This is a genomic window from Flavobacterium sp. WG21 (assembly GCF_000335775.1).
Classification (GTDB): Bacteria; Bacteroidota; Bacteroidia; order Flavobacteriales; family Flavobacteriaceae; genus Flavobacterium; species Flavobacterium tructae.
In genome coordinates, this window is record NZ_AMYW01000017.1 from 1 (window position 1) to 57,671 (window position 57,671).

The window sequence follows — 57,671 nt, forward strand, 5'->3', positions numbered from 1 at the left end:
GAATGGCACTGGTTTGCTTTTTATACGAAACATCACCAGTCATATAGGTATTCGGGATTTTTCCCTCTTCAATAACAGAAGTGTAAGGTGTTGACATAAAATTGATTTTTTGAGATTGATTTCTTTTTTAAAATAACCCGACCATAAAAGCTGCTTTCAATTATCAGACAGCACAACACTTAGACTTTAAGTCATTTAAAGCTGTTGTATTGTTCATCGGTAACTGGCTTAAACCAGTCTACAATGCCTTTTTCGGTACGGGTACTAATGACAATATGAGTAAATTCACCGTCAGGAGAAGCTCCGTGCCAATGTTTTACTTCCGGCTGAATATTCACAACATCCCCTTCCTGAAGCAATTGAATAGGCTTCCCTTCTTCCTGATAAAAGCCTTTTCCCTGAGTAACGATCAAAATCTGTCCGCCGGGATGTGTATGCCAATTGTTGCGTGCTCCGGCTTCAAAAACGACATTACCCACTGCAGTATTTAGAACAGGATCATTGGGAACCAGCATCTTTATCCATGCTTTTCCTGTAAAATAATCCGCAGAAGCTAAGTCTCCTTTGGGAAAAATGGTTTTAGCAATTTGATTTTCTGTAGTACTCATAATGATTTGTTTTTACCATCAGTTCAAACTAAATCATAAAAGCGGGAATATGCTTTGTGAAGTTGTATTTAGCTTATCGAAAACTGACTGCTGATTAATACTAATTATTTCAATGCAAATTTACACAGGTAAAGATGCAGCGAGATAACAATAATCAAACAAAAAATTAAGAATATGAAACAATTTACACTCTGAGTGATTTTGGAATTGTCCCTGTAATTCTTTTAAAGTAATTATTAAAATAGCTTGGATATTCAAATCCTAAAGAATAACCGATATCCGAAATACTCCAATCCGTATGCTGCAGCAAAGCTTTGGCTTCACCAACAATTCTTTCTGAAATATGCGCCGTTGTTGGTTTTCCGGTAACTTCTTTAACGGAACGATTTAAATGATTCACATGAACAGCAAGACTTTGAGCATAATCCTGCGGCGTTTTTAACGCTAATGGCTCATTTTTGGTTTCTATGGGAAACTGTCTTTCCAACAATTCCAAAAACAAGGAGGTAATTCGGGAGGAGGCATTTCTGGGTTTAAAGAAATTCTCTGAAGGCTGCATTTTCATAGATTCGTGCAAAATCAAATTGATATAATTACGAATCAAGTCATCTTTAAAAACATAATCTGTTTCCTGCTCTTGTATCATTTTTTGAAACAAGGAATCGATAAACACCTTTTGATCAGCTGATAAAGAAAATATCGGTGTACCGCCAATTTTAAACAAAGGCGATTCATGAAGGCTTTCGGAACGATCTTTTACTTTTAGAAAATCTTCCGTAAAAACACAGGCATAACCTTCATACGAAGGTGAAATAATTTCCCAGGAATACGGAATATGCGGATTCCCGAAAAATAATATTGTTCCGTCCGTTTCGATCCCTCTGTCTGCATAATGAATAAAACTCTTACTGGTATTGATGCAAATCTTGTAAAAATCCCTACGGTTATACGTTGGAATCTTACTCACATCACCGTTTACTTCATACACTTTAAAGCCTTTCAGCTTCAAATCACTAATTCCAAGTTCTGAACCCTGTTCTTCTAATTGCTCTTTCATTTTGCAAAGTTATGAAAATCAAATAAAAGTTTTTGAAGTTGTTTTTTTTTAGTTTGTTTCAGGTTTCAAGTTTCAAGTTCTAAGTTTCAAGTTTCAAGTTCTAAGTTTCAAGTTCTAAGTTTCAAGTTTTAAGTTTTAAGTTCTAAGTTTTAAGTTTTACATTTCAGAGAGGAACTGTTCTAAGATGCATCCCACAGTTTTTGTTTTTTTTTCAAAAAGCTTGTTGTTTTATACCAATCGGTATATATTTGTATTTTAAATTTTCAATTACTATGAGTAAAGCCGAAAGAACCAAGCAATTTATTATAGAGAAAACCGCCCCTATTTTCAATATGAAAGGGTACAGCGGAACTTCTATGAGTGATATCACTGAAGCGACAGGCCTTACAAAAGGTAGTATTTATGGCAACTTTGAAAACAAAGACGAAGTAGCCTTGGCGGCTTTTAAATTCAATGTAAAAAAAACTTCAGGATACTTTTACGCGAGAAATCGACAAACAAACTACGTTTAAAGACAAATTATTGGTTTATCCAAGGCTCTACTCTAATTATTACGAGCTAAGAATCACTCAGGGCGGATGTCCTATTATCAATACTGCCACCGAAGCAGACGATACTCATCCGGTACTCAGAAAAAAGGTCGAAAGCATCATTCTGGCCTGGAAAGAAAAACTGGTTTATTTTATTGAGCAAGGCATCGCTGCGGGAGAATTTAAAGGGGAATCCATAAATCCCGAAAAAACCGCTCTAACCATCATCGCTATTATCGAGGGTGCTGTCATGATTTCTAAAATAACGGGCGACCTGTCTAATTTATCCACTATTATGCTTTCACTGAAAAAGATAATTGATGACTTAGAGTAAAATCAATAAAACAACAGTCCTTTTTTTTAACCAAAAATATACCGATCGGTATAAAATATTTATCTATGACATCTTTAAACCGAAAACTACTTATTCTGACTGTCATATTAGCCGCCATTATGGAACTGATAGACATATCAATTGTAAATGTTGCACTTTCCCACATGAGCGGAAATCTGGGCGCTACGCTTGAAGATACCTCGTGGGTGATTACCGCTTATGCCATTGCCAATGTGATTATAATACCTATTACAAGCTTTCTAAGCGCCAATCTCGGGCGGCGCAATTATTATATTGGTTCTGTTGTTTTGTTTACGTTCTGCTCTTTTATGTGCGGGCATTCGTCTAACATTTGGATGCTCGTTTTTTTCAGGTTCTTTCAGGGAATTGGAGGCGGTGCCTTGTTATCCATCTCACAAGTTGTGGTTTTCGAACTTTTCCCAAAAGACAAACAATCTACAGCCGGAGCTATATTTGGAGCCGGAATCTTCATTGGCCCCACTATTGGCCCTACTCTGGGTGGTTATATTACCGAAAATTACGATTGGCCCTGGATATTTCTCATCAATGTTCCGATTGGAATTCTCGTCATGATTTCCTGTTACTTTCTACTGCAAGAACCTCCTGTAAAACCTGAAATCACTAAGGTCGACTGGACTGGTATTGTTTTACTGGCCATAGGAGTTGGTACTTTGCAAACGGTTCTCGAAAGAGGCGAAGTCGAAGACTGGTTTGAAACCCGCTATATTGTTGTGCTTACCTTTATTGCTGTGACAACCCTGCTCCTGTTTGTCTATTGGGAACTTACGATCGAAAAGCCTGTCGTAAATCTTCGGGTACTTAAAAGTAAATCTTTAAGTATTGCTGCAGTCCTAACTTTTGTAACCGGATTTGGTATGTTTATTTCCATCTACATTAGTCCAGTTGTTGCACAGCGTTTATTAAGCTTTTCGCCTTATCAAACCGGATTGCTCTTGTTACCCGGGGCGCTGTTTGCATTACTGGCTTTAAAAATGTGCGGAACCTTACTGCAAAAAGGCGTTTCACCGGTACTTATTATCGCAGCCGGATTTCTTTTGTTTATTTATTTTAATTGGAGAATGTCCGGAATGACTTTAAACACCAGTGCTGCGGAAGTGGCAACTTCTTTGATTTTTCGTGCATTAGGAATGGCTCTGCTTACTGTTCCACTTACCATGCTGGCCGTCTCTTCTTTAGAAGATAAAGATGTTGGTCAGGGCGCCGCTTTGAATAATATGATGCGGCAATTGGGCGGTTCTTTTGGCGTTTCGATTATCAATACTTATGTAGCTCATCGATTTGCAGCACACCGAAACGAACTCATTTCGACTGTTACCCCAGACAACACTATCGCAATGGACCGGATAAATGCCTACATCAGGTATTTTCAAAGCAAAGGTTTTGCTTATAATGAAGCTAAGTTTAAAGCACTCCGACTTATGGAAAATGTTGTTTTAAGACAATCTTCTTTATTAAGCTATAGAGATGCTTTTTTCCTTGTTGGATTGTTCTTTTTGGTAACCTTACCCTTGCTTTTGTTTGTGCTGAATAAACCCAAAAAAAGAAAAACCGATCTTATGCTGTCCGATCACTAAGGGGCGCTTTCTTTCTGATAAACAAGCCTGTAAACTCTTTCTATAAAATTTAGAATCATTCTATTGCCTCTCTTTTAACAATTCACTTTGTTTTGGTGTAATTTTATATTGAAATTAACCTAAAAACAAAAAACAGCTATTAGTTATGAGTGTTATTAAAGATGAAAATAAACTTATTAGCACCATTAAACGAGTTGATCAGAAAATCGACAAGCTTAATGATCAAAAGATCATTGCCTTTTTTGAAGCCCTTGGATTAAATGAAAGAGCAGATGTTCCTAAAAATTATCTGGAATGGGAGACCATTCTTATCGTTGTGCCGGACCGACATATTTCCCATGAACTAAAGTATTACAAATATTCTATTGCAAGACTCGCTTTTGTTACCAATCCGAATGCAACTGAAATTCATGCTTTTGATTTTAATGAATGGAAAAAAGTCACTCAGAATAAAACACAATTTCAAATTAGAGAGTTTCTAAAAAACAACTTTGGCGGTGTTCGAAATCATGCGGACAGATTGAATTAAGTTCATTTCAGCTTCAGGTCATCATCTAAATAATAAAACCTTTGTCAATTCTATGTTTTGACAAAGGTTTTGTTTTTTTTAGAGCTGTATCACCAATCTCTCTTAATTTCAAAAATCCTGAGGAACTTTTTCTCTAATTTCTTACGCCTTCTTTCTTCTTTCCATCTGGAATAGAAAATGGTAATAAGTAAAAACAAATTCACGATAGTAGAAGCTCTCCTGAGTCCTCTCGCAAATAGAACAAAAAACAGGTTAATTGCAATTATAGCCACTACAGGTGAATATTTTACCCAAAACAATTGAATTTTACTATTGGGCTCAATCGTATAATTTACCTTAAGTCTGTTATCAACATTTTTGTAGCTTCCTTTTACAATAAAACAGGTGGGAGATGTTGCCGAATTTATGGTCAAACGAAAACTTTTATCATCAAAAAGACCGTAAAAAGGCTTTAATGCACCAAATCTCGGGAATATTCTCAAGTGGCTGAGTTTTATTTTCAAAGAACCAATTTCAGTATTGTTTTTTAATCTTGCCCTAAATTCAGTTATACTTAATTTTGACTCCATTCCATCCGTTTTATATTCTTCTTACCTACATTCTTTCTCAAAACAATACTATTCTCAAAGTTTCTATTTTTACTGAACAGTAAGTAAGCTTTTCAACATTTCATTCAATGCGTTTCCATGTATGTTTTTTGCCAGTATGATTCCATTTTTATCAATCAGAAAATTTAAAGGCACCGATTGAAGCATGTAATCGCCAATAACCGGAGAATTCCAATATTTTAAGTCACTTACCTGGGTCCATGGCAGTTTTTGTTTTGCAATGGCTCCGGTCCAAAGAGCTTTCTTCGTATCCATTGAAACACTGTAAATAGAAAACTTACCGGAATAAGTGTTGTACAGTTTTATCAATTCGGGCTGTTCTTTTATGCAGGGACCGCACCACGATGCCCAAAAGTCAACTAAAACAAGCTCTCCTCTTAAGGAAGAAAGCACAATATTATTCCCTTTGGTATCCGGTAAATCAATTTCGGGAGCAATGTCGCCAATGTCGGTTCCTACCACCTGTGCTTTCGAACTCGTGACGGCACAGCATAGGAAACCTAAAATAAGTAGTGTTTTTTTCATAATCTTCATGAATAAATTTGGGGTTATTTTCTTGACAGCTCTTTCAAAAAACTAGTAATCGCAAGGTATTGTCCTATACAAATTCTGCAATTCTATCGTCAGAAAAGCACTGTTTTCAAGTGGAAACAAATATAAATACTTCTCACGCAAATTGCATCCCTACTCTTAAAATTATACTAAATAACTTTCTTTAAATTGATATATCGGGAAAAGTCGATATATTTGCACTATGGAATCTATAGAAATCTTTAAAGCATTAGCCAACAAATCCAGATTACAAATGCTGGAATGGTTAAAAGAACCCGAAATCAACTTCCCGGATCAGCTCCAGCACTCGGGATTTGAGCATGGGGTTTGTGTGGGTCAGATACAAGCCAAAGCGGGTCTTACCCAATCGACAGTCTCAGAATACCTGTCTATTTTACAACGCGCCGGATTTATCGAATCCAAACGTGTTGGACAATGGACCTATTATAAACGTAACGAAGGTGCCTTTGAAGCACTCAGTAAATTAATTCAATCTAATTTGTAAATTACTATGAGTACAAACAACCTGTTTTCGCCATTTAACTTAAAAACGTTAAATCTTAAAAACCGAATCGTAATGGCGCCTATGACGCGCTCCTTTTCTCCAAACGGAGTTCCAACTGACGAAGTAGCTTCTTACTATCAAAAAAGAGCTGAAGGTGAAGTTGGTTTAATATTATCAGAAGGAACTGTTATTGACAGACCTTCCTCTTCAAACGATGCTAATGTTCCTCATTTTTATGGCGAAGAAGCCTTAAATGGATGGAAAAAAGTAATTGAAGAGGTTCATACCGCGGGAGGTCAAATGGGCCCGCAAATCTGGCATATGGGAATTATGGACAATCATCATTCAGGATGGGTTCCACCTGTGCCTTTTGAAGGACCATCGGGCTTAAACCGACCTGATTTTAGTAACGGAAACACCATGTCAGAGAAAGACGTTGAAAATACCATTATCGCTTTTGGAAAAGCAGCCGTCGATGCTAAAAGACTGGGATTTGATACGATCGAAATTCACGGTGCGCACGGTTATCTAATTGACCAGTTCTTTAGAGCGGAAACCAATTTGCGTACGGATCTTTACGGTGGAAAAACATTGCCGGAACGCAGTCGCTTTGCTATTGAAGTCGTAAAAGAAATCAGAAGACAAGTCGGTAACGATTTTGCTGTGATTATGAGATTCTCTCAGTTTAAACCTTCTGATTACAATTATAAACTCGCTAAAAACCCTCAGGAATTAGAAGCCTGGTTAAGTCCTATCGTTGATGCCGGAGTCGATATTTTACACTGTTCTCAGCGTCGTTTCTGGGAGCCTGAATTTGAAGAATCTGACCTGAATTTCGCAGGCTGGGCCAAAAAAGTTACCGGAGCACCAACTATTACAGTAGGTTCTGTTGGACTTTCAAGCGATTTCTTTGGTGCTTTTGCAGGAGAAAGTTCTGAACCAACTTCTTTAGAGGAACTAAACAGACGTTTCGACAGAGGCGATTTTGATTTAGTTGCCGTGGGAAGACCTCTTTTATCTGATCCTAACTGGGTGGCTAAAATCAAAGCAGGACATACGGATCAATTAAAAGGCTTTAGCAAAGAAGCATTAGGACAATTGGTTTTAGAGTAAACTTAGGCTCAAAGGCTCAGAGGTTCAAAGGGACAGAGGTTCTCTCTCTTTGAACCTTTTTCTAAAACTCCTAATAAATCAAAAAGGGATGAAAACAGTGCTGTTTTCATCCCTTTTTGATTTAGGTTTAAAGCGATAAAAGTTTTGCCTTTGTCCCTTTGAACCTCTGCCTCTTTGAACCTCCTCTTAAGAAACTTTTCTTTTTTGAAATTTATTCTGAAGCCAGTTACGAACAGGCTCGTCATAAAACTTCAGGCACAGGTAAGCGATTACAATACTCGAAATTACAATACCTATTCCGATTCCGTAACCATCCTTTAACGGTACTTTGTTTTCGAATACCCACGCCATATAACAATAAATTAGCGGATAATGTATAATATAAATTGGGTATGAAATATCTCCTAAGGCTTTGCAAATTTTAAGCGATAACGGATTTTTGATCTCTCCTCCCGCTCCAATAGCAACAATTAAAGGAAACAGCAGTATAATGGCGATGGATTCATACAAACCGTTTATCCACAGACTGTTTTCATCACCCAACCTCGGGATGCTGAAAATAACGATTATAAGAATGCTGCAAACCCAAAAAGCGCCTTTGATGTGAATGAGTTTTCCTAAACGGGAAAGTAAAACTCCGGCAAAGAATGGATACAATAAGCGGGTAAACCCAACATACAATTCCTGCATCGTTAGTGACCAACCACCGATAACATCTCCTTTTGGGCCAAAAACGGTATATTGAACAAGCATTCCCGCGAAAATCAATACCAGAAGTCCTAAGACTTTATTCGAGAATTTACGAAAGAACAACGCATACAGAATATTGGCAATATACTCAAAGAAAAGCGACCATGCCGGTCCGTTAAGCGGAAACGTTTCGCCCCAGCCTCTAATTTCCATTGATGGCGGAAGCGGTATTAGTACAAAACCGGCCAGCATCACTAAAATTAGTTTCCAGATTGGCATAGTGGCAATTTGCGGAAAAGCAACATTCGAAGCCTGAAGATAATAAAGCGACGCTCCAATGACCATTCCCATAATAACCATGGGCTGTAAACGGATTAAACGTCGTTTGTAAAATTCCCATTGTGACATTTTCTCCCAGCGATCGTCGTAGGCATACGCTACCACGAATCCCGATAAAAGAAAAAAGAAATCGACAGCCAGATAACCATGATTCATAAGCTGTTTAAATCGGCTTCCTTCATTAAAGGCTTCCAGAGCATGAAAGATAACGACTAAAATTGCGGCTACCCCACGTAAGCCGTCTAAAATTTCATAATGTTTTTTGGGTTTAATTTCCATTGAACTTGAATTCATAAAATAGTTTTTGGTTGTTAAAAGGTTAGATTAATTTTTTGGTGGAAGCTAAAATAGCGATATTTCCCTAACAGGCTGGCGGATTGAAGCTTGTAATCCTAAAGAAAGAATGGTTATTTGTTACAATAATTACAGTACATCCTAATAGGGTAAGAAAAATCCTTTCTTCATTCATTTCCTGCTGAAATTTGGAATTTGAATTCGCAGAAAATTGGCTTTTAGCGTTACTATTCCTGGTGTTTTTTAAGCCATTCCAGTCTGCGTTGATCCGGTAAATGTGTTACTTTAAAATTTTCGAATTTAGCTTCAAAGCCTTTACCGTCCGGTGATGCAGCCATCAGGCCTACCATGACCGGTGCATTGTCCTGCAAAGGTGCATTTCGGGTCAAAATATAGTTTTTATCATCATACGAAAAGAAGACTTCAACGGCGTCCAGTCTTCTCACCACTTTTATCCATACAAAGGGTGGTGCTTTCTCTAAAGTGGTTACACTCCAGTCACTTTTATCGTGTGTGACAACAGTGCTTATATTAAATTTTCCATCCACAAATTCAACTCCGGTTTTAATGTAATTTTTCTCATCAATACGAAGCATAAGTCCCATTTGGTCAAAGCGGGCGATATAATTACCAGTTAACTTTACTTTGGCTTCAAACTCTCCGCCGTAAGTAGCATAATAAAACGGTGCATCGTCTACAGTAAAACCATAATGCGAAATGCGCCAATAATCACTATTCGCTGTCACATTCATAATCAAAGCATTGTTTTTAATTTCCCATTGTTCAGGTTCGTTAAACCATTGCATTTTGTTCAGGCTTTGCGCCGAAAGACTTTGTGTTAAAAATAAGGTGATGACACCTAGTATGGCTTTTTTCATAGTAGTATTTTAAATAATAGACTTTTTATTTAACGTATTGGTATAATTCATTTTTAGTACATAGTGACATCGCTTCTTTATCTAAAAAAAAGGCGTTTCCCTTCCTTATAAATGCATGTAGTTTTTCTATGTGAAAGAAATACATTCCTATTCTTTTCTCTTCTTACCGCCAAAATCTATGTTTCTATGTGTTATTTTTTTTGATAATTCCCCCCAACAGAGTTCATAAAAGTAAAGCCACAAGTTTTTACACTTGCAGCTTTACAACCAACCAATTTTGGAAACATGAAATTATTGAAGTGAGAAACTCACTTTAGATTTTATAGCCGTAGAAGATGCTCCAATGATGGCTTCAAAAGCTCCCGGTTCAGCAACCCAGTCGTGTTTTTTATCATCAAAAAAGCTAAGTGCTGTTTTATCGATGGTAAAAGTCACTGTTTTTTCTTCTCCCGGCTGAAGCGAAACCTTCTCGAAGCCTTTTAATTCCTTAACCGGACGCGGTAATGAAGATTTTAGATCACTAATATAAAGCTGAACTACTTCTGAACCTTCTCGTGTTCCCGTATTCTTTACTTTTACCGAAAAAGTGATCTGATCGCCCGCTCCCATTTGTTTTTTATCGGCTGTTACTTTTCCATATTGAAAAGTCGTATAACTCAACCCATGCCCAAAAGAGAACAATGGCTTTGCTTTTTGCTTGTCGGCCCAACGGTAACCAACGAATATACTTTCCTTGTATGTAACGTCATCTCCGCCCGGAAATTCACCTAATGCATGAGCTCCGTTATCTGATAATTTCACAGGAAAAGTAAACGATAGCTTCCCTGAAGGGTTCACATCTCCTACTAAAACAGCTGCTAAAGCATTTCCTGCTTCTGTGCCTAAAAACCAGCCTTGTACAATTCCGGGAACGTCTTTTACCCATGGCATTGCCACTGCATTTCCTGAAATATTCACAAAAACGATGTTTTTATTTACTTTCACCAATTCTGCTATCAACTGATCCTGACCATACGAAAGACCTAAATCCAGACGGTCAAAACCTTCAGCGTCTTGTTTATCACTTTTATTTGTACCTCCTATGAACAAAACAACATCTGCGGCTGCAGCTACTTTTACAGCCTCAGCAGTTAATTCGACAGGAGAACGTTTGTCTTCCAGACTTACTTTGGCTACCACTCCGTTATAGTTACTTGTCGGATCTCCTACGTATCCGCGAGCGTAAGTAATTTCGGCCTGATTTCCGATTCTTTTCTTTAATCCTTCAAGTGGCGTAATTTCGTATCTGGCTTTCAATGAAGAACTTCCTCCTCCAACAGTCATCATTTTAATAGCATTTTCTCCAATCACCGCAATTTTCTTTGTTTTAGAAAGGTTAATTGGCAAAATGTTATTGTTGTTTTGAAGAAGCACAATTCCTTCCTCGGCGATTTTCAAACCTGCTTTGGCGTGTTCTTCTGTTCCAAAAGAACCGAAAGGTCTGTTTTTATTCATTGTCGTTAAGAATGACAGGCGTAAAATACGACGTACTTTCTCGTCCAGTTCTTTTGTTCCAACCTCACCTTTTGCAATCATAATAGAATATGGTTTAGCCAAAAAGTAATTGTCATAAGCATTACTGGTTCCCCATGAAAGTCCGTTTGTCCAGGAACCGAACTCCATATCCAATCCATTGTAGATGGCCTGTTTGGTGTCATGAACGCCTCCCCAGTCTGACACTACAACTCCTTTAAAGCCCCATTCTCCGCGCAGAATATCATTCAGTAAAAACTCATTATGACAGCAGTGCTGCCCTTTGTATTTATTATATGCCCCCATAATTGCCCAGGCATCTCCTTCCTGAACGGCAGCTTTAAAAGCCGGTAAATAAATTTCATATAAAGCACGGTCATCAACGATTACATTAACTGTATTACGTCCTATTTCCTGATTGTTTAAAGCGAAATGTTTAACACAGGCAGCCACTCCATTTGCCTGTACCCCTTTTATATAAGGAACCACCATTTTTGAAGTAAGGAAAGGATCTTCTCCCATGTATTCAAAATTACGACCGTTTAGAGGTGATCTGTAAATGTTAACTCCGGGTCCTAATAATACATTTTTATTACGGTAACGTGCTTCTTCACCTATAGATTTACCGTATAGAGACGATAATTCTTTGTTCCAGGTAGCAGAAAGTGCGGTTAAAGCCGGAAAAGCAATACAGGAATCATTAGTCCATCCTGCCTGATCCCATTCGTCCCATAAAACTTCGGTACGAATTCCGTGTGGTCCGTCGGTCATCCAGTTTTCCGGAATACCCAAACGCGGTACACCCGGTGAGCTGAATTTTGACTGCGCATGTATCATGGCAATTTTCTCGTCGGTTGTCATTCTTGCAAGGGCATCTTCTACGCGTTCATTAATCGATTTTTTATCGTCTAAATAAACCGGAATTTTATGCTGTGCACTCGCACCGACAGCACTCAACAGTAGTAAAACAACAATTGTTTTAACATTTTTAAACATAACTATTAATTTATTAAAGCATTTAATTTACAATGGGAAGAAAGTATAAGCAGTATCTCTTTTTAAGAATACTGTAAAGCTAAAACGTTATAGTTTGTTCTGGATTTCTAAATGAAAAAAAGTAGTGAATTAAAAACACAACTTCATGAAAAACAATTATTTACAAAAAACAAAAAGCCGAAAAAAGTAGTGATTTTAGAATGATTTCCTAAAGTTTTACGGATATTAAACCAATTTTTGTGACCATTTCTTCAAAATCATTTCGGGAAACTGCAGCTTTATTTCGTGCTCTGGTTCGGTAATTGTAAATGGTGCTCAAAGAGTAACGCAAAAACGCTGCAATTTTTACACTGTCTGTAATTCCTAAACGAATTAAAGCAAAGATTCTAAGTTCTGTATTCATCAGTTCTCCTTGTTTTAAAACAATTTTCTCTTCCGGAATTAAAAGCGCGTTGAAATCTTTTACGAAAGTGGGATATAAATTCAAAAAGATGATGTCAAAATTCTTGTACAATTCTTCCAGTTCGTTATCAACAAGAGTGGTTGATTTCAATACTTTGTAGATTTCATCAAATTGTTTGGCGGTCGCTTTTTTATTTAAAGTGATACGGTAATTTTCTAGTTTGTTGATATAGGCTGAACAAAGGCTGAAAAAATGTGCAATGTATTCTTCTTTAACATGGTTGGATTCCGATAATTGTGCATTTCTTTCCTGCAGCTGATTGTTGGTTTCTGTAATGTCTTTATTTAATTCGGCTAATTTTTGACTTGTATTGTACAGTTCTGTCCTGATTCGCGACACTTTTTTCATTTGTTTGTAAACATAAATCACCGCAACAACTAAAAATGCCGATAACAAACTGATACATAAAAGGTACAGTTGAAGTTCCGTTTTTCTCTTAGCTTCTTTCTCTAAATAAACGGTGTTGATAATCGAATATACCTCTGACATTAAAAGGGTACGAAACTGAACATTGCAATACAAGGCATCTTCAATAGCCGATTGGGTAAGTTTATAGGCCATATCAACATCATTGGCTTCATAAAAAAATAAAGCGAGTTCCTGAAGAGAAGCATTGTCCTTGTTTGCGGTTTTTAGATCGGCAGTGGCTGAAAGTGCATAGTATTTCTTTTGAAGTTCCAGCTGCTTTGTTTCTTTATAGATACTTGCCAAAAGATAAGTAATCATGGCATATTGCGGATGATCATCTTTTGCTTTTTTCAATAAATCCAACAGCTTTTTTTCAGCCGCAGCAAACTTTTTCTCCGACATCTCCTTCTCAATTCTGGTGATTCGATAGTTTAATGTAGAAGGATCTAAAACGGTGAGTAGCGAATCACGGTATTTGTTAATTTGCTCAATGTACTTTACATCGTCGCTATTGGCAGCATAATGTTCCAAAAACTCGCGATACGCACTATAATAGTTAGGTAGTAGTTTTTTAGGCAATTCCTTTTTAGGAATGCTTTTTAAAATAGCCTCAGATTCGCGATATTTTCCCGATGAAGAGTACAATGTTACCAATTGCAGATTGGCCAGGTTCAGTAAATCGGCATTTTGAAGTTCGCTGGCGATTTTCAGGTTTTTCCTGACATATAAAATAGCCGAATCAGAATTGAATTTCAGATATTGACTGTACAAACTTTGGTTGTAATCGTACTCCTGCTCTTTCGTTAAATCATCGGATTTGATTTTTTTGAAATTTAAAATACGTTCTTCTCTCAAACGAACATAATGCGCTTTGTTCTTTAAAGCTTCATTTAACTTATCGATAATACTATCTGTGCTGTCCGCTGAATAAACAGGACTTCCTAAAATGATGAAGAGAAAAAACAGCAGATAATTTTTCAAACCAATTGGAGCTATAATGAGACTTGCAAATATAAGAAAGTGCTACCAGAAAAAGGAATTATTTAGCAGATTGAAAATTGTGACTTTTGTAATGAATAAAAGCTCCCGAAAAAAAATAACCGCACTGATTCTCTATCGGATTTTTGTAAATTTGTTTATACTTCATTTTTTCTAATTTAAACATTATACCCATGCCACACTTTGTTATTGATTGCTCTGAAAATGTAATCCGTTTAAAATCTGCCGACGATATCATGCAGGAAATTTACCATACAGCTTTAGCCACTAATCTTTTCGTTCCAACTGATATTAAGGTTCGTATCCATCCTTTCAGCTATTATAATAATGGAAATTCTTCCGACGATTTTATTCACGTCTTTGCCTACATTTTAGAAGGCCGAAATACCGATCAAAAAGCAGGATTATCAAAAGCAATTGTCACTAAACTAAACGACATACTTCCCGAAGTCCCTATTATTTCGATCAATATTATGGATTTTGAAAAAGCCAGTTACGTCAATAAAGCTATGGTTTAAAAATCACTTTTAGCCACATTGTGATATAATAAAAATAATGACAAAAATTCCTTGTTGTTTCAAAACAAAATACCAAACAACTAAAAACCAAATACTTAATACTAAAAAAAAGCTACAACTTTAAAAAAGTTAGCCACAAATTCACGAATTTCTTTAAACAATGTAGATTAGAAAAAATTCGTGAATTCGTGGCTATTTATTACATACTCTTTACTCTTTACTCTTTACTCTTTACTCTTTACTCTTTACTCTTTACTCTACTAAAACGCAATTGGTGCAGACAGACAGCTCTCCGGAATATCAAAAGCATTCACCAGGGCCACCGCATCCGGTCGGATATCCCAGCAAAGCTGATTGACTATTTTACGAATTGCCTTGGTTTTGACGGCTTCCATATAACCGTCTTCGAGATACCAGGCTTTATTTTTTTCTAATTGTGAAAGCGCATACAACTGATTGAGTTTCGTCAGAATTTCTTTTGTCTTACTATCTTCTACTGATTTTATCGCCAGTTGAAATTGCTCCAGCACCACTCTGTCCAGATAAGCCTGAGCCACGTCGATCATTTGGTGCTGCACAACATTAAAAGCGTCGTAAGGTTCTAAACCACCGTCGACTAGTTTTTTGATACGACGTGCTGCCGAAGCTAAAATTGTTTTCTCTCTGTGAACAAATGCCTGTAAATGAAAATCCCCATCCAGCAAATGTTCGTCATCCGTTTTTCTGGTTGCAATTGGGTTTTTCTCGGTAAGTGCCGTTTTTGCATTTTCATACACATAATTGATAATCCCTAACGAGCCCATTTCTCCGAAAGATTTTCTGAATTCTGAGAGTCTGTTTTTAGCAACTAATTGCATCAAAACAGTATTGTCACCTTCAAAAGTGGTATAAATTTCGGTGTCATTTTTCAAAGCATCGATTCGGTTCTCTGATAAATATCCCTTTCCGCCACAGGCTTCACGGCATTCCTGCAGTATGTCTCTTGTACTCCAGGTCGAATAGGATTTCATTCCTGCAGCCAATGCTTCAATTTCCTGCATTTCATCTTCAGTTCTGTTTAAAAACCGATTAGTAAGGTACTGCAGCGCAAAATGCACAGCATATGTTTTTGCTAATGGCGGAATCAATCGACGCTGGTGCATTCTGTAGTTCAGAATCGGAACTTCTGATCCGCCTTCAGGTCCAAACTGTCGACGCTGATCGCTGTATCGAATAGCAATTGTCAGTCCGGATTTGGCTGCCGCCAACGCTGAACGGGGAATCCCAATGCGACCGCCTACCAAAGTCCCTAACATCGTAAAAAAACGTCTGTTGTCACTCGGAATCGGGCTTTCAAATTCCCCTTTGTCATTTACAGAGGCGAAACGATCCAGCATATTTTCTTTCGGAATCACTACCTGATCGAAACTAATGGTTCCGTTATCTACTCCATTCAAACCCATCTTATGTCCGCAATCTCCAATCGCAATTCCTTTTAGTACAGTTCCGTTGGCATCTCTTAATGGAACAACAAATGCATTTACGCCATAATCATGATCGTCAATGATTAATTTTGCAAAAACAGTCGCCATCTGACCGTGAACGGCCGCATTTCCAATATATTCTTTTTGAGCATTTTTATTTGGCGTATGAATGATAAAAGTCTGATCTGCATGATTATAAGTTGCTGTCGTTTCCAACCCTTTTACATTAGAACCATGATGTGTTTCGGTCATCGCAAAACACCCAGGGATTTTTAATGTTCCAATGTCTCTTAAATATTTGGCATAATGTTTTTCTGTTCCTAACGATTGAACACTCATACCCCAAAGTCCGAACTGAACGCCAAATTTGATTACCAAACTCAGGTCATGATAACTCAAGGTTTCCATAATCGCAAAATAATCGGCTATGTTTTCTCCTCCTCCATATTGTTTTGGGTAGGCCATATTGCCAAGATTTTCTTCAGCGAGCAGCTTACACCAATTGTAAACCGTCTGACGATACACCTTAATATCTGTCGAAGTTTCGTACGCAAATTCAGGTTTTGAAATAATTGCTTTTACTCTATTGATTATCCCGGCTTCTTTACCATTTAAAAGAGCTGTAATTTTTTGAACATCAAACTCACTGTTCGTATGAGAGTTTGCAGTAAAGGAACCTGCTTTTGTTTTAAAATTCTGAAGCGCTTCTTCCCCTAAAATTCCAAGATCATTTTCCAGTTGGATAAAATTTGATTTTAAGGTCGAAATGTCCAGATCCTTTTCTGAAAGTGCCACGGCAATATCAAAAATCGATCTGATATCTTCTTTATTTTCAATGCTTTTCTCTATATCCAATTTCCATTGTGCCAGTTCATTTCGTCCCGGCGGATTTGAAATATCAACTCTGGAAAGCAATTGTTGTTTTTCTTCAGGCGAAAGCCAGCTAAGATCATTGATAAATTTCTGAATCGTAACAAACTCTTTCTGAGTCAGTAAATCATCGGACCACACTAAATAAAACAACGGAATAAAGGCCTGGAGCTTGGTATTTTTCATAGGAATATTGGTTTTTAGGTGTCGAAACATCGATTTTTAGCGAATTATGCCGCTTAGATCTCTTTTATGTGTTTACACTTTATGTGATATAAAAAAGTAAAAATGAAAATACTCATTCCTGTTTACATACCTTGTTAAGATTGTGGTAATTTTAGCTTCGTTCCGGAAAATAACAATACAAAATACGAGAATTGTTTTCTTTGCAATTAGGCTTTTGCCCTTTCAGGGCGCAAACGCTCATTCCTAATTATTTATAGTGCTTCACACTATGCTTCAGCTGAAGCTCTTTCAGAGCAACAGTTTTCTACTACTTTCTCCCTAAAGATTATTAAACTTTGAGTATAAGTCCTAAATGGATAAAAGAACCGAAGTCTTAATAACACAGGCATATTCCAACGCACTACAAACTGAATTAAGAAAAAATATAAGCGTCTAAAATAAACAGGTAAAAGGGCTGAAGGCCCAATAACAAAAGCATAGTACAACGCACTATGAGCTAAATCAAAGGAAAGTATTGCCCTGAAAGAGAAAAAGCAGACAAAGAAGCGTACACATTCTAAAAAAAACAGGAATGAAAAATAGTCATTCCTGTTTACACATCCGATAAGATTCTGATACTTTAGATTTTAAACCAATAAAAAACATAAAGTATTTCAAATTACTTGAGAGCCTTGGGATATTGCGTTATTTTTTGCCTAATGGCGAAAATATGATGTGAATTAAAAACCAATACGGCCAGAAAAACAATGCTATAAGCGACAATTTGTATGGATCCTATTGGTTCATGATACCAAAAGAGAGCCAATAGAAATGCAATCATTGGGTTGATATTTAAAAGCATACCGACTGTTGATGAGTTGATTCCGGAAAGTGCATATAAATTGAGAAACAACGGGAATATGGTAAACAGAATCGCAATAGTTTCAATACAGAAATAAAATTTAAATTCTGTTGGAATCGGTCCGCTGTAAGCAGGATAAAAGGGTAATAAAAATAAGGCTGCCAATGTAATATGAAAGGTGAGCACAATAAATTTATCGAATCCTTTGTTGATCCTTTGACTAACTAAATACGAAGCGTAAGTAGAACCAATAACAATACTAAAAACCATGTCCATAATATTGGCATAGGATAAAAGCAAACAACCGGAAACACTTAGTCCTACAGCCATCCATTGTGTTTTACTTAATTTTTCGTTCAAAATAAAGTACGCCAGTAAGGTGGTCAAAATTGGACACACTAAATAGGCCAAAGAAGTTGCTTTTACACTAACATGATTCATTACATAAATAAAAGTAAACCAGTTGGCCATTAAAAAAACACTTCCTCCAATATTCAACAAAAGTGATCTGCGTCTCTCCAAAGCTGGTAATGCTTTAAAGGTAGCGATGGTTTCTTTGATTCTTTTTCTTTTAAAAGTAAAGGCAATCAATAACATGAGAATACTACAGCTGAAAACACGATAGAATAAAATATCTAAAGAAGGATATTCGTGAATGGGCTTTAATGCCAAGCTAAAAAATCCCCAGATGACGAAACAGGTAATGGCCGCTATATAATATTTTGTTGTTTTCACAAGTTATTCTTTTTAGGTTCGTTATTGAATAAAGCAAATTTCTAAAAAATAAAACAGCAATACAGATACAGTTTTTGTAAATTGCACCATAACAGTTTCTTTTTTATGAAAAATTCCAACTACTTGTATCTGCAATTTGCAGACCGAATTGAAAAGCAAATAAAATCGGGTGTTTTAAATGTTGGCGATAAGCTGCCCTCGATACGTGAAGTCTGTGCCGAAACGGGTTACAGCATGAGCACTGTAAGCAAAGCCTATTATGAAATTGAAAGCAGGTCGCTTATAGAATCCAGGCCTCAATCCGGTTATTATGTAACTAACATTTCGGCCAGAACCATTCCTGAGCCTTCGCCCAGCAGTCCTGTTTTAAAATGTGTGAACATTGACCGGGAAGATTTAATTGATCAGGTTTACAAAAACATGACTGATCCGAGTATTACGATGCTTTCTTTGGGCTTTCCCTCGAACGAATTGCTGCCTATTGCCAAATTAAATAAGGGAATGATTCAGGCCATGCGGCAGCTTCCTAATAGCGGTACAAGTTATGAGCAGGTACAGGGTAATCTTAATCTAAGAAAAGAAATTGCAAGATGGTCTTTCACTTGGGGAGGTTCTTTAACAGAAAGAGACATTATCACCATGCCGGGCTGTACGAGTGCCATATCACATTGTTTGATGACACTAACCAAACCGGGAGATACTATTATTACCGAAAGTCCTGCTTATTTTGGCATCCTGCAGTTGGCCAAATCTCTGGGTTTGTATATCATGGAACTGCCTACCAATATGACTACGGGAATAGAACTGGATGCCCTGAAAAAAGCACTTTCTACTAAAAAAGTAAAACTCTGTTTGCTGATGAGTAACTTCAGCAATCCTTCGGGAAGTATGATGCCAGTTGAACATAAAAAGGAAGTGGTGCGATTAATGGAATTTTACAACGTTCCATTAATTGAAGACGATATTCACGGTGATTTGTACTTTGGCTCGAGTCGTCCAACCAATTGCAAAACCTATGACGAAAGTGGCATTGTACTTTGCTGCAGTTCGGTTTCAAAAACTTTGGCACCGGGATATCGTGTGGGCTGGGTTTCTCCGGGGAAATTCAAAAAGGAGATTTTACGCAACAAAATCTATCATACCCTCTCCACTCCTACCATCACGCATCAGGTGGTGGGCGACTTTCTGAAAAATGGCCGCTATGAAAATCATCTTCGAAAAATACGACAGATATTGAATCACAACTGTACAAACTATATCAATACGGTTTTAGAGTCATTCCCGAAAGGAACCAAGGTAAGTCAGCCACAAGGAGGTTTTTTTCTTTGGATTGAACTTGATAAGAATATAGATACGGCTGCTTTTTATCAATTAGCAATGCAGCATAAAATTAGTTTTGCTCCGGGAAGAATTTTTACTTTTCAAAATCAGTTTTCAAATTGCATGCGATTGAGTTTTGGACTTCCGTGGACCAATGAATTAAGATCCTCTATTCAAACTCTGGGAAAATTGATTGATCAGTAGAACCAAGTCGCAGTTTACAGTCACATTTCACATCTCATATTTTACACCTATTTTTTTCTCGCATATCCCGCAGATTGTGCAATTTTTTTTTCTTACATCCAATGGGTTAAAATACATAAAAAAAACTGGACAGCCGCATTAACAAAGCGCTGTCCAGTTAACAAATTGAGAAACCAAAATCAATTCACATAATTATAAAACAAAATAAGCGTTGTTTTCCGCTTTCTTTAAATCGGGTTGAAGATCGAATTCTTTGATAATGTCAAACTCACTTTGATACTCATTTAACATTTGCATTAAATTCTTTTCGATGGTATTCGAAATTGCGGTTACAGGTGTATCTGTAGGTCTGTTTTCGAATGGATCCTGTAAATGAATTGCCATTTTTTCAATTAAGAAGAACGTTCCACCGATAATTGTAATTAACGGAACAGCAAACCAGCTCAATAAACTGATAAGTCCAAAAGGCAATAACAAAATAAACAAACACAGCGTCATTCTGATATACATGCTGTAAGTGGTTGGGAAAATGGTATTTTTAATACGCTCACATTTTCCCATTGCATCACATAATCTTGACAAAGTATTGTCTATTTCAACCTGCTGATAAGCATTTAATCGTTTGTCCTTTTTGGCAATCCTAAGATCTCTACCATGAAGCAATAATATCGCATTTGGAATATTCTGATGGTTTTTGACAAAATTCAGTTCCTCTTCACTGATCAAATCTTTGATTGGTTTTATCGCATCTTTATTACGCAACGCCTGTCCTAGGCTGTAACACCATGCTATTTGTCTTTTGGTGAAGTTCTCCTTGAATTCATTCGCTTCTACAGAAAACCCCGGATCTTTATAAAAAGTAAGCATTTGTCGTACCAAAGTTCTGGACTCATTTACAATTGATCCCCAAATAATGCGTGCTTCCCACCATCTGTCATAAGCCTGATTGGATTTAAAAGCCAGTAACAAGGATATAATTGTACCTACCATGGTAGGAATTGCGATTGGTATTTCGATCGCTACATTGATAAAATAATGATGAAAAATTTCAAATAAAATGGTGTAAGTCATTACAAGCGCCAATTCCACCTTAATTTTCCCGAGAACGTACCTCATTGGAATTCTTTTCTTTAATAACATATCTTTCCGTTTAAATTAAACTTCTATTTTTTTTGAAGAAATTGACTTTACACCAATTCTTCGTAGAGCGAAAGCACCGGAAGACCAGTTTTATCGTTTATACTCTCTTTTTTATTTTTCTTGAATTGTATTTTCTCTCCTTTGCGGGTTTCTACTAACAAATCGATATCGTATTTTGAAATCGCTTCTGATAAATAAGGAGCAAAATTTTCGTAGTTGTCTTCAAAACTGGAAGTCTGACTTACAATTTCAAATGAAAAATTGTTGTTCAAAAATTGCTGAACGTCTTTTACATGCATGTTGGCACGACCGTTTTCGATATAAAGTGCTTTATTAAAGTCTTCTTTATATTGCTCTGAACCTAAATGCAGAATTGGACATTTTTGGTTTCCGGCTAATTGCACCAGGTATTGGTGAATTCGTTTTGTTTCCTGCTTATACGAATTGGTAAGAACTACCAGTTTTATAGCAAAAACATCAATAATACGCTTAAAAATCGGAGAAGAAAGTCCGTATTGATTGTGTACTTTTATTTTACAATTGGGTGTGTGTTCAATAATGTATCGGCAAGTGTCCAGCACTTCTTCCTGACTTGCAGTAAGTCCGGTGCGCATTTCACGTAAAAAATTAGAGGATGAAAAAGCATCAGGAGTTTCTGATACCATCATAAGAATAATTTCGCAATCTGAATCTTTTGCCTGACCAACAGCTGATTTTACAGCACAAATTGTATCGTCTTTTAAAGTAGTAGGTATAAGGAAATTTTTCATAAGTATACTCTTTTAGTTTATACTTACAAAGTAACGCCTGCCAAATTAGAAGGGTCTTAATATGAAATTAGAATTTTCTAAGATTCAACATTAGAAGTCTTAATGTTGCTTTTCTTCGAACTTGTTTTATTGAAGACAATAGTTACAATGGTGCCTTTGTTTTGCTCTGACTGCACCTGAATCTCTCCGTCGTGCATACGAATGATTTTGGAAGCCAATGGAAGCCCCAAACCGTATCCTATATATTTAGTTGCAATTTTACCTCTAAAGAAAGGTTCATACAAATGCGGAATATCTTCCGGTGGAATCCCGATTCCGATATCGTTGATCGCCACTTTTATCCAGTCCTGATTAGCAGAGAGGGTTACAAAAACCTCATTGTTATCGGAATATTTTACGCCATTGGTAATAATATTATTGATAGCAAGCTCCAAAAGCGGTTTGTTACACGGAATTAAAAGCAGATTAGAGTCTTTAGGGGCAAAGTTAAGTTTGATACTTACACGATTGTCCGGATAAATTTTATCTAAATCCGACTTTACATCCATTAATACTTCGTCGATTCTGGCAATATCCAACACCTGTTTTTTACCGTCGTAACCTGTTTGTGTAAGCTTTAGCAAGCTCTCCGTCAAGTTTCCTAATCGGGAAGCCTGACTGTAAATATTTTCAAGGGACTGAATGTATTCCGGAACTTCTCTTTCTTTCAAAAGCATAATTTCAGACTCTGCAATGATTGTCGTTATAGGTGTTTTTAACTCGTGTGAAGCATTATTGATAAAATTGGCTTGTATTTCGAATGAGGTTTCCAAACGATCCAGCATATCGTTGAAGGTCTCCGTAAGGTCTGAGATTTCATCTGAGTTTTTAACTTCCGGCAAGCGATTGTGAAGGTTGGAAGCACTAATTCTGTTTACTTCTTTGGTAATTCTTGCCACAGGATTAATGACTCTTTTGGCCAGGAAACGTCCTAAAAAGAAGGCCAGAAATATAAAACCTATACCTCCGAACAACATGATTTTTAAAATATAGATTGTGGTGGTCGGTCCTTTTCGGTCACGAGCTCCTACAATTACGATGTATTTTTGATTATTTTCTGTAAAAACCTGTCCTAAATAATATTTGTTTTCTACCTCAAAATAGTCTTTTCCTGTTTTTAAAATATTGGTATAAAACTCATTCGGTAAATTCAGTTTTGTATTGTAATCAAAACTATTGGCACTGTTTATCTTGAGAACAAACTCTTCTTCTTCGATAAGTTCTTCCAGTCCGTTTTTTTTAAGATTACTGTAGTATTTTATTTTTTCAGGATCGTTCTGAAAATGAATAGACGCAACAATTTTGGCTCTGTCTTCAAGTCTTTTTAAGAAATGGTAACGATTATTTTCTCTGAATAGAACAAAAACAACAATACATAGAAGTAATGTACTAAAAGACGACAAGGCTACATAAGTGTATGTTATTTTTTTTCTTATATCCATTTTATGGCTGTATCACATAACCCAGACCTTTCATGGTATGGATGAGTTTGGTTTCAAAAGGTTTATCGATTTTTTTTCTTAGATAAGTAATGTACACATCGACAACATTGGTATTCATATCAAAATTAATATCCCAGACGTTATCTAAAATCTGATCCCGGGAAACGATGCGACCGCTATTTTTAGCCAGATAGTACAACAGTTTAAACTCTTTTGCGGTCAGGATAATCGATTCGCCTTCTCTCTTTACTGTCTTAGCCCGACCGTTTATTTCTAAGTCGCCAATAGTTATGGTATCTACTTTTTCGGTATCCTGATGAGCTCTGCGATGTAGTGCATTGACTCTGGCATCAAGTTCTCCAAACTTAAAAGGTTTTACCAGATAATCATCGGCTCCTGCATTAAGTCCGGTCACTATATTTTCTGACGTTCCAAGAGCGGTCAACAGTAACACCGGAACAAAATTCTTACTGGCGCGAAGTCTTCTGCAAATCTCAATTCCGTTAATATCAGGAAGCATTACATCTAAAACGACAACATCAAAATTATAATTGTGAATCATCTCCAGAGCAGTTCTGCCATCCAGAGCCACACTAACTTCATTATTGTTTTCGGCAAATCCTTTCCGCAAAATGGACAATAGATTTGGTTCGTCTTCGACTATAAGTAATTTCATCTTAGTTCAGGTATGAATAGCAAAAATAGGGATTGGCATTAAAAATATAAATCACACTCGTTATAAATTATGATTTAATTATGAACAATAGACCCGTTTTCATAAAAAAAGCCGACACTAAAAATAATGTCGGCTTTCTGTAAATAGAGAGAGTCTCTCCTATTTTGTAATGAATTTTGGGTTGATCAAATTATCCAATGAATAAATTTCGTCCCATTTTTCCTGAGTGATTAATTTTCTTTCGATCACGGCAATCTGATGTACACTTTTGTTTAATTTCAAAGCTTCACCTGCAATACTCGCACTTTCTTCATATCCTAAAATTGGATTTAGCTGAGTCACGATTCCAATACTATTCATGACCATATTGTAACAGTGATCTTCATTTGCAGTGATTCCAATGATACATTTATCAATTAAAGTCTGAATTGCATTTGAAAGATAATCCAATGAAGTAAACATAGCGAAAGCAATTACCGGCTCCATCACGTTCAATTGCAATTGTCCCGCTTCGGCTGCCATAGTTACAGTCAAATCCTGTCCGATTACATAAAAACAAGTCTGATTTACCACTTCCGGAATTACCGGGTTTACTTTCCCTGGCATGATAGAAGATCCTGGCTGACGTGCAGGCAGATTGATTTCGTTGAATCCTGTTCTTGGTCCTGAACTCAACAATCTTAAATCGTTACAGATTTTAGAAATTTTAACGGCAGTTCTTTTCAATGTTCCCATGATTTGAACATAAGCACCGGTATCTACCGTAGCTTCAATTAAATCAGGAGAAAGGGTTAACGGAATTCCAACTTCTTTTGCTAAGTAGTTTACACAAATTTCAGGGTATCCTTCTGGTGCGTTTACTCTTGTTCCGATAGCTGTTGCTCCCATATTGATCTCCAACACCAAACTCTGAGCGTCTCTTAATCTTCTAACATCTTCTCCAATAGTGGTAGCGTAAGAGTTAAACTCCTGTCCTAAAGTCATAGGAACAGCATCCTGCAATTGTGTTCTTCCCATTTTCAGAACACTTTTGAACTCTTCTCCTTTTGCAGCAAATGCTACTTCAAGGCCTTCTAAAGTTTTAATAAAACTTTCTATTTTCAGATAAAGTGCAATTCTAAAAGCTGATGGATAAGCATCATTAGTAGACTGAGAACAGTTTACGTGGTTGTTTGGGTGTAAGAAGTTATAATCTCCTTTTTTATGTCCTAAATATTCTAAACCAATATTAGCGATTACTTCGTTAGCGTTCATGTTTACCGAAGTTCCGGCTCCACCCTGAATTAAATCGCTTACAAATTCCTGATCAAATTTACCGGCAATTACCTGGTCACTTCCGTAACAAATTGCTTCGGCAATTTTAGCGTCTAATGCGCCACAATCTTTATTGGCCAAAGCTGCCGCTTTTTTAACATAACCTAATGCTTTGATGAATAAAGGTTCTTTTGAAATAGGAATTCCTGTGATATTAAAATTCTCTACTGCTCTGAAGGTTTGGATACCATAATATAGATGATTTGGAATGTCTAATTCCCCTAAAAAATCATGCTCTTTTCTTGTTGATCCCATATAATTTGAATTATTACGTTTTAACTTTAAAAAACAGTGTAAATCTACATCAAATTACCCTCATAGGAAAATATTTCAAATCAAATACTGCTAAGATTTTCTTAAATTTTACCTCTAAAATTAAGTACTTAACATTTTAAGGGGCAAAAAATATCAAATTCACAAAAAACACCTCCGAACAGAGCTCCTTAACTGCATCAGGCAAAAGGTCTTAACCTTCTTTTCTACTCCATCCGAAAGTCACCGCAGGAATCGAAAATTATCTTTATTTATCGTCTGCTAGTACTTGTATAATTAGTATCTTTTCGGTCTGAAAATTATCTTTAAAAATCACCTTGAAAAAAGAATCTCAATATTTCCTTGATAAAGAATACGATACCATTATTTATGGTAAAGAGGATGTCAATTTTAAAGATTTTGAGTGTTGTGTTTTTAACAATTGTAATTTTTCTGCCTGTACCTTTTTAGCCGTTACTTTTATCGATTGTGTTTTTAATGACTGTATTTTTAGTGAAGCCAAAATTAACTATGTTGCCTTTCGAACCGCCACTTTTAATCGCTGTGAAATTAAAGACGTTAATTTTGCCATGTGCGACAAGCTGATCTTTGAAATTCATTTTTACGATTGTATTTTGGATTTTTCAAAATTTTACACTTTGAAGATTAAGGGAACTACTTTTACGAATTGCAGTTTAATTGCTGTAGATTTTATGGCTACCGACCTCACCAGCGTCCTGTTTGAGAATTGCGATTTGTACCGCTCTGAATTTGACAAAGCCATCGCCAATAAAGCCGATTTTAAAACGAGTTATAATTACACCATTGATCCTTCAAAAACTAAACTCAAAAAAGCAGTTTTTGCTTTGAATGAAGTAAAAGGATTGTTATTCAAGCATGATGTGATTGTGAGTTAAAGTCATAAAAAAGCCAGTATAAAAACTGGCTCGTTATTTACTGTATTTCAACACATAGATCCATAGATTTTTTAGCTGAAAGTAGACGTTTCACTTTTAATAAAACACAGAACGCTATGAAAAAAGAATATCTTTCTCTAATACCCACTTTTCACAGTTTACATTTCACATAAAACATCTCACTTCCGAAAAGACATCTATGGTTTTATTCTAGAACTTCTTCTCCATTACATAATCTTCCATCAAGTAACCGTTTCCAATATCAAGATCGGATTCTCCAACAATTTCAAAACCTATCTTTTTATAAAAACCCAGAGCGGTATTAAATCGGTTCACATTTAGAGATAATGCCTGAGAATTGTGTACTGCCCCAAGCCTTTCAATTTCTTCAATCACTTTTTTACCAATTCCTTTGCCCTGAGTTTCCGGCAAAAGGTAAATTTTATGAATTTTGGTTACTGCTTTTTCTTTATAATTGTGTTCAATTCCGATAAACCCTATATTGGTCATATCATCCTCAATCATATAAAACAACTGCTCTTTTTTATCTAACTGATCGGCCAAAGCTTCTTCTGAATAAAAAAGATCCAACATATAATCTAATTGTTCTTTAGTTAAGATTTCACCGTATGTAATCGGCCATGTTATATGTACTATTTTTTGAATTTGTTTAATATCGCTAACTGTAGCTTCTGAAATTGCAATCATATTCTATTTTAAAATGCTTATATTACTTTGTAAAAACTTGATTTTCCTGTTCACTTACCCTAATAAAGGTAGTTCTTTTGGTAAGTTCCTTTAGACGTGAAGCCCCTACATAGGTACAAGTACTTCGCAAACCTCCCAATATATCTAATATTGTATTTATGACCTCACCTTTAAAAGGCACCTGCACTGTTTTACCTTCACTTGCCCTGTACTCAGCCACTCCTCCAACATGTTTCTCCATAGCTGTTTTAGAACTCATTCCGTAAAACTGCTTGAATTTCTGTCCCTTTTTTTCAATCACTTCGCCGCCACTTTCCGTATGTCCTGCCAACATTCCGCCTAACATTACAAAATCTGATCCTGCACCAAATGCTTTTGCCACATCTCCCGGTGTCTTACAGCCGCCATCACTAATAATATGTCCGCCCAAACCGTGAGCAGCGTCAGCACACTCAATAATAGCTGAAAGCTGCGGATATCCTACACCTGTTTTTACACGGGTAGTACAAACAGAACCACCGCCAATTCCTACTTTTACTATATCAGCACCGGCTAACAGCAGTTCTTCGACCATTTCTCCCGTAACTACATTTCCGGCAATTATAACTTTGTCTGGATATTGTTTGCGGGTTTGTTTCAAAAACTGCACAAAATGTTCTGAGTAACCATTTGCAACATCGATACAAATAAATTTAAGCAATGGATTCTCAGTAATAATCCGGCTTATTTTTTCAAAATCATCTGTTCCTGTTCCCGTACTGATCGCAATATGATCATAAAAATCAGTTGTCTTATCTTTTAAAAACACCTTCCATTCTTGTGGAGAATAGTGTTTATGAATGGCTGTAAAGAGTTTTTCTTTCGCTAAAACTCTAGCCATTTCAAAAGTTCCTACCGTATCCATATTCGCCGCCATAATTGGAACTCCGGACCAGCACGAAGTACTGTGCAAAAACTTAAAATCTTGTTTTAAAGAAACTTCAGATCTGCTTTTTAGCGTTGATCTCTTTGGACGAATCATTACATCTTTAAATCCCAGTTTCAAATCAGTTTCTATTCTCATAGGTTTCCGTTTTTGTGGCACTCAAATATAGTGAATTACGGATTGTGAATGGTGAAATTTTAGATGTAAAATGTTAGATATGAACTGTTAAATGTGAAATATTGGATGTGAACTGAATCCTAAATACTGTCCAACGAAAACTGTAACTAAAATCGTTACCCGTGAATAGTTTCTCCTTTTCCGTAATTGGTAATAATTGATTCTTCAAAAGCCAGCCACTCTCTCCAACGCTTTTCTACGTCAATTCCAACGCCGTACTTTCGGGCATAGGTAATAAAAGTAGTATAATGTCCTGCTTCACTTTCCATTAACTCTCTGTAAAAAACGGCCAGTTCTTCGTCCTGAATATTTTCAGAAAGCACCTTGAAACGCTCACAGCTTCTAGCCTCGATCATTGCAGAAAAAAGCAATCTTTCTACCAGTCCGGAAACACGGCTTCCGTCTCCGCTTTTCTTCATGTACTGATACAGTTCGTTTACGTAATCGTCTTTACGCTCACGTCCAAGCTTCAATCCTCTTTTAATGATAATATTATGAACCTGCTCAAAATGGTCGATTTCTTCTTTGGCTAAAGCCAATAAATCCTGCACTAAATCCTGATGCTCAGAATTGTTAGTGATAATTGTAATCGCATTTGTTGCTGCTTTCTGCTCGCACCACGCATGATCCGTCAGGATTTCTTCAATATTTTTCTCTACGATATTCACCCATCTTGGGTCTGTTGGCAGTTGTAATCTTAGTACGCCCATTTTTTTGTTTTATTTGTTTCAGGTTTCTTTTGTTTCAAGTTTCAAGTTCCTTTTGTTTCAAGTTTGAGGTTGCTTCCACAACTTACAAGGTTTAACGTTCTATATTTTCCGTGGTAAAAAACATGAAACATGAAACTTAATTACTCCCAGAACTAAAAAAAGTTTAAAGTTCTATACTTTCTACAGTACAAAACTTTAAACTTGAAACTTTTAAGCTTGAAACTTTATTAGTATACGAAAATTGGTCTTTCGCTCATCATTTCATTTACTTCATCTGCTACGGCTTCGATAACTGCTTCGTTTGTATGATCTGTAAGTACTTTGTCGATTAAAGCAACAATCTTTTCCATATCTTCTTCTACTAAACCACGAGTAGTGATTGCAGCTGTTCCAATACGGATTCCTGAAGTTACAAATGGTGATTTATCATCAAATGGAACCATATTTTTATTTACTGTAATTTCTGCTTTTACTAATGCATTTTCAGCTTCTTTACCAGAAATACCTTTATTTCTTAAGTCGATAAGCATCATGTGGTTATCTGTTCCGCCAGAAATAATGTTGTATCCTCTTTTTACGAAAGCATCAGCCATAGCGTTTGCATTTTTCTGCAATTGCATAGCATAAGTAAAGAAATCATCTTTAAGTGCTTCACCAAAAGCTACTGCTTTAGCAGCAATGATATGCATTAAAGGTCCACCTTGATTTCCAGGGAAAACAGCAAGATCTAATAAAGAAGACATCATTCTGATTTCTCCTTTTGGAGTTTTTAAACCTTGTGGGTTTTCGAAATCTTTCCCCATCAAAATCAAACCTCCACGTGGTCCACGTAATGTTTTATGAGTAGTTGTAGAAACAATATGACAATGTGGAATCGGGTCATTCATCAATCCTTTAGCGATAAGACCTGCAGGATGAGAAATATCAGCAAACAAGATAGCTCCTACGCTGTCTGCAATTTGTCTGAAACGTGCAAAATCCATATCACGTGAATAAGCCGAAGCTCCTGCAATAATTAATTTTGGTTGTTCTTTAGTGGCAATTTCCTGAATTTTATCATAGTCTAAACGACCCGTTTCAGCATCTACACCATAAAAAACAGGACGGTACAAACGACCTGAGAAATTTACAGGAGAACCGTGAGTTAAGTGACCTCCGTGAGATAAGTCGAAACCTAAAATAGTATCTCCAGGATTTAAACATGCATGGTAAACTGCTGTATTAGCCTGAGATCCAGAGTGTGGTTGAACGTTTGCATATTCAGCTCCAAATAATTCTTTGGCTCTGTCAATGGCAATTTGCTCAATTACGTCTACTACTTCGCATCCTCCGTAGTATCTTTTGCCAGGGTAACCCTCGGCATATTTGTTAGTTAAAACAGAACCAGCTGCTTTCATTACCTCATCACTTACAAAATTTTCTGAAGCGATAAGTTCTAATCCGTGAATTTGTCTGTCCTTTTCTTCTAGTATAAGGTCAAAAATTTGTTCGTCGCGTTGCATTTTTTCGTTTTTCGTTAATTTCCTGCAAAAATACAAAAAAACGTTTGTCAAACTGTTAGATTATGATATATTTGACATAGAATTTTTCAACAAATAATTAACATTCACATGCCAATAACCGCTAACGATACTAAGAGAAAATCATGGTTAGAAGTACCAGAAAATAGTGATTTCCCTATTCAAAATATTCCATTCGGTATCTTTCTTACCAAAGAAAATGTTGTTACTGTAGGAACAAGAATTGGCGATTACGCTATAGACTTAGGGGCTCTACAACAATTAAACTACTTTGCAGGAATAGATCTGACTGATGATATGTTCATGCAGGACACTCTTAATGATTTCATTTCTTATGGAAAAATAACCTGGAGATTAGTCCGTAACCGAATCGCTGATATTTTCGACGAGACCAATCCACAATTAAGAGATTCAAAAAAAGACCGCGATATTGTTATTTTCAATATTGATGATGTCGAAATGCAATTACCGGTTTTAATTGGTGATTATACGGATTTCTATTCCAGTAAAGAACACGCAACGAACGTTGGAAAAATGTTCCGTGATCCTGAAAACGCTTTATTTCCTAACTGGTTGCACATACCAATAGGTTACCACGGAAGAAGTTCTACCATTGTTCCGTCAGGAATTCCGGTACACCGTCCAATGGGACAGACTTTACCTGCCGGTCATGATACTCCGGTATTTGGTGCTTCTCGTTTAGTAGACTTTGAATTAGAAACTGCTTTCATCACTACAGATGTAAATGTAATGGGTGAAAACATTTCAACTTATGAAGCAGAGGACTATATCTTCGGAATGGTTTTATTAAACGACTGGAGTGCCCGTGATATCCAAAGATGGGAATATGTACCACTTGGGCCATTTTTAGCTAAAAACTTTGCTTCTTCAATTTCTCCGTGGATTATTACAATGGATGCCTTGGAACCTTTTAGAACTAAAGGTCCTAAACAAGATCCTACCCCACTTCCGTATTTACAGACAAAAGGAAAGAAAGCGTATGATATTCATTTAGAAGTTTCCTTAAAGCCTGAAGATCAAGAAGAAACTCTACTTTCAAGATCTAACTTCAAATACATGTACTGGTCTATGGCACAGCAGTTAACACATCATACCTCTAACGGATGTCGTGTAAACTCCGGTGACATGATGGGTTCAGGAACTATTTCAGGACCAACTCCTGACAGCTTAGGTTCTATGCTGGAATTAACATGGGGAGGAAAAAACCCTATAACCTTAAACGGTGGTGGCGAGCGTAAGTTTATCGAAGATGGCGATACCGTAATCATCAGAGGTTTCTGTGAAAGCAATGAAGTACGTATTGGTTTTGGAGAAGTTTCAAGCCAATTGCTACCTCCTTTTGTGAGACAATGAAGAGATCCTGCCGTATCGGAAGATATATAAGCAAAAAACCTTGTTAGCTGACTAACTAAGGTTTTTTTTTATTCTTTTTTGTCACAGATTAAAGGATTAAAAACTGATTTTTTATAATCTGCAAGAATCCTTTAATCTGTGGCAAAAAAACCGATACCCTTCGAAATCTAAAAATTAAGCCGGAATCTGTTGACTCAAGCAGTGTAATGTTCCAAAGCCCCAGATAAAATCAATACAGCTGATACCGATTACTTCTCTGTCAGGAAAACATTCAGCAAGTATATTCAAAGCTACACGATCATTGCTGTCGTTAAAAGTAGGAACCAGAACACAATTATTCAAAATTAGAAAATTCGCATAGCTGGCCGGTAATCTTAACGTATCAAAATCAACACGTTTTGGCATTGGCAATGCTACGATAGTTGGTGATTTTCCGTCTTCCAGTTTTGCATTTTGCAAACGTTTCAAATTGTCCTGTAATGGTTTATAATTAGAATCGTTTTTATCCGTTTCTACAATCGTTACAATAGTATCTTCGTTTACAAATCGGCATAAATCGTCGATGTGTCCGTGTGTATCATCTCCTTCTATTCCGTCACCCAGCCATATTACATTGGTAACTCCTAAGTATTCCTTAAAAACGGCCTCGTAATCTTCTTTGGTGAAACCTGCATTTCTAACCTGAATCGTCGGATGCATCAAACATTCTTCAGAAGTCAATAAGGTTCCTTTTCCGTTTACATCAATTGCACCGCCTTCTACAATTACAGGCTTCCCCTTATACATTACCTGTGTAAGCGGAACATCAATAAAATCGGCTATTTTAGCAGGAACAAATTTATCCAGCTGGTAGTTTTTGTACTTCGCCCAACCGTTGAAATTAAAATTCAAAGCTTCTCTTTTTGAACCATTTTGTACAATAATTGGTCCCGAATCACGCATCCAGCTTCTATTGGTTTTGTGAACAATAAAGGAAACATTCGCCAGATTCACACGTCCCATTTCCAGCATTCCACTTACTTTTTCTTTTAGTTTTTCATCGGCTACAACCAAAAAAACAGTTTCAAAAGTGGCTACTTTTTTAATAAATTCTACAAAAGCCCATTGAACAGCTTCGTATTTTCCAGGCCAGTCGTTTCCATTATGCGGAAAACATAATACAATTCCTTGTTGTTTTTCCCATTCCGCCGGAAATCTTCTATTATTTGTTGACATAAAATGATTCTAAATTTGAAAGTGCACAAAGATAATGAGATAATGTGATAATTAGATAATGTGATAATTAGATAATTGGACAATCAGATAATTGAACAATCTAACAATTTAATAATTAACAAATTAACCAATTATCTAATTGACAGATTAAATTAAAGATTAAATAATAAAGCCTTAATATAAGACCATAATCTGCTAATTACATTTGGCAAAACTAAAAAACACAAAAATGAAAAATGTAAGCCTTTCATTATTAGCTGCTTTATTTGTTATGGCAAGTTGTAATAATGATGAAACCTCAAAAAATCAGGAATCTGAAGTTGTGATTAACGAAAATCCGGGATCTTTTAAAGAAATTGGTTCGATAACCATTGGCGGAGAAGGAGCCGCTGAAATTTCGGCCTATGATGAAAAAACAAAAAGACTTTTTACAGTAAATAATAGCGGAACGAATCAAATTGATGTCATTGATATTTCCGATCCTACAAAACCCATTAAAATTGGTAAAATCGATCTAACTCCGTACGAAGGTGCTTCCAATAGTGTTGCGGTTTACGATGGAAAACTGGCTGTTGCTTTAGAATCAACTCTTAACAAACAAGGAAATGGAAAGGTGGTTATTTTTAATACCAGCGATTACAGCTTAATCAAACAAGTTACCGTTGGTGCATTACCTGATATGATTACGTTTTCACCGGATGGAAAATTCATCATGACGGCTAACGAAGGAGAACCTAACACCGATTATACGCAAGATCCAAACGGAAGCATTTCTATTATTGAAACAGCTACTTATGCTGTTACAACTTTAGATTTCAGTTCTTTCAGCGGCCAGGCCGAAGCTTTGAAAAAAGAAGGGTTTAGAGTTTCAAAATTTGCCAAGAGTTTTGCTCAGGACATAGAACCTGAATACATCACCATATCTGATGATTCTAAAACGGCCTGGGTTACTTTACAGGAAAACAATGGTGTTGCCAAAGTAGATTTAACGTCTAAAACCATCACAGCTCTTTATCCTTTGGGCTTTAAAAATTTCAATACCGCCGAAAATGCCATTGATGTAAGTGATAAAGACGATAAAATTGCTTTTAATCCCTGGAAAGTAAAAGGAATGTACATGCCGGATGCCATTAGTCATTTTTCAGCTAACAATACTCCTTATTTTGTTACAGCCAACGAAGGTGATGCCAGAGAATATGCTGCCTACGCAGATATTAAAAGAATGAAAGACATGAAGCTGGATGCCACTGCTTTTCCTGATGCTGCTGCCTTAAAACTGGAAACTAATTTAGGAAGACTAAACCTTATTGCCGATATGGGAGATGCTGACGGCGATGGTGATTTGGATGAGTTGGTCGCTTTTGGGGCCCGCTCCTTCTCTATCTGGAATGGAAATACCGGAAAAATCGTTTATGACAGTAAAAATGATGTTGACAAAAAAACGAATGACCTTGGAACTTACGATGACAAACGCAGTGATGACAAAGGTTCTGAGCCGGAAGCAGTCGTTGCCGTTAAAATGGGAACTCAGAATATTTTGTTTGTAGGTTTAGAAAGATCTGATGCTTTTATGACTTATGATGTAACAAATCCTGCTTCTCCACAATATTTACAAACCGTAAAAACCGGTGATGCTCCGGAAGGAATACTCTTCATTCCGGCTTCTAAAAGTCCAACCAAAAGAAGTTTGTTAGTCGTTAGCAGTGAAGGAGATGGAACTGTAAAAATATACCAGCCAGATTTAAAATAACCTTCACATTTACAATTTCAAAAAGGGGCTAAAAATTAAATTTAGCCCCTTTTTTTGACCAAATATTTTGATTTCATTAACATATTTGCATAATTAAAACCCAAAAGATGGGAATTATGTAAGACCAAATAGAACACTATCTAAATTTCGTACTCTAAATTTGTCCTGAGTTTAAAAGTTAAGGCTCAAAAATAATATTAAATAAAAATTTGGATATCATGAAAAAGAAATTAGCTTCAGTATCACTTTTACTACTATCAATCGCTGCCAGTGCACAAAACACGACAACGACATCGGCCCAGTCTTCAATTGACAAACCTGCTTACAATAAATGGTCTATAGAATTAAACGGAGGTTTAAACAAACCTATGAGAGCAATGACACCTGGCTATTCAACAGAATCACTTAGTGCATTTCATGCCGATTTAGGTGCAAGATATATGTTTAATCCTAAATTTGGTTTGAAACTGGATGTTGGATACGATCAATTTCAGGAGCGTAAAGACACTCCGGAGTTTGACAGCAAATATTACAGAGCAAGTTTACAAGGGGTTGTTAACCTTGGAAGAGCTTTAAACTTTGAAACCTGGACAAATACTTTTGGTTTATTGGCACATGGAGGTTTTGGTGTTTCTCAATTAAGCAGCGATAAAGGTTTTGACGGGAAAGATTATATGGCTCACGGAATTATGGGATTAACCGGACAAGTGAGATTAAGCAACAGAGTTGCTTTAACCGGAGATCTTACCGGAATTGTTAACGGAAGACAAAACCACAACTTCGACGGAAAAGGAGTTCCTACTACCGGTTCATTAGATGGTGTGCTGTTAAATGCATCTGTTGGTTTGACGTTTTACTTAGGTAAAAACACAAAACATGCTGACTGGTATTCTGAAGACAATGAAAGACTGAATAAATTAGAAGACCGAGTGAATACAATTGAAACTAATCTTATTGATACCGATAAAGATGGTGTAGCTGATTTGTATGATTTAGAGCCAAATACAATTTCAGGAGTGGCTGTTAATACTAAAGGACAATCTATTGACACCAATCAAAATGGTGTTCCGGACGAATTAGAGAGCTATTTAGATAAAACTTATGCTAAAAAAGGAAGCGAAGCAGCTCCAACAAACAAAACGGTTGAAGAATTAATTAACGGAGGGTACGTAAATGTATACTTTGATTTCAATTCTTCTAAACCAACCAATACTTCTCTATCTGGTGTTGATTTCTTAGTGAAATACCTGAAAAACAATCCTGGTAAATCTGCTGATATCATTGGTTATGCTGACGAAATTGGAAACTCAAGCTACAATACTGAATTATCAAGAAAAAGAGCTGAAGCAGTTAAAAAGATTGCAACAAATGCAGGAATCGATGCTTCAAGGCTGAATGTAATTGCTAACGGTGAAGATACTTCTGTGAACAAAAATTCAAAAGAAGCGCGTCAAATCGTAAGAAGAGTTACTTTCCAGGTGAAGTAAACAATTCTAAGCTAGTATAAAAAGAGGCTGTTTAATTTTAAACAGCCTCTTTTGCATATAAATACTTAAGATTGGAATTAAAGTCCAAAAAGCGGTTTTAACATCTTACTTCAACGCGGATAAAACGGATTCGCTATCACGAAAACGCGGATAAAAACAGGTCTTAAAAAAGGCAAACTCATTTTAAAGAGAAAAAAATCTGAGTCTATCCGTGTTTTTACGAAGTAAATCCGTTTTATCCGCGTCGAATTAAAGCTAAAATTTAAAACAATATTGTCTCCGCTAAAAAAAAGAGGCTGTTTAATTTTAAACAGCCTCTACTTCTTTGCCTTTATATAAAGGTATTTTCACTTATTGATCAATTGCTCTTTTGGTAATATCGCCAAAAGCATCAATTCTTCTGTCTCTGAAAAATGGCCAGTTCTGACGTACATTTTCCTGTAGATCCAAATCAACTTCAGCAATTAGAATTTCTTCCTGATCATGAGAAGCCTGAGCTAAAATCTCCCCCTGAGGTCCCGCGATAAACGAAGCTCCCCAAAACTGAATTCCTTCTGTTCCTTCAATATATTTTTCTAATCCGATACGGTTTGCAGCGGCAACAAAAACACCATTCGCAACAGCATGACCTTTCATTACGTTCATCCATGCACCATATTGATTTACTCCATACTCTTCTTTTTCTTTTGGATGCCATCCAATTGCTGTTGGGTAAAATAAAACCTCAGCTCCTTTTAAAGCAGTAATACGTGCTGCTTCCGGATACCATTGATCCCAGCAAATAAGTGTTCCGATTTTTCCTTTTTTAGTCTCAATAGCCTGAAAACCTAAGTCACCCGGTGTGAAATAGAATTTTTCATAGAAATGCGGATCGTCCGGAATATGCATTTTACGGTATAACCCTGCTTCTGTTCCATCTGTATCAATGATGTAAGCACTATTATGATAAATTCCTGCCATTCTTTTCTCAAAGAAAGGAACAATAATTACCACCCCTAATTCCTTTGCCAAGGCACTAAAAGCAATAAATGAAGTGCTGTAAAGCGGTTCGGCCAATGCAAAATTATCTACATCTTCGCTTTGGCAAAAATAATGACTACTGTACAATTCAGGCAGCAAGATTACTTCAGCTCCTTTATTGGCAGCATCTTTTACCCAGCTGATACATTTTTTAAGATTATTCTCGGCAACATCATTCAGATTTAACTGAATAACGGCTATTTTATACTTTCTTTTCGGCATGACATAAAATTTAGAGTGCAAAAATAGTGTTTTTTGAAAGAATGACAAAGAACACCTATCTTCCAGTTCTTATAAAAAAGAAAACCATCTTACAAATACCTCCTTCTATTAAAGAATCAAATATTTGCAAAATGGTTTCGTTACCTAAGATTTATCGTCTAAGAACTTAATTATTCAATAACCACTTTTGTCGTGATAAATTCCGTTTCTGATTTTTTGAATTTGATTTCAAATGTTCCTTTTGTTGCAGACTTAAATTTATAAACTGTCTTTTTAGGATCCGGTACCTGCATCGTACAAGGTCCGGTTGGATATTTAGCTTCCACTTGCAACCCTTTTACTCCTCCAATGGTCACTTCGCTAATTTTACTGAATTCTCCACAAGCGTTATCGACAATAAAAGTAACATCATAGCTTAGTTCTTCATTAACCTTCCCGGTTGCAGGACCTTTCACTTCTGTAACCAAAGCAGCTTTAGTAATTGATTCAGGAATGCTTGGTGCGTCATTATCGTTACTGCATGAAACTAATCCAATAGCTAAAAATAATACTACAAAAACTGATTTTAATTTAAACCTTTTCATATAAAATAATAATTAATTGTTAATTACTATGAAGATGCCGTTGGATGGCAATGGTTGCTTTTCAAATTTGTTAATTCTTTCTACAAAACCAATAAACCACTAAAAATCAAATCTTTATTTTACCAAAATACTTTAAAAAAAATCCCCGTTTCTTATGAAAAACCAAAATTTATCACCTAGCCCCGATAGAAACGGCATCCTTTTTCCTGCTTCTTTAGCAGGGAAAAGATAGAGTGAATAGCGGGACAACGGTTCTTTTAAAAATGAGTTACAGTGCTTCAAAAAAAAACACCAGCCTTTCGACTGGTGTTTGTTGTATTTATGTGTTTCTTTTAAGCAGCTTCTTTTTTACCGAATATCTTTTTAAACAGATTTATTACAGCCAATACTACAAAACCTAACACTAAACCTGTGACAAATTCTTTTATGATAGAAGGGACATTAATTTCTTCCATTAGATGATGTAAAAACGGAATATAGTGTACAAAGATTCCTCCTGCTACTAAAATCAAAGCTATTGTACCAATCACGGTTAAACTTTTAATGACCAAAGGCAATGCTTTTACTAGTATATTTCCGATAAATTTCGATATGCTTTTCTCTTTTTTGCTGAATTTAATAAGCTTATACCCTGCTTCATCCATTCTGACAATAAGTGCCACGATACCATAAACACCAACAGTTGCAACTAAGGCAATTATTGACGTTACTATGATTTGCTGACTAAGGGGCTGACCCATTACGGTGCCTAAAGCAATAATCACGATTTCGACAGATAAGATAAAATCGGTTACGATCGCCGATTTTATTTTTCCTTTTTCAGCTTCTAAAATTTCTTCTTCTGTAAACGTTTCATCTGTGATTCCCTCAGATTCTTCATGTTTATGTGGAAATATAAATTCGTAGATTTTCTCTGCTCCTTCGTATGCCAAAAATAAACCTCCAAGTACCAGAATTATAATGATAGCTACCGGCAAAAAAGCACTTAATACAAAAGCAATTGGTAAAATAATCACTTTATTCAATAAGGAACCTTTACTGATTGCCCATAATACCGGAAGCTCTCTCGAGGATGCAAACCCTGAAGCTTTCTCAGCATTTACGGCCAAATCATCACCTAAAATACCTGCTGTTTTTTTTGCTGCAACTTTACTCATTACTGCAACATCATCCATGATTGCTGCGATATCGTCTAATAGTACGAAAAAACCTGATGCCATTATACTTCTTTTGTTTTAGAAAAATCACTTAATTAACTGGTTTTAAATACACCAAATTAATATGTGATCCTGGTTGTTTATTGCTGCGAATCTAAGACTTTTTTGTTGATTTTTCTAGCCAAAAATTAACTACATTGTCCTAAAAGCACCCAAATAATAATAAACACGAAAATAGTTCCAAAACAGCCTCCACTTAATTTTTTCGCACCGTAACCCGCTATTAATCCTCTAAAAATATTGTTCATTGTATTTCGATTAAGATTATTCCTCTTTTGATTTGATTTTCAAACCACTACCGTAAAGTTCTATACTTTATTCGTAATTATTTTATATTACTTTCAGAAAAGATTACATTATTTATGAATCGGAATTCTTAAACAAAACAAAATGCCAGCCTTTCGGCCAGCATTTTTATAAATACTATGATTAAAAGTAAACTTAATCTGTTGTAACACTTGAACCTCTGCCAATTAAAGTAGCTTTATCTACAATACCTTGTCCCGTAGGAGGAGCCGATGGTTTTTGATTTTCTAATCTAACTCCCTTAAAAGAAGAGAGATTTAAAAACCTGCTTAAGATCAGATTAACCTGAGAACTTGGAAGTGCATTACTTGTAAAATCAAGAGTTGTATCCTTATCTGCGATTGTAGACAAAGAAGGCAATTCAATAGAAGTTAGAAGTATGTTATTGTGAAAATATAAGCCTTTACTTGTCGTTAATACAGGAAACGCAATAAACGTTAAAGATGGATTATTCAGAATACCAGTATCGTATCCCTGTATTATCTTCAATGCAGGAAATGTAATCGATCCTAATTTATTGTTATTATCTACATCTAAATCATTGTAAACCTCCATAAGATTGCTCAAATTTACATTCGTCAACTTTGAATTATTCTGAATCTTTAAGGTTACCAGTTTTTTCACTGCACTCAAATCTATACTTGTCAAATTTGTTGTACTTGTAACATAAATATTCTCGGTATAAGGCCCAAACTCAGCATCTATTTGCGCCACAGCCTGTGCATCTGTAATATCGCCAGTAATTATTATACTTGGTTTTCCTTTGTTCTGACTGCTTCCTGCATATAAAGCATAAGGCACACTTAACAACTGGCTTGTGCCACTGATAGTATAGTTTGTTCCTCCTGTCGGATCGATTTCGGTCTTGATAAAGTGTGATCCGGAGCCCCAATTTATTCCTGAAAAAATTCCTGTAGTTGGTGTTCCGCCTCCTATTTCTATAGTGGCTAATCCATTACTGTTTGTCGTTGTGGTTTGGGTTTCTACATACGAAGCCGTACCGCTTGCTGAACCTGCCAAAATACTCGTTTTGATGCTCACTAAAGTACCGGCAACCAATGTACCGTCAGTTTTACGAATGACTGATTGGTAGCTCATTTTTTGGGGAGCCTGCGCAAATAAAAAAGTAAAAGAACTTAATAATAGTAATGCGAGAGTAATTTTCTTCATATATTTTTCTTGATTTTAGAATGTTAATCTTTTATGATCTTACTGTGTTTATTGGATATTCTTCCAAGAACCTACATTTATTAGAAACCTAAATAAAAAGAATTTCAATAAACTAGTCCGTAGTAACTGAATTACCTGCATTTATTAAAGCTGCTTTATTAATAAGTCCCTGACCAGTAGGAGGAGCGGGTGGGTTTTGTTCGCTTAATTCGATCCTTTTCTTCGAAGCAGGCAAAACATTCAATAGTTTACTTAATAGTGAATTAACCTGAGAGCTTGAAAGTGCACAACCTCTAAATTGAAGGGATCCAAATCCATCAGCTAATGAAACTAAAGAAGATAGATCTACAGAACTAAGAACTGGATTATAATTTGCATAAAGGAGCTTCATTTTAGTCAACACCGGAAAAGAAAGAGATGCTAATGATTCATTGCCCATTATTTCAAAATCACTTCCACCACGTATCGCTTTCAAAGCCGGAAATGACAGAGAAGTCAATTTTGGATTATTATAGATATATATCGAATTATTAATTTCGATAAGATTTCCAAAATCTATGGAAACCAACTTCAAATTATCATTTATTTTTAAATCAATTACTTTTTCTACAGCGCTTAAATCTAAGGTTGTCAAATTTGTTGTGCCTACAACGTAAACATTCTCCGTTTCAGGTCCAAAGTCAGCTTTAACCTTTGCTGCAGCTTCCGCATCTGTAATATCTCCAGCTATAAAAATACTTGTCTTCCCTTTGCTTTGACTATTTCCCGCGTACAAGGCATATGGCACACTTAAAAGCTGACTGGTACCACTAATGGTGTAATTATTTCCCCCTTTTGGATCAATCTCAGTTTTGATAAAATGCGATCCGGCTCCCCAGTTTATTCCGGAAAAAGTTCCGGTAACGGGTGTTCCTCCACCGATTTCTATAGTCGCCAGTCCATTGCTGTTTGTTGTTGTGGTTTGGGTTTCTACATAAGAAGCTGTGCCAGTTGTTGAGCCAGCCAGGATACTCGTTTTAATACTCACTAAAGTACCTGCAACCAACGTCCCATCCGTTTTTCGAATAACCGATTGGTAACTCATTTTTTGCGGAGCCTGCGCAAATAAAAAAGTAAAAGAGCTCAATAATAGTAATGCAAGCGTAATTTTTTTCATCTATTTTTCTATTGTTAGAGGTTTTCTTTATGATTTTTTTACCTTTTTATTGTCTTGCCATGGTTCTCGCTGACAAAAAAGGATTAATCCTAAATTTAATCGGTTGAAATACTATTATTTGTTTTTATAGTTGCTTTATCGATAATCCCTTGTCCGGTAGGTGGGGCTGGTGGGGTCTGACCTGACAAATCAATAAACTTTCCGCTTGCAGGGGAAACATTTAGCAGTTTACTTAAAAGTGAATTGATGTGATAACTTGGAAGTGCATTTCTACTCACTTGAAAACTGTACTGAGTACTATAAAATGCAGAAAAAACCGGTAAATCAATATAAGAAAGAAACGGATTACCGCTGATGTAAATCGTTTTAGTTTTAGCCAATAAAGGAAAAGAAACAGATTGTAATGAAGAATTACCTGAAAGATAAATTTCAGAAGCAAGTACTGTTTTTAGAACAGGAAATGAGACGGAGGCTAATTTTGCATTGCCTTCTAGATACAATACATTATAAACTTCCGCAAGGTTGCCCATAGTTACATTAACTAAACTTGAGTTACTTTTTATACTTAATTCCACCAGCCTTTTTGCAGCACTTAAGTCTAAAGTTGTCAAATTTGTGGTATTCATAATGTAAACATTTTCTGTCTCAGGTCCGAACTCCGCCGCTACTTGTGCTGCCGCCTGTGCATCTGTAATGTCACCAGCTATTATTACACTTGTCTTCCCTTTGCTTTGACTGTTTCCAGCGTACAAGGCATACGGCACACTCAACAACTGGCTTGTACCGCTAATGGTATAATTACTTCCTCCTTTTGGATCAATCTCGGTCTTGATAAAATGCGATCCGGCTCCCCAATTTATTCCGGAAAAAGTTCCGGTAACAGGTGTTCCTCCACCGATTTCTATAGTAGCCAGTCCATTGCTGTTTGTTGTGGTGGTTTGTGTTTCTACATAAGAAGCTGTACCACTTGTTGATCCTAATAATATACTGATTTTGATACTTATTAAAGTACCAGCCACCAATGTCCCATCCGTTTTTCGAACAACCGATTGGTAACTCATTTTTTGCGGAGCCTGCGCAAATAAAAAGGTAAAAGAACTTAATAATAGTAATGCAAGCGTAATTTTTTTCATATCTTTTTCTGCTGTTAGAAAGTTATTTTTTTATGATTTTAAACGTTTTTATGGCTTTACCACTGTTACTTACAGTCAGAAAATAAATACCGCTATTTAACCCTTGCATGGGTACACTGGTATCAGGGCTTGTTACTTCTACTTTTTTGGATACGATTTTTCCGTTAGTGTCAAATAATTGGCATGATAAATTATTCCATTCGTTTGTAGAAACAGTCAAACTAAGTACATCAACAGCAGGGTTAGGATAAGCAGTCATTGCAAGAGTAATACCTTTAAATTCATCATTTCCAAGGCTGATTATTTCATAAGCCTGTTGAACACCTTGCAAAACAAAGCCATTAGCTCCTCCAGGTAAACTTGTGTAGGCAATCTGTCCTACTGAGTAACTCGAGCTACCCCCATTCCCGGTAGCATTCCCACCTGAAACTACTACACTCTCTTGTGAATAGCCATTGGTAATAAATGAAAAAACCGTAATAAATAAAATTAAAAAAGTGCGTAGATTTTTTTTCATATAATTGATTTACTGATTAGTTATTCAAATATAGAATAATTATTATACAGAATATTATTACCAAGAAAAGATTGTGTAAAAAAAACACCAGCATTTCTGCTGGTGTCTTTTTGATTATAGTAAAGATGTACTACACCTCTTTTTTTTATTATTCTTCCTTGTGTGTTTGATTTCTGAAAACCAATTGCCCATCAAAAGCGTCTAATAGGATGATACTGTCTGTCGTAATCTTTCCTGCCAGAATTTCTTTTGACAGCTGGTTCAATACTTCTCTCTGAACTACTCGTTTTACAGGTCTCGCACCAAACTGAGGATCATAACCTTTATCTGACAAATAAGCGATTGCCTCCGGTGTTGCGTCCATTGTAATACCTTGCAGAGCCAGCATTTTTGTAACACTCTTCAGTTGCAAACTTACAATTTTAGAAATATTATCTACAGTTAAAGGTGTAAACATCACAATCTCGTCGATACGGTTGATAAATTCCGGGCGGACGGTTTGTTTCAGTAATCCTAAAACTTCAACCTTTGCAGATTCAGTAGCCGATTCAACACTTCCTTTTAAATTTTCAAACTTATCCTGTATGATCTGACTTCCCATATTAGAAGTCATAATGATAATCGTGTTTTTAAAATCAGCCAGACGTCCTTTGTTGTCCGTCAAACGACCTTCGTCTAAAACCTGAAGCAGGATGTTAAACGTGTCCGGATGCGCTTTTTCGATCTCATCTAACAGAATAACAGAATATGGTTTTCTACGAACCGCTTCAGTCAGCTGGCCACCTTCATCATAACCCACATACCCTGGAGGTGCACCAACTAATCGGCTCACGCTATGACGTTCCTGATACTCACTCATATCGATACGGGTCATGGCATTTTCGTCGTCAAAAAGATATTCTGCCAAAGCTTTAGCCAGCTCCGTTTTACCCACTCCCGTAGTTCCTAAAAACAAGAACGTTCCAACGGGTTTTTTCATATCCTGCAAACCGGCACGGCTTCTGCGTACAGCATCACTCACCGCTTCAATTGCCTCTTCCTGACCTACCACACGTTTGTGCAATTCGTCTTCCAAATGCAATAGTTTTTCTCTTTCGGTCTGAAGCATTTTCATCACTGGAATTCCGGTCCATTTTGCAACCACTTCAGCAATATCTTCGCGGGTTACTTCTTCTTTAATCAAAGAATTACCGGATTGAAACTCCAGCAATTGTTTTTGCAACACCTCCTGACGTTCCTGCGCTTCTTTTATCTTACCATAACGAATTTCGGCTACTTTTCCATAATCTCCATCACGTTCCGCACGTTCCGCTTCGTATTTAAACCCCTCTATTTCGAGTTTTACCGCCTGAATTCCGTCTACAATATCTTTTTCTGATTTCCATCTTGCATAGATCTCATTGCGTTCTTCTTTTAAGTTCGCAAGATCCATACCCAGGATTTTCAGTTTGCTTTCTTCTTTTTCGCGCTTAATGGCTTCAATTTCAATCTCCAGCTGCATGATTTTACGATCCAATACATCCAGCTCTTCCGGTTTTGAATTGATTTCCATACGCAGTTTCGAAGCAGCTTCGTCCATCAAATCGATAGCTTTGTCCGGTAAAAAACGATTGGTAATGTAGCGTTGTGACAATTCTACCGCAGCAATAATGGCCTCATCTTTAATCTGAACTTTATGGTGCGTTTCATACTTTTCTTTGATTCCACGTAAGATCGAAATCGCACTTTCTGTGTCCGGTTCATCGATTAAGATTTTTTGGAAACGACGTTCCAGGGCTTTATCTTTTTCAAAATACTTTTGATACTCATCCAAAGTTGTTGCTCCGATTGCTCTTAACTCACCACGAGCCAAAGCCGGTTTCAAAATATTAGCCGCATCCATAGCACCTTCTCCTCCACCTGCACCTACAAGCGTGTGAATTTCATCAATGAATAAAACAATATCTCCTTCAGCAGAAGTAACTTCTTTTACTACTGCTTTTAAACGTTCTTCAAATTCACCTTTGAACTTTGCACCGGCAATCAATGCTCCCATATCCAAGGAGAAAACGATCTTATCTTTTAAGTTTTCCGGCACGTCACCATCTACAATTCGGTGTGCCAGTCCCTCAGCGATAGCTGTTTTACCGACTCCCGGTTCTCCGATTAACATTGGGTTGTTTTTGGTTCTTCGTGTTAAAATCTGTAGTACGCGACGGATCTCTTCATCACGTCCGATTACAGGATCAAGTTTTCCGGTACGAGCCAGTTCGTTTAAATTTTTAGCGTATTTATTTAATGAATTATACGTTTCTTCTGCTGAAGCCGATGTTACTCGTTCTCCTTTTCGAAGTTCTTCAATGGCAGCTTTAAGCCCTTTTCCCGTAACGCCCTGATCTTTTAAAATCTGTGAAACTTTGCTTTTAGAATCAAAAATAGCCAAAATTAAATGTTCGATAGAAACGTATTCATCGTTCATTTTTTGGGCAATAATTTCTGCTTCATTCAGTGCTTTGTTTGCGTCTCTGGAAAGTAATATATCTCCTCCCGAAACTTTTGGAAAGCTTGCAATAGTACTGTCTAATATTTGTAAAAACAACGGTACGTTTACGTTTAGTTTTTTCAAAATAAACGGAGCAACATTTTCATCTACTTCAAAAATAGCTTTAAAAATGTGTTCATTTTCAATCTGTTGTTGTCCGTTGCGTTGCGCCAGTTGCTGTGACAGCTGTATGGCTTCCTGCGACTTTATTGTAAATTTATTTATATTCATATGTATACGATTTAGGATTGATTATTAGTGTATAGTTCGAGATCTTTAAAATTACAATTTATTGGATTAAATTTTTAACTTTAAATATTCTAACTTTGCTATCAGAACGTTCAAATTATATTCCATACTAAAAATACAGACAAAATGGCGTTTTTAATTGATTTTCAATCTATTTAAAATGTCAAAAAGTCATAAAACAAGTCAAATATGAGTTTTTTAAATTCAATCTTCGGGAATTCGGAGTCAGCAGATACCCCAAAAAGTAATGTAAATTGGACCCAATTAACCGATGTTGCCCAATTAATGGAAATCGAAGCGATATCTAACGAAAAACCGGTAGTCATTTTTAAACACAGTACAAGATGCAGTATTAGCCGTATGGCTTTGAAGCAATTCGAACGTGAATATGCTCTGGAAAATACTGTAGGTGCTTATTTTTTGGATTTAATAGCGTATCGTGATGTATCGAACGAAATTGCATCGCGATTCAATGTTTACCATGAATCTCCACAATTAATCCTGATCAGAAACGGGAAGGCTGTTTATGATGTTTCTCACAGCGATATTGATGCAGAAGCATTGAAAAGTAAAATATAGAATTTTTCTTGTGAGATGTGAAATGTGAGATGTGAAAAATTACTGTGATAGTTTCACATCTCACATTTTACACATAACATCTCACATTTAACTTAAAAAGTTCCTTCTGAGCCTCCTCCGCTGAAACCACCACCTCCAAAATCCATCGGAGAATCTTCAGGCTTTGCTTCGGGTTTTACTCCAAATGCTGAAGCGACAATTAAGGTTTCCATATTTAAAAATGGATTTGACGAATTCAATCGATCCGGTTTAAATGTCAAGCCGCTTTCTTTGTTCTTTAGCTTCTTTATTGAAAAATAAGCTATTGCAAACAAAACTATCCCGCCAAGTGTCAGCGCAACTTCTATTGGTAAAACCGAATAATAAAACCGAATCGTATAAATTGAAAAGCCTATCGCTAAAAAACTAATCCATAGCAAGATTCTATCCTTAGTTTTCAAAGCCTGGGCCAAATACACAAGAGGCACGATCAGGGTAAAAGCATAAAAGAAAAAAGCAAATGGTATGTCCTTCCCTTCAGCTATTGGATTATCCATAAGCGTCACCGAAAGTTCCCTAACCACTAAATAATTGCAAGAAAGATAAAACAATATCAAACAAAAACTATTGGCAAACAGAAGCCCATTATAGTGATAGGTTTCGGTTAGTTTTTGAATATTTTTTTTAGTGAAAAAGTAAAATCCTGCCGAAAATAGTAGCGTCACAAAGGGTAAAATCATTTTTCCGATTTCTCCCAATTCTAATAGTCCAAAGAATAAAACAGCAGCCGAAGCCACGCAAAACACCAATAATGCAGGTAAATTCAAATACCTTCTATAGAGCAGAAACGACTTGAATGCCACAAAAACGGCAATTATTAGTTCGTATCCTTCGGTGGTGATTGCAATAGCAATTCCTAAGTTCAAAATTGATCCTAAAACAAAAGCATCGTCCAGACCATGTCGGTAATATTTCAAATTAGCCAGAAGTTCTGCTCCTACAAAACCAACCAAAGCAAAAATATAACAGCAGATACTGAAAAAGAACTGCTCTCCGCTAAGTCCTAATAATGAAATGGCTCCGCAAATGGACAGATACAAAAATGATCCCAGCAGAAAAAATCCCAGTCGAACCAGAATATTGTTTTGCATTCTAAAAGCAGTCAACTCACTTTTAATTCTATCTTTCTGATTTTTGTCTATAAAACCAGCTGAATACAAAGAAGCAGCTTCTTCTATTAAAATCAAATCATCTAATTCCTCTTTATCGTATGCTGTCATGCTGCCGTTTCTTTATTGAATTTCTTAATTAATTTAATGAATAGTATGATTGAGCCTATAAAATATAAGGGAAGGATCAAAATAAATAACTCCCAGATATCCGAAAAATTAATGCTCTCAAAAACTCTAAACACGAATATATTGAGACCTATATAAGCATAAATAATCATAAAAACATACAATGAAATAGCTTTAAGCCTGTAACTTACTTTATAAAAATAATAGGTTGACGCTGCCAAAACAATTGCAAAAAGCAGCCAAATACCATCCGTATAAGAATCCGTCAGGTTATGAATTAATGCAATACTGGCAATGTGCAAGGCAAAAGTGTGATAAATGATAGTAAAATGGGGTTTTAACTGAATTCTGGAGCTGTAAACCGTCCATAAAATAAGTAAAACAGCCAATAAAATTGCCGAATAACTTAAACTTGGATCCTGGTAGAAATTACTGTTATTCACCAAATCCTGCGGCGTAACAGAAAGTCCTACATAAGCTGCCAAACCGGTAATTGCGATTGTCAAAACACTTTTATTATCGAAATAATACGCACAAAAGAAACTTACCAGGGTTGGGATTAAAGTCGCCAGTCCGTAATGCGTTCCGAAGGTTTGGTACTGGAACTGTAAATACCCAATAAAAATACAAGTAAGTATAGTAGCCGCCAGGACCAAGTATTCTAAAACCGGGTGCTCAAAGGTGGTTTCTGTTTTTTGAAATCCTTTGGCATTTTTAAAACAGAAGTAAAAACAAACTCCAATAACAATCAACAACAGCGAAAGAATTGCAATGTGACCTATTGAATCAATATTTTTGTAAATCAAAATTCCGATTCCTGAAGTAAACAACAACACGGACAAGTACAGGGCTAATTTAAGTTCTGCATTTAGTGAAAAAATATTCAATCCACGATAGGACGTAATTTCCTCATACTTATTTTCACTCAGTAATCCCCTTTCCCAAAGGCCTTTAGTGGCCTGATCATCAAACTTATTCATACTTTAATTTTCAAACTAAAAATCAAAAATAAACTTTTTTTAGCAAGAACAATTATCTTAAGTAAAAAAAAACCTACTAAACTCAATCAGTCATACGCAAAACCCAAATACTTTTGAACGGCAATAAACAAAAAAACCGATTTGTATCTGATACGAATCGGTTTTTTGGGTGGGTTTTGCTTTCTTTACAAAGCTGCTTTCATTTTATCTTTAATAGCATTCAGGCATAAATTATTGATACTGCCTTCATGGGTGTGTTTTGTTTCTTTAGGCGATTGGTACGTTCCGGCTTCCAATTGTTCCGCAACTTCTTTGTATGCATCTCTGAAAGGTATACCAGCCACTACCATTTCGTTTAAAGTATCTACTGTAAACAAATAATCGTATTTTTTATCTTTCAGTATGTTGTCTTTTACGGTAATATCTTTTACAGAAAAAATAGCAATATCCAGACAGGCTTTTAAGTTTTGAATCGCAGGAAACAAACCTTCTTTTAAAAGCTGAAAGTCTCTGTGATAACCACTCGGCAAATTATTGGTGATTAAAGTTATTTCGTAAGGAAGTGACTGAATCTTATTGCATTTTCCTCTGATCAATTCGAAAACATCCGGATTTTTCTTGTGAGGCATAATACTGGAACCTGTTGTAAGATGCGATGGCAAACTTATAAAATCAAAGTTCTGGCTCATATACAAACAAACGTCCATGGCAAATTTTGACAAGGTTGCGGCGACACTGCTCATGGCAAAAGCTACCGTTTTCTCGGCTTTTCCACGGCTCATTTGAGCTGCAACGGCATTGAACTTTAAGGTTTCAAATCCTAATTCCTGAGTGGTAACGGTTCTGTTGATTGGGAACGAGCTTCCATACCCTGCTGCAGATCCCAGCGGATTCTGGTCGACTACTTTCGAGGCTGCATTTAACATGGTGATGTCATCAATTAAGCTTTCGGCATAGGCTGAAAACCACATTCCAAAAGACGATGGCATCGCGATTTGTAAATGTGTATATCCGGGTAACAAGACATTCTTATGTTTCTCTGCAGATTCCATCAACAAATCAAAAAGTGTTTTTACCTGCTCTTTTATTGCTTTTAACTCGTCTTTTAAATACAAATGAACGTCTACCAAAACCTGATCGTTACGGGAACGCGCTGTGTGAATTTTTTTTCCGGCGTCTCCCAGTTTTACGGTGAGTAAATACTCTATTTTGGAGTGTACATCTTCAAAACTGTTTTCTATTTCGAAATTTCCAACGGCTACATCAGCAATAATCTCATTTAACGCGTCCACTAAAGAAGTGGTTTCTTCCTGAGTTAATAAACCAATTTGTCCAAGCATTTTGGCATGTGCAATGGACCCCAGTGCATCGTATTTTGCTAAAACTAAATCCAATTCACGATCATTTCCTACGGTGAATTGTTCAATTTGTTTATCTGTTGGTATTCCTTTTTCCCAAAGTTTCATAACTTAGATTTTTAGACTTCTTAGATCGTTAGATTGTTAGACTTCTTTCTTTGTCTTTATTTTCTAATCACACCAATATGCCTGTTTATATTACAAACCCGACAGGTTTTTGAAACCTGTCGGGTTTAATTTCGTTTCAATTATAATTTAAAGAACCCGTTTAATATTTTGATATACAAATCGATTCCTTCTTCAATTTCATTTACAAAAATAAATTCATCTGCTGAATGTGAACGCAGGGTTTCACCAGGTCCTAATTTTAAAGACTGACAGCTTAAAACGGACTGATCTGAAAGTGTAGGTGAGCCGTAAGTAGTTCTTCCTAAAGCGATTCCGGCTTGTACCAAACCATGTGCAACCGGAATTGATGAAGCATTCAGGTGCATTGATCTTGGCGTTACTTCGGCGTTTACATTGGCTTTTACTACTTCCAAAATTTCGGTATTCGAATAACAATCGGTCACACGAATATCCACCACTAAATCACATTCTGAAGGCACTACATTGTGCTGTTTTCCTGCACTGATTTGTGTTACGGTCATTTTTACTGGACCTAGAACCTCTGAAATTTTATCGAATTTATAATTTTTAAACCATTCCATTACAGGAATTGATTTATAAATAGCATTGTCGTCGTTTTGATGTGCGGCATGACTTGCGGTTCCTTTGACTTTTACGTCTAAAACTAACAATCCTTTTTCGGCAACCGCCAACTGCATTAAAGTAGGTTCGCCCACAATAGCACAATCTAATTGGGGTAAGTGCTTTAAAACGCTGTTTAAACCATTCTTCCCGCTGCTTTCTTCTTCGGCAGAAGCTACAATAACTATATTATGTGATAAGTTTTGGTTTTCGTAGAAGTGTACAAATGTTGCCAGCAACGAAACCAGACAGCCTCCGGCATCATTACTTCCTAATCCAAATAGTTTCCCATCCTTTTCGATCGCTTTAAACGGATCGTTAGTATAAGCCTGATTAGGTTTTACGGTATCGTGATGTGAGTTTAATAAAAGTGTCGGTTTATTTTCATCGAAATATTTGTTGAAAGCCCACACATTATTGTTTTCTCTTTGGAAAGGAATTTCGTTTTGATTGAACCAATTTTCGATTAAAAGGGCTGTTTGGTCTTCTTCACTTGAAAAGGAAGGGGTCTCGATAAGACTTTTTAATAAACTAATTGCTTCCTGGGTAAGCGTTTCTATGTTTTTCATTTTTATTAGGTACTGAGGCACTAAGATTCTAAGGTTCTAAGACTGCAAAAGTCTTAGTTTCTTGGGAACTTAGCAACTTTTTCTTTTATAACGTAATCGTTGTATGCGGAATCTCTGAATTTTGAAGCATTTTGTGGTGTCCAATTTTAATTTGCTGTACTCCTCTTGACAAACTATTGAAGCAATTATCTAATTTTGGAATCATTCCGGAATGGATTACTTTTTCTTCTTTAAGTTTGTTGTATAAGGCTTCGTTGATTTTGGTTATCACTGATGTATCGTCTTCTGAATCCTGCAAAACTCCCTGCTTTTCAAAACAATAGGTCAATGTAACCTCAAAAACTTCAGACAAAGCAATGGATAACTCACTTGCAATGGTATCGGCATTGGTGTTTAACAATTGTCCGTTTTTGTCGTGTGTGATGGCACAGAAAACAGGAATAATTCCGTTTTCTAATAACGTAGCCAATAACTTAGTGTTAACTTGTTTTACATCTCCCACAAAGCCATAATCGATTGTAGGATGGTTTCGTTTTACAGACTGGATTAAATTTCCGTCGGCACCTGAAAAACCAATCGCATTATTGTCTTTTGCCTGTAATTGCGCTACAATATGTTTGTTGATTTGGCCTGCGTAAATCATGACCACAACATCAAGCATTGCGGCATCTGTAATTCGACGTCCCTCAATCATTTGTGGTACCAATCCAATACTCTGAGCCATTTTTGTAGCCGATTTTCCTCCACCGTGAACTAAAACTTTATGTCCTTCAATCTTAGAAAAATCAGTTAAGAATTGCTCTAATTCTGTTGGATTATCGATGATGTTTCCACCTATTTTTATTATTGTAACTTTCATTTTTTTTAGGTTCAGAGGTTCATAGTCACAAAGGTTCAAAGGTTTCTTTTAAGGTTTTTTTCTGACCTTTGTACCTCTGCAACTTTGTGCCTTTGTACCTCAAATTAAAGCTTCTTCAAAATCTTCTGTAAAACTAACTGTGCCGAATACGTTCTGTTATTCGCCTGTTGAATTACGATTGAATTCTTACCGTCGAGCACTTCATCACTTACAATAACGTTACGACGAACCGGAAGACAATGCATGAATTTCCCATTATTAGTTAAAGCCATTTTCTCGGCTGTAACGGTCCAGTTTGGGTCTGTATTGGTTACTTTTCCGTAGTCGTTAAAATTACTCCAGTTTTTTACGTACACAAAATCGGCATTTTCAAACGCTTTGTCCTGATCATATTCTATTTTACAGTCTTTCGTGATTTCGGGGCTAAGTTCGTAACCTTCGGGGTGTGTGATTACAAAATCCATATCTTTTTGCATTTGCATCATTTCTACGAATGAATTGGCAACGGCCTGTGGCAAAGCTTTCGGGTGAGGCGCCCAGGAAAGTACTACTTTTGGTTTATGCTTGGTTTTGTATTCTTCCATGGTAATAGCATCCGCTAAAGATTGCATCGGATGACGAACGGCGCTTTCCATATTTACGATGGGTACAGTTGCGTGTTTCAAGAATCCTGAAATTACTGTTTCAGCATAATCTTTTTCTTTGTCTGCCAAACCTGCGAAAGCACGAATGGCAATAATATCACAATATTGAGACACTACTTCTGCAGCTTCTTTAATGTGCTCTGACGCACCGGAATCCATAATGGCGCCATCTTCGAATTCTAACGTCCAGCCTTCGTTGGTAAAATTCATTACCATAACATTCATCCCTAAGTTCACAGCTGCCTTCTGAGTGCTCAGACGCGTTCTTAAACTTGGGTTAAAAAATAACATCCCTAAGGTTTTATTTTTTCCTAAACTTTGATTTTTAAGCGGGTTCTTTTTAATTTTTAACGCCCCTTTTACCCATTTTGATAATGAGTCGATATCTTGAATTGAAATGTAATTCATAATTTCTTGTTTAATCGGTTAATCGTTAATTTGTTTAATCGGTTTTCCAACTAAACAAGTTTAACTTATATGCTTTTTTTAAATCAGTTTATATTGTTCCTAACTTTAATCGATTAAACAATTAAACAGATAAACAATTCTAAATGATTTTTGTAAATGGTATTTCTTCTTTTAGTAATCTAAAATTAAACGCAGATTCTACTGATTCGCTATCGCGAAGACGCTGATCTGCGCAGATTTTTTTTATATTCTTACTTTTCTTTCGTTCTCAAAGATTTTCCGTTTAAATTCTGGTTTTTTTCCAAAGTTTAAAAGTAAACCTACTTCACAATCTGTTCCTTTCAGATAGTTTAAAATCTGATTTTCAAACACTTCCACAATACAATCTACTGCTTTTAATTCTAATATTATTAAATCTTCTACAATTAAGTCGGCATAATATTCGCCTACTTTAATTCCTTTATAATACACAATGATTTTCTTCTGCGCTTCAACTTTAAGCCCTTTATTCTTTAATTCCAAATACAGGGAATTTTGATAAACTCTTTCTAAAAACCCATATCCTAGCTCATTATACACTTCATAAAAGGTTTTAATAACGACATCAGTTAACTCTTAATGTAATAATTTCATTTTTTTTTGAATGAAATATACTACATAATATTTAAATATTAAAAAATAATCCGTTTAAATCAGCGTTTTCGCGATAGCGAATCCGTGTCATCTGCGTTTTACTTACACAATCTTGGTAAAGGGAATCTCATCCTTTAAAGCCTTCAAAATAAAATTATCATCTAGTCCATTTACGATCCAGGTTTCAATATTGGCAGCTTTTGCAATTGCGGCTGCTTCTATCTTCGACTGCATCCCTCCTGTTCCATGTGATGATTTTGATTCTCCAATTTCTTTTTCTAATACTTTTAAATCCTGTACCAGTTTGATCGTTTCAGGAATTTCATCGTGAATAGAATCTTTGGTATAAATTCCGTTTGTATTGGTGGCTATAATCAGAATATCAACATTTAAAAGAACGGCTGTCAGTGCTGCCAATTTATCGTTGTCTCCAAACCGAATCTCATCTGTGGCAACCGTATCATTTTCATTAATAATCGGAATGTAATTGTTCTCTACCAAAACGTTTATGGTATTGACAATATTGACTTTAGACTGCTCTTTCTCGAAATCAGAATAAGACAATAAACATTGTGATGTCAATAATCCCAAATCGCTGAAATTTTCATGGAAAATCCGCATCAAATGTGGCTGACCAATTGAAGCTAACGCTTGCTTCACAACAATTTCTTTTCCTTTACTTTCAAGCTTTACAAATTGCTTTGCCGCTGCGATTGCTCCGGAACTCACAATTACAAACTCGTACTCTTTGTTTAAAGCTGCAATCTGCATTCCGAGGTCTTCAATTTTTCCCCGTGAAATATGATTGGTTTCTTTGGTTAAAGTATTACTTCCAATTTTTAATAAAATCCGCTTTTTTGACATGCTGTATTTTTTTTACCGCAAAGGGCGCAAGGTTTTTTTATTCTGTTTGTCTTTACAAACGCTAAGTTCGCAAAGCTTTATCTTTAATAAAATCCAAATTCTAAAAATCAATAATTCATAGTTTAAAATCTAAAATTCTAAGAAGTCTAATTATCTAATTTGCCCTTCTCCGTACACGTACCATTTATTGGTTACGAGATGCTGAAGTCCGATAGGGCCTCGCTGATGCAATTTATCGGTACTTATCGCTAATTCTCCACCCAGACCAAACTGACCTCCATCTGTAAAACGTGTTGAAGCATTTTGATAAACGGCTGCAGTATCCACGGCATCCATAAACTCCTGTGCTGCCTTATTATCTCTTGTAATAATTACCGCCGAGTGTCCTCCGCAATATTTATTTATTTTTTCGATTGCATTATCTTCAGAATCGATGCTTCCGATTACTATTTTATAATCCAGGAATTCTTCGTACCAAATGTCTTCGTTTTGAAGTGTTGTTGTATCCTCAAAGCTTTTTAGAGATTCATCTACAATTACTTCTACTTTATACTGTTTTAATTCTTCAATTAAAATAGCTGTAAATCCTTCAAAATTGGGTAGCTTCGAATCTATTAAAACCTTATCAACTGCATTACACGCTGAGATTTTAGAGGTTTTGGCATTTATAATGATTTTTAAAGCCAAATCCGTATCTGCCTTTTCATGAACGTAAACAAAATTATTTCCTCGTCCGCTTACAATAACCGGGCAGCTGGCGTGTGCTTTTACAAACTCAATTAACTTTTCTCCTCCTCTGGGAACAATTAAATCTACTTTTTGAGTTGGTTTTTCTAAAAAAGCCTGAGTTTCTGTACGATTATAATTCAAATATTCTACCCAGTCCTTTGATACTCCGTTTTTTTCTAAAGCCTGATGCCATAGACTCACAATTTTCAAATTCGATTTTAAAGCTTCTTTTCCACCTTTCAATAAAATCTTATTTCCGGATTTAAAAGCTATTCCCCCAGCTTCAATTGTAACATCGGGGCGGGATTCGTAAATGATTAAGATCGTCCCGAAAGCGGCCGTTTTGTTAATCACTTTTATGCCATTATCATGAACAAAATGAAAACGCTCTACTCCAACCGGATCTTCTTGCGAAGCCAGTTGATTGAGAGATAAAATCATCTCGTCGACTTTTTTATCATCTACTTTCAGGCGTTCTTCCATCGCTAAATCTGAGCCGTCGTAATCAGCAAGATCTTCCTGATTGGTTAAGATAATCTGGTTCCGCTCCTGCTCGACCAGCTGCGCCATAGCATGCAAAACCAGATTACGTTTTTCAATTGATAATGGGTTCATTTTTTTGGTTTAATTGGTTAGCCGTTAATTCGTTTAATCGTTTAACCAATTAAACGAATCAACAGTATTATGTATATGGGTAACCTTTAATTTTTAAGTTCTTCCAGACTTTCTTTTAAAGCTGCAATGAAAGTATCAATATCTGATTTCTTCACTGTTAATGGAGGAAGAATTCTCAACAGATTTTTATTGTTGGCACTTCCGGTGAAAATATGTTTTTCGATGATTAGTTTTTTCCTTAAAGCTGCTACATCAAAATCAAACTCTACTCCAAGCATCAAACCTTTTCCTTTTACTTTTTTAATTCCTTCAACTTCTTTAATTTTTTCTAAAAAATAAGCCGAAACTTCGTTTACATTCTTCTGTAAATCCAATTTTTCAATTACATCCAGCACTGCAATTCCGGCAGCACATGATAAATGACTACCTCCAAAAGTAGTTCCCAACAATCCGAAACTTGCTTCAAATTTTGGAGAGATTAAAATAGCTCCAACCGGAAAACCATTCCCCATTCCTTTGGCAACCGAAATAATATCAGCGTTGATTCCGTGATGTTGGAAGGCAAAAAATTTTCCGCTTCTTCCATATCCTGACTGTACTTCGTCTAAAATCAAAACCACATCGTGCTTTTTACAGGCTTTTTCCAAGGCCTGAAAAAATTCACTTGTTCCCTCGTCTAAACCTCCTACTCCCTGAATTCCTTCAATAATTACTGCTGTAACATCAC

At 36.2% G+C, this 57,671-nt stretch carries 50 protein-coding genes and 1 pseudogene (1 of these 51 running past the window's edge); 13 read left to right on the forward strand and 38 right to left on the reverse strand.

The features are described 5' to 3' along the window. Positions 1-191 precede the first annotated feature (191 nt). Both C245_RS0113085 and C245_RS0113090 read right to left on the reverse strand, forming a co-directional pair. The gene (locus tag C245_RS0113085) at positions 192-608 is read right to left on the reverse strand and encodes a cupin domain-containing protein (protein ID WP_017497049.1); all 417 of its coding nucleotides are present in this window, start codon (positions 606-608) and stop codon (positions 192-194) included. 184 nt (positions 609-792) lie between these two features. Then, entirely contained in the window at positions 793-1,665 is an 873-nt protein-coding gene (locus C245_RS0113090; protein ID WP_017497050.1) for an AraC family transcriptional regulator, read from the reverse strand. A 272-nt stretch (positions 1,666-1,937) separates the two neighbouring features. Here C245_RS0113090 and C245_RS24645 point away from each other — a divergent pair, with 272 nt between their 5' ends. The 4 genes from C245_RS24645 to C245_RS0113105 all read left to right on the forward strand — a co-directional run bounded on the left by C245_RS24645 (position 1,938) and on the right by C245_RS0113105 (position 4,674). Beyond that, positions 1,938-2,177 carry a TetR/AcrR family transcriptional regulator gene (locus tag C245_RS24645; RefSeq protein ID WP_232424361.1) on the forward strand — a complete coding sequence of 80 codons (240 nt, stop codon included), beginning with the start codon at positions 1,938-1,940 and terminating at the stop codon, positions 2,175-2,177. A 10-nt stretch (positions 2,178-2,187) separates the two neighbouring features. After that, the gene (locus C245_RS24650; protein ID WP_232424362.1) at positions 2,188-2,529 is read left to right on the forward strand and encodes a TetR family transcriptional regulator C-terminal domain-containing protein; all 342 of its coding nucleotides are present in this window, start codon (positions 2,188-2,190) and stop codon (positions 2,527-2,529) included. A 65-nt stretch (positions 2,530-2,594) separates the two neighbouring features. After that, the gene (locus C245_RS0113100) at positions 2,595-4,145 is read left to right on the forward strand and encodes a DHA2 family efflux MFS transporter permease subunit (protein ID WP_026110050.1); all 1,551 of its coding nucleotides are present in this window, start codon (positions 2,595-2,597) and stop codon (positions 4,143-4,145) included. A gap of 145 nt (positions 4,146-4,290) precedes the next feature. Further along, positions 4,291-4,674 carry a hypothetical protein gene (locus C245_RS0113105; protein ID WP_017497052.1) on the forward strand — a complete coding sequence of 128 codons (384 nt, stop codon included), beginning with the start codon at positions 4,291-4,293 and terminating at the stop codon, positions 4,672-4,674. A gap of 89 nt (positions 4,675-4,763) precedes the next feature. On the opposite strand, the gene C245_RS0113110 is transcribed toward C245_RS0113105, so the two are convergent. Both C245_RS0113110 and C245_RS0113115 read right to left on the reverse strand, forming a co-directional pair. Next, positions 4,764-5,243: a hypothetical protein gene (locus C245_RS0113110; RefSeq protein ID WP_157495859.1), complete on the reverse strand. Its 480-nt coding sequence runs from the start codon at positions 5,241-5,243 to the stop codon at positions 4,764-4,766. Between the two features lie 69 nt (positions 5,244-5,312). Further along, positions 5,313-5,807: a TlpA disulfide reductase family protein gene (locus tag C245_RS0113115; protein ID WP_035746671.1), complete on the reverse strand. Its 495-nt coding sequence runs from the start codon at positions 5,805-5,807 to the stop codon at positions 5,313-5,315. Between the two features lie 229 nt (positions 5,808-6,036). Here C245_RS0113115 and C245_RS0113120 point away from each other — a divergent pair, with 229 nt between their 5' ends. Further along, the gene (locus C245_RS0113120; RefSeq protein ID WP_017497055.1) at positions 6,037-6,339 is read left to right on the forward strand and encodes a helix-turn-helix transcriptional regulator; all 303 of its coding nucleotides are present in this window, start codon (positions 6,037-6,039) and stop codon (positions 6,337-6,339) included. A gap of 6 nt (positions 6,340-6,345) precedes the next feature. Next, positions 6,346-7,452 (forward strand): NADH:flavin oxidoreductase, encoded by a 1,107-nt coding sequence (locus C245_RS0113125; RefSeq protein WP_017497056.1) that lies wholly within the window; start codon positions 6,346-6,348, stop codon positions 7,450-7,452. A gap of 186 nt (positions 7,453-7,638) precedes the next feature. Here C245_RS0113125 and C245_RS0113130 read toward each other — a convergent pair whose 3' ends face one another. The 4 genes from C245_RS0113130 to C245_RS0113150 form a co-directional block, all read right to left on the reverse strand. Further along, positions 7,639-8,775 (reverse strand): acyltransferase, encoded by a 1,137-nt coding sequence (locus tag C245_RS0113130; protein WP_017497057.1) that lies wholly within the window; start codon positions 8,773-8,775, stop codon positions 7,639-7,641. 227 nt (positions 8,776-9,002) lie between these two features. Further along, positions 9,003-9,653, reverse strand: a complete 651-nt coding sequence (locus tag C245_RS0113135; RefSeq protein WP_017497058.1) for a DUF1349 domain-containing protein — start codon at positions 9,651-9,653, stop codon at positions 9,003-9,005. A gap of 291 nt (positions 9,654-9,944) precedes the next feature. Next, the gene (locus tag C245_RS0113140) at positions 9,945-12,161 is read right to left on the reverse strand and encodes a glycoside hydrolase family 3 C-terminal domain-containing protein (RefSeq protein ID WP_017497059.1); all 2,217 of its coding nucleotides are present in this window, start codon (positions 12,159-12,161) and stop codon (positions 9,945-9,947) included. A 208-nt stretch (positions 12,162-12,369) separates the two neighbouring features. Further along, positions 12,370-14,013 carry a DUF6377 domain-containing protein gene (locus C245_RS0113150; protein WP_017497061.1) on the reverse strand — a complete coding sequence of 548 codons (1,644 nt, stop codon included), beginning with the start codon at positions 14,011-14,013 and terminating at the stop codon, positions 12,370-12,372. 191 nt (positions 14,014-14,204) lie between these two features. On the opposite strand from C245_RS0113150, the gene C245_RS0113160 reads away from it, so the two are divergent. Next, positions 14,205-14,549 carry a 5-carboxymethyl-2-hydroxymuconate Delta-isomerase gene (locus C245_RS0113160; RefSeq protein ID WP_017497063.1) on the forward strand — a complete coding sequence of 115 codons (345 nt, stop codon included), beginning with the start codon at positions 14,205-14,207 and terminating at the stop codon, positions 14,547-14,549. A gap of 260 nt (positions 14,550-14,809) precedes the next feature. On the opposite strand, the gene C245_RS0113165 is transcribed toward C245_RS0113160, so the two are convergent. Beyond that, positions 14,810-17,068, reverse strand: a complete 2,259-nt coding sequence (locus C245_RS0113165) for an acyl-CoA dehydrogenase (RefSeq protein WP_017497064.1) — start codon at positions 17,066-17,068, stop codon at positions 14,810-14,812. A gap of 658 nt (positions 17,069-17,726) precedes the next feature. Next, on the reverse strand, positions 17,727-18,644 hold the full coding sequence (locus tag C245_RS0113170; protein WP_017497065.1) for an EamA family transporter: 918 nt from the start codon (positions 18,642-18,644) through the stop codon (positions 17,727-17,729). A gap of 105 nt (positions 18,645-18,749) precedes the next feature. Between C245_RS0113170 and C245_RS0113175 the strand changes: the two genes are divergently transcribed. Continuing rightward, the gene (locus C245_RS0113175) at positions 18,750-20,168 is read left to right on the forward strand and encodes a PLP-dependent aminotransferase family protein (protein WP_017497066.1); all 1,419 of its coding nucleotides are present in this window, start codon (positions 18,750-18,752) and stop codon (positions 20,166-20,168) included. 192 nt (positions 20,169-20,360) lie between these two features. Here C245_RS0113175 and C245_RS0113180 read toward each other — a convergent pair whose 3' ends face one another. From C245_RS0113180 to aspA, 5 genes are all read right to left on the reverse strand, one after another. Then, complete coding sequence (locus tag C245_RS0113180; protein WP_017497067.1) at positions 20,361-21,308, reverse strand: bestrophin family protein; 948 nt, start codon at positions 21,306-21,308, stop codon at positions 20,361-20,363. A 47-nt stretch (positions 21,309-21,355) separates the two neighbouring features. Next, entirely contained in the window at positions 21,356-22,078 is a 723-nt protein-coding gene (locus tag C245_RS0113185; RefSeq protein WP_017497068.1) for a hypothetical protein, read from the reverse strand. Between the two features lie 77 nt (positions 22,079-22,155). Continuing rightward, positions 22,156-23,559 carry a HAMP domain-containing sensor histidine kinase gene (locus tag C245_RS0113190; protein WP_017497069.1) on the reverse strand — a complete coding sequence of 468 codons (1,404 nt, stop codon included), beginning with the start codon at positions 23,557-23,559 and terminating at the stop codon, positions 22,156-22,158. 1 nt (position 23,560) lies between these two features. Continuing rightward, positions 23,561-24,235 (reverse strand): response regulator transcription factor, encoded by a 675-nt coding sequence (locus C245_RS0113195; RefSeq protein WP_017497070.1) that lies wholly within the window; start codon positions 24,233-24,235, stop codon positions 23,561-23,563. Between the two features lie 159 nt (positions 24,236-24,394). Beyond that, positions 24,395-25,804 carry an aspartate ammonia-lyase gene (aspA, locus tag C245_RS0113200; protein ID WP_017497071.1) on the reverse strand — a complete coding sequence of 470 codons (1,410 nt, stop codon included), beginning with the start codon at positions 25,802-25,804 and terminating at the stop codon, positions 24,395-24,397. A 335-nt stretch (positions 25,805-26,139) separates the two neighbouring features. On the opposite strand from aspA, the gene C245_RS0113205 reads away from it, so the two are divergent. After that, a complete protein-coding gene (locus tag C245_RS0113205; protein ID WP_017497072.1) occupies positions 26,140-26,718 on the forward strand; it encodes a pentapeptide repeat-containing protein in 579 nt (192 codons plus the stop codon). A 210-nt stretch (positions 26,719-26,928) separates the two neighbouring features. Here the strand turns inward: C245_RS0113205 and C245_RS0113210 are convergent, their stop codons facing one another. The 4 genes from C245_RS0113210 to glyA form a co-directional block, all read right to left on the reverse strand. Beyond that, entirely contained in the window at positions 26,929-27,426 is a 498-nt protein-coding gene (locus C245_RS0113210) for a GNAT family N-acetyltransferase (protein ID WP_017497073.1), read from the reverse strand. A 22-nt stretch (positions 27,427-27,448) separates the two neighbouring features. Continuing rightward, entirely contained in the window at positions 27,449-28,489 is a 1,041-nt protein-coding gene (locus C245_RS0113215) for a GMP reductase (protein ID WP_017497074.1), read from the reverse strand. A gap of 155 nt (positions 28,490-28,644) precedes the next feature. Then, positions 28,645-29,238 (reverse strand): tRNA-(ms[2]io[6]A)-hydroxylase, encoded by a 594-nt coding sequence (locus tag C245_RS0113220; RefSeq protein WP_017497075.1) that lies wholly within the window; start codon positions 29,236-29,238, stop codon positions 28,645-28,647. A 227-nt stretch (positions 29,239-29,465) separates the two neighbouring features. Then, a complete protein-coding gene (gene glyA / locus C245_RS0113225; RefSeq protein ID WP_017497076.1) occupies positions 29,466-30,740 on the reverse strand; it encodes a serine hydroxymethyltransferase in 1,275 nt (424 codons plus the stop codon). A 108-nt stretch (positions 30,741-30,848) separates the two neighbouring features. Here glyA and fahA point away from each other — a divergent pair, with 108 nt between their 5' ends. Then, a complete protein-coding gene (gene fahA, locus C245_RS0113230) occupies positions 30,849-32,132 on the forward strand; it encodes a fumarylacetoacetase (protein ID WP_017497077.1) in 1,284 nt (427 codons plus the stop codon). A gap of 174 nt (positions 32,133-32,306) precedes the next feature. Here fahA and C245_RS0113235 read toward each other — a convergent pair whose 3' ends face one another. Next, complete coding sequence (locus C245_RS0113235) at positions 32,307-33,347, reverse strand: agmatine/peptidylarginine deiminase (protein WP_017497078.1); 1,041 nt, start codon at positions 33,345-33,347, stop codon at positions 32,307-32,309. Positions 33,348-33,576: 229 nt separating this feature from the next. On the opposite strand from C245_RS0113235, the gene C245_RS0113240 reads away from it, so the two are divergent. Continuing rightward, entirely contained in the window at positions 33,577-35,097 is a 1,521-nt protein-coding gene (locus C245_RS0113240) for a choice-of-anchor I family protein (RefSeq protein ID WP_017497079.1), read from the forward strand. A 218-nt stretch (positions 35,098-35,315) separates the two neighbouring features. Then, positions 35,316-36,584 carry an OmpA family protein gene (locus C245_RS0113245; RefSeq protein ID WP_017497080.1) on the forward strand — a complete coding sequence of 423 codons (1,269 nt, stop codon included), beginning with the start codon at positions 35,316-35,318 and terminating at the stop codon, positions 36,582-36,584. A 351-nt stretch (positions 36,585-36,935) separates the two neighbouring features. On the opposite strand, the gene C245_RS0113250 is transcribed toward C245_RS0113245, so the two are convergent. From C245_RS0113250 to clpB, 8 genes are all read right to left on the reverse strand, one after another. Next, positions 36,936-37,826: a carbon-nitrogen hydrolase gene (locus C245_RS0113250; RefSeq protein ID WP_017497081.1), complete on the reverse strand. Its 891-nt coding sequence runs from the start codon at positions 37,824-37,826 to the stop codon at positions 36,936-36,938. A gap of 170 nt (positions 37,827-37,996) precedes the next feature. Continuing rightward, positions 37,997-38,410 carry a hypothetical protein gene (locus tag C245_RS0113255; protein ID WP_017497082.1) on the reverse strand — a complete coding sequence of 138 codons (414 nt, stop codon included), beginning with the start codon at positions 38,408-38,410 and terminating at the stop codon, positions 37,997-37,999. A gap of 332 nt (positions 38,411-38,742) precedes the next feature. Then, the gene (locus tag C245_RS0113265; protein ID WP_017497084.1) at positions 38,743-39,630 is read right to left on the reverse strand and encodes a DUF808 domain-containing protein; all 888 of its coding nucleotides are present in this window, start codon (positions 39,628-39,630) and stop codon (positions 38,743-38,745) included. A 438-nt stretch (positions 39,631-40,068) separates the two neighbouring features. Continuing rightward, positions 40,069-41,103 (reverse strand): hypothetical protein, encoded by a 1,035-nt coding sequence (locus C245_RS0113270; protein WP_026110051.1) that lies wholly within the window; start codon positions 41,101-41,103, stop codon positions 40,069-40,071. A 112-nt stretch (positions 41,104-41,215) separates the two neighbouring features. Then, positions 41,216-42,259 carry a hypothetical protein gene (locus C245_RS0113275; RefSeq protein ID WP_017497086.1) on the reverse strand — a complete coding sequence of 348 codons (1,044 nt, stop codon included), beginning with the start codon at positions 42,257-42,259 and terminating at the stop codon, positions 41,216-41,218. Between the two features lie 95 nt (positions 42,260-42,354). Next, positions 42,355-43,392: a hypothetical protein gene (locus C245_RS0113280; protein WP_017497087.1), complete on the reverse strand. Its 1,038-nt coding sequence runs from the start codon at positions 43,390-43,392 to the stop codon at positions 42,355-42,357. 22 nt (positions 43,393-43,414) lie between these two features. Next, entirely contained in the window at positions 43,415-43,909 is a 495-nt protein-coding gene (locus C245_RS0113285) for a T9SS type A sorting domain-containing protein (protein ID WP_017497088.1), read from the reverse strand. A gap of 148 nt (positions 43,910-44,057) precedes the next feature. Then, complete coding sequence (clpB, locus tag C245_RS0113290) at positions 44,058-46,661, reverse strand: ATP-dependent chaperone ClpB (RefSeq protein ID WP_017497089.1); 2,604 nt, start codon at positions 46,659-46,661, stop codon at positions 44,058-44,060. A 207-nt stretch (positions 46,662-46,868) separates the two neighbouring features. Between clpB and ytxJ the strand changes: the two genes are divergently transcribed. Next, entirely contained in the window at positions 46,869-47,258 is a 390-nt protein-coding gene (gene ytxJ, locus C245_RS0113295; protein ID WP_017497090.1) for a bacillithiol system redox-active protein YtxJ, read from the forward strand. 92 nt (positions 47,259-47,350) lie between these two features. Here the strand turns inward: ytxJ and C245_RS0113300 are convergent, their stop codons facing one another. The 10 genes and pseudogenes from C245_RS0113300 to C245_RS0113345 form a co-directional block, all read right to left on the reverse strand. Then, positions 47,351-48,517 carry a hypothetical protein gene (locus C245_RS0113300; RefSeq protein WP_017497091.1) on the reverse strand — a complete coding sequence of 389 codons (1,167 nt, stop codon included), beginning with the start codon at positions 48,515-48,517 and terminating at the stop codon, positions 47,351-47,353. Continuing rightward, positions 48,514-49,515 (reverse strand): DUF2157 domain-containing protein, encoded by a 1,002-nt coding sequence (locus C245_RS0113305; RefSeq protein WP_017497092.1) that lies wholly within the window; start codon positions 49,513-49,515, stop codon positions 48,514-48,516. The genes C245_RS0113300 and C245_RS0113305 overlap by 4 nt, the downstream gene beginning before the upstream one ends. Positions 49,516-49,700: 185 nt before the next feature. Then, positions 49,701-50,981 carry an argininosuccinate lyase gene (gene argH, locus C245_RS0113310; protein WP_017497093.1) on the reverse strand — a complete coding sequence of 427 codons (1,281 nt, stop codon included), beginning with the start codon at positions 50,979-50,981 and terminating at the stop codon, positions 49,701-49,703. 140 nt (positions 50,982-51,121) lie between these two features. Next, entirely contained in the window at positions 51,122-52,192 is a 1,071-nt protein-coding gene (locus C245_RS0113315; protein ID WP_026110052.1) for a M20 family metallo-hydrolase, read from the reverse strand. Between the two features lie 85 nt (positions 52,193-52,277). Continuing rightward, complete coding sequence (gene argB / locus C245_RS0113320) at positions 52,278-53,051, reverse strand: acetylglutamate kinase (RefSeq protein ID WP_017497095.1); 774 nt, start codon at positions 53,049-53,051, stop codon at positions 52,278-52,280. A gap of 104 nt (positions 53,052-53,155) precedes the next feature. Further along, positions 53,156-54,103, reverse strand: a complete 948-nt coding sequence (locus C245_RS0113325; protein ID WP_017497096.1) for an N-acetylornithine carbamoyltransferase — start codon at positions 54,101-54,103, stop codon at positions 53,156-53,158. A gap of 243 nt (positions 54,104-54,346) precedes the next feature. Next, positions 54,347-54,706, reverse strand: a pseudogene (locus C245_RS23070) (GxxExxY protein); the annotation flags it as partial. A 132-nt stretch (positions 54,707-54,838) separates the two neighbouring features. Then, positions 54,839-55,600, reverse strand: coding sequence for a glutamate 5-kinase (gene proB / locus C245_RS0113335; protein WP_017497098.1), 762 nt, complete (start codon positions 55,598-55,600; stop codon positions 54,839-54,841). A 150-nt stretch (positions 55,601-55,750) separates the two neighbouring features. Further along, complete coding sequence (locus tag C245_RS0113340; RefSeq protein ID WP_026110053.1) at positions 55,751-56,944, reverse strand: glutamate-5-semialdehyde dehydrogenase; 1,194 nt, start codon at positions 56,942-56,944, stop codon at positions 55,751-55,753. Positions 56,945-57,030: 86 nt separating this feature from the next. After that, positions 57,031-57,671, reverse strand: the 3' portion of a protein-coding gene (locus C245_RS0113345) for an aspartate aminotransferase family protein (protein ID WP_017497100.1). Its footprint extends 499 nt past the window's final position; 641 of the gene's 1,140 nt are visible here — the last part of the coding sequence; its start codon lies off the right edge, out of view — the gene reads right to left on this strand; the stop codon is at positions 57,031-57,033.

What these genes read in the sequence shown, in the direction of transcription:
- C245_RS0113085 (WP_017497049.1), bottom strand. Translation starts at nt 608, where the DNA reads ATGAGTACTACAGAAAATCAAATTGCTAAAACCATTTTTCCCAAAGGA.
- C245_RS0113090 (WP_017497050.1), bottom strand. Translation starts at nt 1,665, where the DNA reads ATGAAAGAGCAATTAGAAGAACAGGGTTCAGAACTTGGAATTAGTGAT.
- C245_RS24645 (WP_232424361.1), top strand. Translation starts at nt 1,938, where the DNA reads ATGAGTAAAGCCGAAAGAACCAAGCAATTTATTATAGAGAAAACCGCC.
- C245_RS0113100 (WP_026110050.1), top strand. Translation starts at nt 2,595, where the DNA reads ATGACATCTTTAAACCGAAAACTACTTATTCTGACTGTCATATTAGCC.
- C245_RS0113105 (WP_017497052.1), top strand. Translation starts at nt 4,291, where the DNA reads ATGAGTGTTATTAAAGATGAAAATAAACTTATTAGCACCATTAAACGA.
- C245_RS0113110 (WP_157495859.1), bottom strand. Translation starts at nt 5,243, where the DNA reads ATGGAGTCAAAATTAAGTATAACTGAATTTAGGGCAAGATTAAAAAAC.
- C245_RS0113115 (WP_035746671.1), bottom strand. Translation starts at nt 5,807, where the DNA reads ATGAAAAAAACACTACTTATTTTAGGTTTCCTATGCTGTGCCGTCACG.
- C245_RS0113120 (WP_017497055.1), top strand. Translation starts at nt 6,037, where the DNA reads ATGGAATCTATAGAAATCTTTAAAGCATTAGCCAACAAATCCAGATTA.
- C245_RS0113125 (WP_017497056.1), top strand. Translation starts at nt 6,346, where the DNA reads ATGAGTACAAACAACCTGTTTTCGCCATTTAACTTAAAAACGTTAAAT.
- C245_RS0113130 (WP_017497057.1), bottom strand. Translation starts at nt 8,775, where the DNA reads ATGAATTCAAGTTCAATGGAAATTAAACCCAAAAAACATTATGAAATT.
- C245_RS0113135 (WP_017497058.1), bottom strand. Translation starts at nt 9,653, where the DNA reads ATGAAAAAAGCCATACTAGGTGTCATCACCTTATTTTTAACACAAAGT.
- C245_RS0113140 (WP_017497059.1), bottom strand. Translation starts at nt 12,161, where the DNA reads ATGTTTAAAAATGTTAAAACAATTGTTGTTTTACTACTGTTGAGTGCT.
- C245_RS0113160 (WP_017497063.1), top strand. Translation starts at nt 14,205, where the DNA reads ATGCCACACTTTGTTATTGATTGCTCTGAAAATGTAATCCGTTTAAAA.
- C245_RS0113165 (WP_017497064.1), bottom strand. Translation starts at nt 17,068, where the DNA reads ATGAAAAATACCAAGCTCCAGGCCTTTATTCCGTTGTTTTATTTAGTG.
- C245_RS0113175 (WP_017497066.1), top strand. Translation starts at nt 18,750, where the DNA reads ATGAAAAATTCCAACTACTTGTATCTGCAATTTGCAGACCGAATTGAA.
- C245_RS0113180 (WP_017497067.1), bottom strand. Translation starts at nt 21,308, where the DNA reads ATGTTATTAAAGAAAAGAATTCCAATGAGGTACGTTCTCGGGAAAATT.
- C245_RS0113185 (WP_017497068.1), bottom strand. Translation starts at nt 22,078, where the DNA reads ATGAAAAATTTCCTTATACCTACTACTTTAAAAGACGATACAATTTGT.
- C245_RS0113190 (WP_017497069.1), bottom strand. Translation starts at nt 23,559, where the DNA reads ATGGATATAAGAAAAAAAATAACATACACTTATGTAGCCTTGTCGTCT.
- C245_RS0113195 (WP_017497070.1), bottom strand. Translation starts at nt 24,235, where the DNA reads ATGAAATTACTTATAGTCGAAGACGAACCAAATCTATTGTCCATTTTG.
- aspA (WP_017497071.1), bottom strand. Translation starts at nt 25,804, where the DNA reads ATGGGATCAACAAGAAAAGAGCATGATTTTTTAGGGGAATTAGACATT.
- C245_RS0113210 (WP_017497073.1), bottom strand. Translation starts at nt 27,426, where the DNA reads ATGATTGCAATTTCAGAAGCTACAGTTAGCGATATTAAACAAATTCAA.
- C245_RS0113215 (WP_017497074.1), bottom strand. Translation starts at nt 28,489, where the DNA reads ATGAGAATAGAAACTGATTTGAAACTGGGATTTAAAGATGTAATGATT.
- C245_RS0113220 (WP_017497075.1), bottom strand. Translation starts at nt 29,238, where the DNA reads ATGGGCGTACTAAGATTACAACTGCCAACAGACCCAAGATGGGTGAAT.
- glyA (WP_017497076.1), bottom strand. Translation starts at nt 30,740, where the DNA reads ATGCAACGCGACGAACAAATTTTTGACCTTATACTAGAAGAAAAGGAC.
- fahA (WP_017497077.1), top strand. Translation starts at nt 30,849, where the DNA reads ATGCCAATAACCGCTAACGATACTAAGAGAAAATCATGGTTAGAAGTA.
- C245_RS0113235 (WP_017497078.1), bottom strand. Translation starts at nt 33,347, where the DNA reads ATGTCAACAAATAATAGAAGATTTCCGGCGGAATGGGAAAAACAACAA.
- C245_RS0113240 (WP_017497079.1), top strand. Translation starts at nt 33,577, where the DNA reads ATGAAAAATGTAAGCCTTTCATTATTAGCTGCTTTATTTGTTATGGCA.
- C245_RS0113245 (WP_017497080.1), top strand. Translation starts at nt 35,316, where the DNA reads ATGAAAAAGAAATTAGCTTCAGTATCACTTTTACTACTATCAATCGCT.
- C245_RS0113250 (WP_017497081.1), bottom strand. Translation starts at nt 37,826, where the DNA reads ATGCCGAAAAGAAAGTATAAAATAGCCGTTATTCAGTTAAATCTGAAT.
- C245_RS0113255 (WP_017497082.1), bottom strand. Translation starts at nt 38,410, where the DNA reads ATGAAAAGGTTTAAATTAAAATCAGTTTTTGTAGTATTATTTTTAGCT.
- C245_RS0113265 (WP_017497084.1), bottom strand. Translation starts at nt 39,630, where the DNA reads ATGGCATCAGGTTTTTTCGTACTATTAGACGATATCGCAGCAATCATG.
- C245_RS0113270 (WP_026110051.1), bottom strand. Translation starts at nt 41,103, where the DNA reads ATGAAGAAAATTACTCTCGCATTACTATTATTAAGTTCTTTTACTTTT.
- C245_RS0113275 (WP_017497086.1), bottom strand. Translation starts at nt 42,259, where the DNA reads ATGAAAAAAATTACGCTTGCATTACTATTATTGAGCTCTTTTACTTTT.
- C245_RS0113280 (WP_017497087.1), bottom strand. Translation starts at nt 43,392, where the DNA reads ATGAAAAAAATTACGCTTGCATTACTATTATTAAGTTCTTTTACCTTT.
- C245_RS0113285 (WP_017497088.1), bottom strand. Translation starts at nt 43,909, where the DNA reads ATGAAAAAAAATCTACGCACTTTTTTAATTTTATTTATTACGGTTTTT.
- clpB (WP_017497089.1), bottom strand. Translation starts at nt 46,661, where the DNA reads ATGAATATAAATAAATTTACAATAAAGTCGCAGGAAGCCATACAGCTG.
- ytxJ (WP_017497090.1), top strand. Translation starts at nt 46,869, where the DNA reads ATGAGTTTTTTAAATTCAATCTTCGGGAATTCGGAGTCAGCAGATACC.
- C245_RS0113300 (WP_017497091.1), bottom strand. Translation starts at nt 48,517, where the DNA reads ATGACAGCATACGATAAAGAGGAATTAGATGATTTGATTTTAATAGAA.
- C245_RS0113305 (WP_017497092.1), bottom strand. Translation starts at nt 49,515, where the DNA reads ATGAATAAGTTTGATGATCAGGCCACTAAAGGCCTTTGGGAAAGGGGA.
- argH (WP_017497093.1), bottom strand. Translation starts at nt 50,981, where the DNA reads ATGAAACTTTGGGAAAAAGGAATACCAACAGATAAACAAATTGAACAA.
- C245_RS0113315 (WP_026110052.1), bottom strand. Translation starts at nt 52,192, where the DNA reads ATGAAAAACATAGAAACGCTTACCCAGGAAGCAATTAGTTTATTAAAA.
- argB (WP_017497095.1), bottom strand. Translation starts at nt 53,051, where the DNA reads ATGAAAGTTACAATAATAAAAATAGGTGGAAACATCATCGATAATCCA.
- C245_RS0113325 (WP_017497096.1), bottom strand. Translation starts at nt 54,103, where the DNA reads ATGAATTACATTTCAATTCAAGATATCGACTCATTATCAAAATGGGTA.
- proB (WP_017497098.1), bottom strand. Translation starts at nt 55,600, where the DNA reads ATGTCAAAAAAGCGGATTTTATTAAAAATTGGAAGTAATACTTTAACC.
- C245_RS0113340 (WP_026110053.1), bottom strand. Translation starts at nt 56,944, where the DNA reads ATGAACCCATTATCAATTGAAAAACGTAATCTGGTTTTGCATGCTATG.